The organism is Plebeiibacterium marinum (assembly GCF_026013615.1).
Lineage (GTDB): Bacteria > Bacteroidota > Bacteroidia > Bacteroidales > Marinilabiliaceae > Saccharicrinis > Saccharicrinis marinus_A.
Window position 1 is genome coordinate 1 of record NZ_JAPDPI010000041.1, and the last position, 48,135, is coordinate 48,135.

At 35.2% G+C, this 48,135-nt stretch carries 36 protein-coding genes and 1 riboswitch; of the genes, 23 read left to right on the top strand and 13 right to left on the bottom strand.

From position 1 onward, the window contains the following. Positions 1–368: 368 nt before the first annotated feature. The 3 genes from OM074_RS16450 to OM074_RS16460 all read left to right on the top strand — a co-directional run bounded on the left by OM074_RS16450 (position 369) and on the right by OM074_RS16460 (position 3,357). On the top strand, positions 369–1,022 hold the full coding sequence (locus tag OM074_RS16450) for an Abi family protein (protein ID WP_301201430.1): 654 nt from the start codon (positions 369–371) through the stop codon (positions 1,020–1,022). Positions 1,023–1,282: 260 nt separating this feature from the next. Next, positions 1,283–1,951, top strand: a complete 669-nt coding sequence (locus tag OM074_RS16455) for a TlpA family protein disulfide reductase (protein WP_301201432.1) — start codon at positions 1,283–1,285, stop codon at positions 1,949–1,951. A 266-nt stretch (positions 1,952–2,217) separates the two neighbouring features. Then, a complete protein-coding gene (locus tag OM074_RS16460) occupies positions 2,218–3,357 on the top strand; it encodes an FG-GAP repeat domain-containing protein (protein WP_301201434.1) in 1,140 nt (379 codons plus the stop codon). Between the two features lie 375 nt (positions 3,358–3,732). On the opposite strand, the gene OM074_RS16465 is transcribed toward OM074_RS16460, so the two are convergent. Next, the gene (locus OM074_RS16465) at positions 3,733–5,958 is read right to left on the bottom strand and encodes a RelA/SpoT family protein (RefSeq protein ID WP_301201436.1); all 2,226 of its coding nucleotides are present in this window, start codon (positions 5,956–5,958) and stop codon (positions 3,733–3,735) included. A 197-nt stretch (positions 5,959–6,155) separates the two neighbouring features. Here OM074_RS16465 and OM074_RS16470 point away from each other — a divergent pair, with 197 nt between their 5' ends. The 3 genes from OM074_RS16470 to OM074_RS16480 all read left to right on the top strand — a co-directional run bounded on the left by OM074_RS16470 (position 6,156) and on the right by OM074_RS16480 (position 7,182). Continuing rightward, on the top strand, positions 6,156–6,443 hold the full coding sequence (locus OM074_RS16470; RefSeq protein WP_301201437.1) for a YtxH domain-containing protein: 288 nt from the start codon (positions 6,156–6,158) through the stop codon (positions 6,441–6,443). A gap of 108 nt (positions 6,444–6,551) precedes the next feature. Further along, a complete protein-coding gene (locus OM074_RS16475) occupies positions 6,552–6,926 on the top strand; it encodes a phage holin family protein (RefSeq protein ID WP_301201439.1) in 375 nt (124 codons plus the stop codon). Next, positions 6,913–7,182: a hypothetical protein gene (locus OM074_RS16480; protein ID WP_301201441.1), complete on the top strand. Its 270-nt coding sequence runs from the start codon at positions 6,913–6,915 to the stop codon at positions 7,180–7,182. Before OM074_RS16475 ends, OM074_RS16480 begins: the two co-directional genes overlap by 14 nt. Before the next feature lie 59 nt (positions 7,183–7,241). On the opposite strand, the gene OM074_RS16485 is transcribed toward OM074_RS16480, so the two are convergent. Next, entirely contained in the window at positions 7,242–8,546 is a 1,305-nt protein-coding gene (locus OM074_RS16485; protein ID WP_301201443.1) for a PKD domain-containing protein, read from the bottom strand. 19 nt (positions 8,547–8,565) lie between these two features. After that, positions 8,566–10,503 (bottom strand): TonB-dependent receptor, encoded by a 1,938-nt coding sequence (locus tag OM074_RS16490; protein ID WP_301201445.1) that lies wholly within the window; start codon positions 10,501–10,503, stop codon positions 8,566–8,568. A gap of 96 nt (positions 10,504–10,599) precedes the next feature. Then, positions 10,600–10,826, bottom strand: a riboswitch (cobalamin riboswitch). A gap of 116 nt (positions 10,827–10,942) precedes the next feature. On the opposite strand from OM074_RS16490, the gene ligA reads away from it, so the two are divergent. The 16 genes from ligA to OM074_RS16570 all read left to right on the top strand — a co-directional run bounded on the left by ligA (position 10,943) and on the right by OM074_RS16570 (position 35,290). Next, a complete protein-coding gene (gene ligA, locus OM074_RS16495) occupies positions 10,943–12,979 on the top strand; it encodes an NAD-dependent DNA ligase LigA (protein WP_301201447.1) in 2,037 nt (678 codons plus the stop codon). 22 nt (positions 12,980–13,001) lie between these two features. Next, positions 13,002–13,526 (top strand): DUF6913 domain-containing protein, encoded by a 525-nt coding sequence (locus tag OM074_RS16500; RefSeq protein ID WP_301201449.1) that lies wholly within the window; start codon positions 13,002–13,004, stop codon positions 13,524–13,526. Positions 13,527–13,580: 54 nt separating this feature from the next. After that, positions 13,581–14,168, top strand: coding sequence for a penicillin-binding protein activator LpoB (locus OM074_RS16505; RefSeq protein ID WP_301201451.1), 588 nt, complete (start codon positions 13,581–13,583; stop codon positions 14,166–14,168). A 38-nt stretch (positions 14,169–14,206) separates the two neighbouring features. Beyond that, the gene (locus OM074_RS16510) at positions 14,207–15,622 is read left to right on the top strand and encodes a COG3014 family protein (protein WP_301201453.1); all 1,416 of its coding nucleotides are present in this window, start codon (positions 14,207–14,209) and stop codon (positions 15,620–15,622) included. Positions 15,623–15,750: 128 nt separating this feature from the next. Next, positions 15,751–18,465, top strand: a complete 2,715-nt coding sequence (locus tag OM074_RS16515) for a PAS domain S-box protein (RefSeq protein WP_301201456.1) — start codon at positions 15,751–15,753, stop codon at positions 18,463–18,465. 526 nt (positions 18,466–18,991) lie between these two features. Further along, complete coding sequence (locus OM074_RS16520) at positions 18,992–20,623, top strand: SulP family inorganic anion transporter (protein ID WP_301201458.1); 1,632 nt, start codon at positions 18,992–18,994, stop codon at positions 20,621–20,623. Between the two features lie 153 nt (positions 20,624–20,776). Continuing rightward, positions 20,777–21,331 carry a DUF1599 domain-containing protein gene (locus OM074_RS16525; RefSeq protein ID WP_301201460.1) on the top strand — a complete coding sequence of 185 codons (555 nt, stop codon included), beginning with the start codon at positions 20,777–20,779 and terminating at the stop codon, positions 21,329–21,331. 6 nt (positions 21,332–21,337) lie between these two features. Further along, a complete protein-coding gene (locus tag OM074_RS16530) occupies positions 21,338–22,564 on the top strand; it encodes a BT_3928 family protein (RefSeq protein WP_301201462.1) in 1,227 nt (408 codons plus the stop codon). A 37-nt stretch (positions 22,565–22,601) separates the two neighbouring features. Beyond that, positions 22,602–23,357: a triose-phosphate isomerase gene (gene tpiA / locus OM074_RS16535; protein ID WP_301201464.1), complete on the top strand. Its 756-nt coding sequence runs from the start codon at positions 22,602–22,604 to the stop codon at positions 23,355–23,357. Between the two features lie 150 nt (positions 23,358–23,507). Next, entirely contained in the window at positions 23,508–24,347 is an 840-nt protein-coding gene (gene prmA, locus OM074_RS16540; RefSeq protein ID WP_301201466.1) for a 50S ribosomal protein L11 methyltransferase, read from the top strand. A 13-nt stretch (positions 24,348–24,360) separates the two neighbouring features. Next, positions 24,361–28,866: a hypothetical protein gene (locus tag OM074_RS16545; RefSeq protein WP_301201468.1), complete on the top strand. Its 4,506-nt coding sequence runs from the start codon at positions 24,361–24,363 to the stop codon at positions 28,864–28,866. Between the two features lie 137 nt (positions 28,867–29,003). Beyond that, positions 29,004–30,059, top strand: a complete 1,056-nt coding sequence (locus OM074_RS16550) for a hypothetical protein (protein ID WP_301201470.1) — start codon at positions 29,004–29,006, stop codon at positions 30,057–30,059. An 11-nt stretch (positions 30,060–30,070) separates the two neighbouring features. Next, positions 30,071–31,849: an aminopeptidase P family protein gene (locus OM074_RS16555; RefSeq protein WP_301201472.1), complete on the top strand. Its 1,779-nt coding sequence runs from the start codon at positions 30,071–30,073 to the stop codon at positions 31,847–31,849. A 12-nt stretch (positions 31,850–31,861) separates the two neighbouring features. After that, positions 31,862–32,755 (top strand): glycosyltransferase family 2 protein, encoded by an 894-nt coding sequence (locus OM074_RS16560; RefSeq protein ID WP_301201474.1) that lies wholly within the window; start codon positions 31,862–31,864, stop codon positions 32,753–32,755. A 7-nt stretch (positions 32,756–32,762) separates the two neighbouring features. Continuing rightward, complete coding sequence (locus tag OM074_RS16565; RefSeq protein WP_301201476.1) at positions 32,763–34,184, top strand: TlpA family protein disulfide reductase; 1,422 nt, start codon at positions 32,763–32,765, stop codon at positions 34,182–34,184. A 92-nt stretch (positions 34,185–34,276) separates the two neighbouring features. Next, entirely contained in the window at positions 34,277–35,290 is a 1,014-nt protein-coding gene (locus OM074_RS16570) for a DUF4465 domain-containing protein (protein WP_301201478.1), read from the top strand. On the opposite strand, the gene OM074_RS16575 is transcribed toward OM074_RS16570, so the two are convergent. The 10 genes from OM074_RS16575 to OM074_RS16620 form a co-directional block, all read right to left on the bottom strand. Continuing rightward, the gene (locus tag OM074_RS16575; protein ID WP_301201480.1) at positions 35,280–37,370 is read right to left on the bottom strand and encodes a T9SS type A sorting domain-containing protein; all 2,091 of its coding nucleotides are present in this window, start codon (positions 37,368–37,370) and stop codon (positions 35,280–35,282) included. The genes OM074_RS16570 and OM074_RS16575 overlap by 11 nt on opposite strands. Positions 37,371–37,498: 128 nt before the next feature. Further along, a complete protein-coding gene (locus tag OM074_RS16580) occupies positions 37,499–38,827 on the bottom strand; it encodes a cation:proton antiporter domain-containing protein (RefSeq protein ID WP_301201482.1) in 1,329 nt (442 codons plus the stop codon). An 88-nt stretch (positions 38,828–38,915) separates the two neighbouring features. Beyond that, positions 38,916–39,992, bottom strand: a complete 1,077-nt coding sequence (gene buk / locus OM074_RS16585; protein WP_301201484.1) for a butyrate kinase — start codon at positions 39,990–39,992, stop codon at positions 38,916–38,918. 24 nt (positions 39,993–40,016) lie between these two features. Beyond that, positions 40,017–40,934, bottom strand: a complete 918-nt coding sequence (locus OM074_RS16590; protein WP_301201486.1) for a phosphate acyltransferase — start codon at positions 40,932–40,934, stop codon at positions 40,017–40,019. Positions 40,935–41,008: 74 nt separating this feature from the next. Then, the gene (locus tag OM074_RS16595; protein ID WP_301201489.1) at positions 41,009–41,905 is read right to left on the bottom strand and encodes a bifunctional enoyl-CoA hydratase/phosphate acetyltransferase; all 897 of its coding nucleotides are present in this window, start codon (positions 41,903–41,905) and stop codon (positions 41,009–41,011) included. A gap of 483 nt (positions 41,906–42,388) precedes the next feature. Continuing rightward, positions 42,389–43,606, bottom strand: a complete 1,218-nt coding sequence (locus OM074_RS16600; RefSeq protein WP_301201491.1) for an acetate/propionate family kinase — start codon at positions 43,604–43,606, stop codon at positions 42,389–42,391. Positions 43,607–43,663: 57 nt separating this feature from the next. After that, positions 43,664–44,626 carry a 3-hydroxyacyl-CoA dehydrogenase family protein gene (locus tag OM074_RS16605; protein ID WP_301201492.1) on the bottom strand — a complete coding sequence of 321 codons (963 nt, stop codon included), beginning with the start codon at positions 44,624–44,626 and terminating at the stop codon, positions 43,664–43,666. 106 nt (positions 44,627–44,732) lie between these two features. After that, the gene (gene pta / locus OM074_RS16610; RefSeq protein ID WP_301201494.1) at positions 44,733–45,737 is read right to left on the bottom strand and encodes a phosphate acetyltransferase; all 1,005 of its coding nucleotides are present in this window, start codon (positions 45,735–45,737) and stop codon (positions 44,733–44,735) included. A 468-nt stretch (positions 45,738–46,205) separates the two neighbouring features. Beyond that, the gene (locus OM074_RS16615) at positions 46,206–46,613 is read right to left on the bottom strand and encodes a hypothetical protein (protein ID WP_301201496.1); all 408 of its coding nucleotides are present in this window, start codon (positions 46,611–46,613) and stop codon (positions 46,206–46,208) included. Positions 46,614–46,671: 58 nt separating this feature from the next. Then, a complete protein-coding gene (locus OM074_RS16620; protein ID WP_301201498.1) occupies positions 46,672–47,907 on the bottom strand; it encodes a serpin family protein in 1,236 nt (411 codons plus the stop codon). Positions 47,908–47,994: 87 nt separating this feature from the next. Between OM074_RS16620 and OM074_RS21505 the strand changes: the two genes are divergently transcribed. Next, the coding region (locus OM074_RS21505; protein ID WP_363320285.1) for a transposase zinc-binding domain-containing protein at positions 47,995–48,135 on the top strand (141 nt) is incomplete at its 3' end.

Sequence of the window (48,135 nt, forward strand, 5' to 3'; positions counted from 1 at the left end):
CCCACACCTTATGTTTATTGGAAAAGATTTGTATTTTTAAACTTTTTCAAGAACTTCGGGTGTGGGTGCACTGCTGCTCATGCAGGGCACACACATTTTGTATAATTCATAAGGGTTTCAGTGGTATGCGAAGCTTTGTCTCTCGCTTCAACTTCGGTATCGGTGGATACGAACGCAGTCCGCAATCCCTTACGAAATCATACACTCAACGCCGTTGCCACCAATAGCAGATTTACAGCTTTTGAAATTAAATTACGAATAGAATATTATCTTTGGAGTGTAAAATATAGAAACAAAAAACCCGGCTTCATCACCAGCATAAGGACTGGGAGAGGAATCACCGGGACGACAGTACAAAGATAATACAAATGGATAGAAAAGCAATAGAGAGAATTATTTCGATTGAGCGATTAGAGCCATATTTAAAACATCATTCTAATGATTTTGATAAGGCAGTGGAGCATTATAAAGCTAATATTGAAATATCTGAAGCATTTTATCCATTACTATCAATATTGGAAATAGGATTACGAAATAATTTTGATTACCAGTTGAAAAGACGATTTGATGATGATAACTGGTTTGAAAATCCAGAATTTATAAAAATTGTATCTCGATTTCAGATTGACAGGGTTTCAGAGGCTCGAAACACAATTTTAAGAGAGAAAAAAGAAATTACAACAGGTAAAATAATTTCAGAGTTATCATTTGGATTTTGGACTTCATTACTAGATTCTAAATTTGAAAAGACTTTATGGAAAAACTTGAGATTAGCATTTCCTAATTGTCCAAAAAATATTCGTCAAAGAAAAACAATGAGTTCAAAATTAAATGGTGTGAGAAGATTGCGAAATAGGGTATTTCATCATGAATCAATTACATGGAGTATTTCTGCATTAACAAATTATCAGCAAGAGATAATTGAAGGAATTGATTGGTTAGATAGGGGATTATTAGAATGGAGTAATGAATTGATTCGTTTTGATGAAGTTATTGGAAAGAGAAAAGGATTAATAAAATAAACTACTGGTGGCTAACACTTAGCCTCTAATGTAGGGTTGCTTGCATACCCTACACATTGGAGGGTTTGTTGAACTAAATATTATCCCGGAAACCTTTACGTAAGATATTGTAAGTGTGCGATTTATCCATAGTGGTTTTAATCGCATTTTTTTATTGGTTTAACTTTGTTTCAGCAGAACAAGCCACTCATCATATGCGAGTCCATTGGCTACCATTCCTCGTATAAGTAAAAAAAATGAAAATAATATAAAGTACATTTATGAAAAAAGTAGAATTGAGTATGAAAAATTTAATCTGTTTTTTCTTGACATTTTCAATCACAACAATTTTATTTAGTCAAGAAATGAAGCCTTTAAAGCCAATTAAGAATTTTGAGTTACCCCCCGACTATGTTACATTCAATAAGCTTGGTTTGAACAAGACAATGCCTGATATTAATGCAGTAACATTAAATGAAATCAAAGTTGATAGTATGTTCTTTAAAGATAAAGTGACAGTATTAAATTTCTCATATATAGGATGCCCTCCTTGTATGTTTGAAGTTAATCACTTAAATCAAATATATGAAAAGTATAAAAACCAAGATGTAAATATTATTAGTGTATTTTCTATCAACAGGCAAGGTTTGTTGGACTTTTTAAATGGTAATGATATTTATAAAGGAGTACGCAAAAATGTACCATTTAATAACATTAAGTATACATTAATACCTGAGTGTCTTGGAGAAAAAGAAGACTATAGAAATGGTGCAAAGCCACAATGTAATAACATTTCCAAATATTATGGCGTTAAAGGATATCCAAAAACTGTAATAATTGATAAGGACAGAATTGTAAGACATATATCAAACGGTTTTCCAATGACAGATATCAAAGCTGATTCTATAAAGAATGAATGGGTAAACATTATCGATGGTTTGTTGAAATAATAAATATAGGTAGCCAATCGAGTAGCTCTCCGATAAGCTAAAAGCCTATCGGAGGACTTCTTACACCTCCGTACACACGGGGCTTACCGACAATATCGGGACAGGCAGTATACGGCGGTTCTTTACATCATGGGAAACAACAAATTCGAAATTGAAGCTAAAGAAAAATTCAGATGCTTGTACTTATCAGGCAAGGAACCTTCACTGCTAACTTTGGCGTGCGTTAATACACCTTAACAAAAGAAACGATAACTAAATCAAATAATATGAATAAAATAACCTTGATTTTTTTGATTTTGTCATTAACTAATTCATTACAAGCTCAAGTTTCATTTGTAGAAAATGGACAAAATCTAAAAAGTAATAATAGTTGGTATTTGCTTATGACTGATATGGATAACGATGGTGATATTGATGCCTATTTTGAAAATACCTTATGGCTAAACAATGGAAAGGCCAAATTTGAAAATAGTGGAATCTGTTTAACGAAGACTTATTTTCCAAAATTCGCTGATATAAATAATGATGGATTGGATGATTTAATTGAAAATGATAGCATTTTTTTAAACAATGGTGATTTGAGTTTCAGTTTTTCCAAAACAGTGAATTGCGATATTAAAATGGCTTCAGTCCATATAATGGATATCAATAATGACAATTTAAATGATATGATTTGTTGCTCAAAAAATAACGATAGGATTCTTATTAATAATGGTAATGGAGAATTTATTAATACTGGAGATAGTTTAGGTGGTTGGGGACAATGTTCATATGCATCAGGTGATATAAATAACGATGGATTTATTGACATTTACATGGGAATCCCTCATAATCCCCCACCTGTTTTTGGACCAGGAATTAATAAAATTTGGTTTGGAGATAAGAACGGAAAATTTTGGGCAAGAGAACATAAAATTGATAATGCAGAAACAAGGGAAGTGTTATTAGCTGATATGGATAATGATGCAGATCTTGATTTATACATTTCTGACCGCTCAAAGGGTGGAATGATTTGGTTTAATGATGGAAAGGGAAACTTTAATGATAGCGGACAAAAATTAGGTCAATTTGTTGGTGCAGCTAAAATAGCAGACCTTGATGACGATGGAGATCTTGATTTAGTGATTTGTGAAGATGCAGGAGGGGAAAAAGGTTTGGTATTTAGTAGTGGAGCACCCAATAAAATTTGGTTAAACGATGGCAAAGGTAATTTTACAGATAGTGGACTTCGATTGGGAAATTCCAATACAATTTCACTTTCTATCAACGATTTAAATGGAGATAAAAAGCTTGATATTTTTGCTGTAAATGTTAAACTGATTGCAACATCGGGACCTCCAAAAGCTGACAGTTGTGATGTTGAAATTTGGATTAATAATGCAAAAAAATACAATAATGCAAAATGATACACCGCAAGAACGTTATATGGATTTGTTGAAAAATCATCCAAATATTATACAACGAGTGCCGCAGCATTATATCGCTTCATATTTAGGGATTACGCCAATTTCGCTTAGCAGAATTAGAAACAGGAAGACGAAATAATTAATTAACAATTGTTATCGTTGATCGGTTTACTTTTGAAGAACTTTGCTCAAAAATAAAATATGAAAGAAAGAATCTTCAAATCAGAATCAAAGACTACATCATTTGTAAATCTTGATACTAAAAAATGTAAAGCATGCTGGGAATGTATAAATGCGTGCTCTAAAAATGCGATTGGGCGGATTAATCTGCCATGGCATAAACATGTTAAATTTGCTGATACCCAATCATTATGGTCAGGCAATAGAACCTATCCTGGAAACGGCATATACTCCTTTTACATTTTTAATTTTTTTGATTAACAGATCCAGCACCTGGGTATCATTTACAAACACAGTAACACTACCTTCAAAACTACCTTCCTGCGAATCAATAGAAATAGACCTCATTTTCAGTCGCATGTCTTTAGTAATTACCTGGCTTATATTGCTAACTATGCCAATATCATCTGATCCTGTTACTTTAAGTGTAGCCTGGAAACTTGAACCCGTACCAGTTGTCCATTTGGCATTAACGATCCTGTACCCGAATTTGGAGCGCATTTCGGGTGCATTGGGGCAACTCATCCTATGAATTTTAATACCTCCGGATACAGCTACAAAACCAAATATTTCATCGCCAAAAATGGGGTTACAACATTTTGCCAGTGTATAATCAACGTTTTTCAGGTTTTTATCTATCATCAAAACATCATCCGATGCCGTAATTTCCTCATCTACATTAGCTACAAAGTTTGTGGCACTTTTTAGCTGGGCAACCTCTGCCTGATCCCTTCCTGCTTCTTTTTTCTCCTGTTCCTGGATATACTCCTTTACACTCGAAACATCAATGCTTCCTATACCAATTTCCCTATAGAAATCATTGATGCTTTTCATCTTAAAATGCTTCACCAACTGGTTTACCAGCTGATCATTGATTTCAATTTTCCAGTTTTTCAAACGACGAACAAGTGTTTCCCGTCCAAATTCTGCTTCCTTATAGTCAAGATCTTTTATTGCCTGCTTTAATTTTGATTTTGCCCTGGAGGTAACAACAACCTTTAACCATTCCTTACGGGGCTGCTGCGAGTTGCTGGTTACAATTTCAATATGATCGCCATTTTTTAGTGTTTGCTTTATAGAAGCATGTTTCCCATTGATTTTGGCACCTATACACTTTTTACCAACACCAGAATGGATATCAAAGGCAAAATCAAGTACCGTAGCGCCTTTAGGCAACCTCCGCAGGTCTCCTTTGGGAGTAAAAACAAAAACCTCCTCATCATACAGGTTCAGTTTAAAATCATCAATAAAATCTATGGCATTGAGTTCCGGATTTTCAAGCACTTCACGGATATTGCTCAGCCACTGATCCATCCCCTTCTCCCCTTTTCCGCCTTTGTATTTCCAGTGGGCGGCCAAACCTTTTTCAGCCACCTCATTCATCCTCTCAGTCCTGATCTGCACCTCTACCCATTTCTTCTCTGGTCCCAATACTGTAGTATGGAGCGATTCGTAACCGTTTGATTTTGGTATAGAAAGCCAATCGCGCAAACGCGATGGGTTGGGCTGGTATTTATCCGTTACAATAGAATAAACTTTCCAGCAATCAGCCTTTTCGTCCTTTTCTTTACTATCCAAAATAACACGAATAGCAAACAAATCGTATACTTTTTCGAAAGGGGTATTTTGCTTTTTAATCTTGTTATGTATAGAATGAATGGTCTTAGTCCTTCCCTTAATTTCAAATTTTAGTCCGGCCTCTGACAATTCCTTTTTCAGTGGTTCAATAAAGTCTTTTATGTATTTATCCCTGGCCCTTTTTGTTTCATTAAGCTTTTGGGCAATAAAGGTATACGTATCCCTCATGGTGTATTTCATCACCATATCCTCCATCTCCGACTTGATGGAATACAGACCTAGCCTGTGGGCCATGGGAGCATACAAATACCCTACTTCGGCAGCAATTTTCTGCTGGTTTGACTGACTATACAAGCCCAGGCTCCTCATGGTTTCCAACCTATCGGCCAGTATAATCAGAATAACCCTGACATCCTTAGCAAACGAAAGCAGCAATTTCCTGAAATTCTCTGTTTCAATAGAGGTATCTTTTGTATATAGTTCCTTAACTTTTATCAAACCTGTAACAATGGCCTCTACACTCTCACCAAATACCTCTTTAATTTCATGCTTTTGCACATCCTCATGCTGTACCACATCGTACAAAAGGGCACAGATAATGGATGTTCTTCCCAGCCCTATTTCTGAGGCTACAATATTAGCTACCTCAAGCGAGTGGATTGCTGAAAGTTTCCCTGAAGGCCTGCGGTGTTCCTTTTTGCGCTCCAAAGACATTTCAATGGCTTTCCTTACTTCGGTAACATCCTCATTACTCAGAATATTTTTACATGCCCTTAACAAGGTCCTGTAATTCTTCCTTATCTGTACTTTCTCTTCTTCGCTAACGATCACTTGGTTTTCCATGAAAGATTTGTTTGATTTTTATAAAACAACCTTTTAATTATTGTGCTTCTGCTTTTGTTAATCCTCAAAAATATATCACAAATACTTTTAAACAAAACAATCTGTCAAATCCTTTGTATAAAAGTTGACTTTTCTATTCTTTTATGGTATATTAAAACTACATATTACATTGTTTAACAACTTAAAAAATAGGAGTTATGAGAAATAGTGGTTTATTTTTTGGAGGAATGATTGCTGGTGCTATTTTAGGTGCAGGTACCGCTTTATTATTTGCTCCTCAAAAGGGTTCTGAAACCCGCGATCAGCTTAAGCAAAAACTTAATGATCTTGAAAAAGAAATGGTTAACACCAAAGAAAAACTAAAAGTTAAAGGTGGTGAACTTAAGGAAGAACTAAAAACTAAAATTCACAACATCGAAGAAAAAATTGAAAAGCTTTTAGATGAATACAAAAAAACTTTGGAACCAACCAGTAGTGCTAATTAACAGAATTTTGATTTATTTATTTGATGCCTGAAACTATTTTCTTACATTAATAGAGAATTAGTTTCAGGCAATTTTTATTTGCACTCATAATACCTTAATGTTTTAACTATGGACAAGAGAGAGACAATATCCGAGGAAATTTCGGATATTAAAAAAGAGATAAACACCTATATCAATAGCAAAATTGATTTAACAAAACTTCAGGCTGCCGAAGATTTAAGCAGGTTTGTATCCGGCATTGCTGTAAAACTGGTTTTGTTTTATATCGGTTTATTTGTACTGTTGTTTGTATCAATGGCCGGGGCTTTCGCTATAGGTTCGTACACCCAAAGCAATGAAATTGGTTTTATTGCTGTAGCAGGCATCTATTTTTTAATTGCCATCATCTTTTATCTCCTTAAAGGCAAATTAATACAAACCCCTGTAATCAAATCATTTATCCAATTGTTTTTTCCTAATTTCAGCAAGTATGACAAAGAATAACAAATACGGCCACATACGTTCTTTTAAAGATTTTGAGAACGAAAAGATACTGCTCCACTACCAGATTAAACTGGCTGAAAAAAAGCTGGAGATAAAACAACTGGAGCTAAAGGAATATATAAACCCCATCAGGTTTTTTACATCCATGTTTAATGAGATTTACCGTCCGGCATTTGATTTATTACGATCAGTAATTATGCATTTTGTTGAAAAGCATAAAGAAAAAATAAACGAAGAAGAGAATAAAGGGAAATAGATATTACAAAAAAAGAGACCCTTGAAGGTCTCTTTTTTTTGCAATATTTTATAAAATAATTATTCAATATCCATCATCATCATTGGAGCAATACCAGCATTAACTTCTTTCACTTTTACACCTTCGGAATCATAAACAACAACTTTTCCAGCTTGGGTTGTACTTGGAGAAACAAAACAATATACATTATCAGTTAAAGAATTAACACCAAGGCCATTCAACCCAGAAACACCCTCAACAAAATTTGCATTCTCAAATGTTTTTGACGCAATATCAAAAACTGCCACAGCACCGGATAAGTTCCAATTAACATCATATGCTGAAGTCATTACATACAACTTTGAAAAATCTTTATTTGGCTGTAAAATATTCACATATGAATTACTAACTCCCGTTAAACCGTAAGTAACCATTTCATCTGTAGTTGTATTGATATATCCAATTCCATCCTGATCTGAATAATCACTATACGTGCTTACTAAAGAAACATATAAGTTATTTTCCGCATCTTTCACAAAATATGAAGAAACAGCAGGAGCTTCAATATACGATATTGCTTCTGTAGCCAAATCTATAACTGCAATTTTTGCTTCGTAATTTAGTGCTGCATATAATTTACCATTTGCAATGGCCAAACCTTCAGGTCCACCTGCAAGGTCAATTTTCTCAACAGCTTTTGTATTCAGATCAATTTTTGCAATATATGATAGTGATTCATCAGTCCAAATATCGCCCCCCCAACACGATACATACAGCACATCTTCATTTCCAACACAATAACGTGGCTTGATAATACCATCAGTAATTCCATTAGAAGTTTGTTTAAAACTATTGGCATCAACAGAGTATATCTGATCTACATTATTACCCATAAAATAAACACTTCCCTTATAGTTGTATGCATATTGAGCATTTGAAACCATATGAGCTCCATTCACCATTGTATAATACCCATTTACAATCTCATCTGTAATTTTATCATACAATGAAATTGTTGTTTTTTCTCCGGAATACCCACCATAATTAATAACGTAGCCAAACTCACTAACTGTAATTTCCTTTTGCACTGAATCTACTACATTTTTAGTCTCCACAACTAATTTTACGGTATATTTCCCTCCTTCTGTGAATGTATGTACCGGATTCTCATCCATAGAGGTTGTTCCATCACCAAAGTTCCATTCCTGAGCAGTTGCTCCAACCGAGTAATTTGTAAACTGGATTTCTTCATCAACGGAAACGGCGAATGAAGAGGCCTCAAACTGAGCTTTTACAACAGGTTTCTCTTCATCGTCTTCACATGAAGTAAAAACTAACATTAAAGCCAATGAGGCCCATAACATCCGATAAAAATAATTTTTCATATCTATTATTGTTAAAATATTATTTGAAATTATATGATACACTTAATCTCCAATTTAAACGTGGCATGGGATACCCCTGTGTGGATTGGTAATCCTTATTAAAAATGTTATTTAAAGAGCCAGATAGGGTAAATGAATTCTTGCTGTTTAACATATAACAATAGTTCACATAGGCGTTAAACAGAAAGAGCTCCGGAATGGTTTTATCAAGCTGGGAAACATATTGCTCAAAAGTATATGAGGCATCAAGTCCACACTTATACGACTTATAGGTTCCGTTTATGTAGACTACCCCCCTGTGCAGGGGAACGTATTCCAACTGCCTCCCTATAGCTTCATTTTCTGTATTTTCGCTATTCACTTCTGCTCTAACTACTGGATTATAGCTATAATTAACTCCTGGATTAATGATATAATCACCTTGGTTTATCTTCCAATCAGAACTTACTTCAACACCCTTACTTTTTACCCTTTGCACATTCTGTGCTTCCCAATAACTTCCTCCATTTCGCCACAACAGCCAGTTATCAACATCTAAGTAAAAAGCATTAACCTTTACTACACCAGATAATCCATCTCTAAAAAAAGTAAACTTCGACCCAACTTCATAGTTCATGCCTTCCTCCGGGGCAAGATCAGGATTGCCTCCCGGTATCCAGTACCGGTCATTGAAAGTAGGTACACGATAGCTCTTTGAAACATTACCATTAAAGTTTAAAACAAAGGAGCTCCCCGAAAAAGCATTGTAAGATAATCCCAAAGCAGGGGTAACAGGCACATCAAAATTGGTAACATAAGCCTGTCGTATATTTAATGTTGCTATTAATTTATTACCAAAGCTATGATAATAAGAAAAATAATAATCGGCCCACTCCTCTTTGTCAAGCCCATCACCATAAGCATAAACTTCCGGGAAAATTGATTTAACATTCACTCCCAATTTAAAACTACTCCTCTGCGAAAAGGAGTAATTACCTTCAGCTTTAGCTACAATTCTTTGTGTCGATATTTTATCAGTTGAGTGATTATGAATTGAGTTATCGTATACATAACCACCACCTAATGAATAATTGAACCCATGTTTTTTATTGAAATAGTCTGCCCAAACCCTTACATGTGCATCCTCCAATGTCTCTCTAAAATCAGGCTGAAACACATTGGTTTGCATATTTTGCTGTATTTCATGCCAATCTTGTTCCACCCATGCCTTTAAGGATACTATTTCTTCATTACTAAAACGATAATTATATTCCTGAATTACTCCTTTGTTTTCAATCCTTGCGTTACGCTGCCTATCTTCACCATACTCTTTTGCTTTATCAAAATCATAAGTTGGATTAAAAAAGGAAAAGTCATTTTTTTTATTATAATAATAGGCTCGGGTAATTCCTTCCCATTTGCCATTTCCATAAAACAATTTGGTTCCATATAATTGTTCACCAAATGATCCTGATGCAACCCGCAATTCTCCCTTCATGCCATCATGCCAGGCATGGTTCATTCCTAAATATATAGCCCCCCCTATACTTCCTGATCCATTTACTACTGATGAGCTGCCATATTGCAATCCTATTTCATCAAACAAATACATAGGAACATTGCTGGCATTGGAGTGACCCAATGTCATTGAGTTAATATTAATCCCACCAAAATTAATGCTTGTGTGATCAGGTGATGTACCCCTAAGCCGAATTGTTGACAATGAGCCCGCCATTCCTTTTACGGCAATTGGAGTAAACCTCAGTAACAATTGTTCAAGGTTTCCATCTTGCACGACTTCAAGGTGTTGTTCTGAAATTTTTTCCACTTTTGCCCCAACCTGAAACCGATTGATGCTGTTCCCCGTCACCACAACCTCTTCAACTCTCATAGTATCTTTAAGCATATTTTGCCCTCTAACACTAAATATAGGAAGTGTAACAGTTACCAATAAAAAACGCAATACTATTTTTTTCATTCTTCACTAATCTCATTAAAATTAGTATTGCTCCTGAAAACGGAATTTACAATGGAAATCAAATCCTTTGCCATGTATTTAGTCCGAATACCATGAACAATATACTTTCAATTGGCAGGTCTTCTGACTTATTCCGATTTTTTATCGCCTTCCCAACAAATAATATTTCGTCAGTGGCTGTAGTGATAAAAAACATACTATCCTTTACTTAAAAGGATCGGAAATTACAGCAGCGGATACTGTTGTCGAATTTCACGACATTCCCATTTTAACTAGTTGCTAAATTGAACGATTAGCATTGAACCAATTGCGGCGCAAAAGTACAAAATATATTATTTTAAAAAAACTATTTTTTCTGATAGTGTGACGCTTCATTACATTAATATAATGTATTATTGTATTTTTACACTCCAATAGGCAATTTTGATTTTTATAGAAAATGATGAATCAGAACATAAAAAATAGAATAGATTCCTTACGTGAAAGCTTAAATAAACTCAACCATTACTATTACGTTCTTAATCAGCCTCAAATTTCAGATTTTGAGTACGACCATATGATGAAGGAACTGGTTGATCTGGAAAAAGCCAACCCTGAATTTGCAGATCCCAACAGTCCTACTCAAAGAGTGGGAAGCGATATTTCTAATGATTTTGTTCAGGTTGCACATAAATACCCTATGCTTTCATTAGGCAACACCTATAACGAAGCCGAAATAGCTGATTTTCATAACAGGGTTACTAAAGCCATTGGACATGATGTTGAATATGTATGCGAGTTAAAATATGATGGCACCTCCATAAGCCTCACTTACGAAAACGGAACCTTTGTTCGTGCCGTAACACGTGGTGATGGAGAAAAGGGCGATGATGTTACTGCCAATGTAAAAACCATTAAGAGCATCCCTTTAAAACTCCAGGGAGATTTCCCTGATTCTTTTGAAATAAGAGGCGAAATTTTACTTCCCAATGCTGAGTTCGTTAAGATTAACGAAAAAAGAGAAGCAGACGGCGATTCTCCGTTTGCCAACCCAAGGAATGCTGCTGCCGGTTCACTAAAAATGAAAAAAAGTGCAGAAGTAGCCCAACGGGGATTGGATTGTTTTTTGTATTATTTGCTAGGAGAAAATTTACCCTCAGATATTCATTCGGAAAATCTGGAGAAATCAAGAAGCTGGGGCTTTAAGATTCCAACCTTATATAAGGTTTGCAAATCGCTAGATGAGATTAATGATTTCATCAGTTATTGGGACAAAGAACGCCATAACCTACCCTTTGAAATTGATGGCATCGTAATTAAAGTAAACAATATCAACCTTCAAAACGAACTTGGTTATACGGCCAAGTCGCCACGATGGGCCATATCATATAAATTTCAGGCAGAGGAAGCTTATACAAAGCTGTTATCTGTAAGTTATCAGGTTGGGCGAACGGGAAAGATAACACCTGTAGCCAACCTTGAACCGGTTCAGCTGGCAGGCACTACAGTAAAAAGGGCTTCATTGCACAATGCAGATATTATAGAACAGCTCAATCTGCACGAAAATGATATGGTATATGTTGAAAAAGGTGGTGAGATCATTCCTAAAATCACAAAAGCCGATGAATCTGCCAGACATCCCATGGCAAATAAAATTGAATTTATCTCTATATGCCCTGAATGCGGTACAGAACTGGTACGTCCAGAGGGTGAAGCGGCACATTTTTGTCCCAACGACAAAGCGTGTCCCCCTCAACTAAAAGGGAAAGTAGAACATTTTGTTAGCCGAAAAGCCGTTAATATTGATTCTTTTGGAGAACAGGTAGTTGATTTGCTTTTTGAAAAAGGTTTGATCAAGGATGTAAGCGGAATATATGACCTAACCTACGATAAGCTAAACGGACTTACCCGTGTTAACCCGGATGATAAAAACAAGGTTATATACAGTTTTCAGGAAAAATCAACTCAAAACTTACTATCAGGGATTGAAGCATCAAAAAACATCCCTTTCCCTAATGTTTTGTTCGGACTGGGAATAAAACATGTTGGAGCCACTGTTGCCAAAGTTTTATGCAAAAATTTTAATAACATTGATAAACTATCCTCAGCGTCTATGGAGGAATTAATTGCTATAGATGATATTGGTCCTAAAGTAGCCGAAAGTGTAATTAATTATTTTAGCGACGAGGATAATAAAAATCTTATTGAAAGACTGAAAGGCACAGGACTTCAATTGGAAACAGAAGAAAAGACAACCGATAGTGATAAATTCAAAGACCTGTCTTTTGTTGTTAGCGGAACATTCACAAACTTTTCGAGAGATGAACTAAAAAACCTCATTGAATCGCACGGAGGGAAAAACCTGAGTGGAGTTTCTAAAAAAACATCGTATCTTGTGGCTGGAGAAAAAACAGGCCCAAGCAAACTTGAAAAGGCTGAAAAGCTCAACGTTACCATAATTAACGAGTCTGATTTTATTGAATTATTAGAAAAATAAGTCTGTGAACTACTTTAAAAAATTGAGAATTAGGATTGGAAGATATTTGCTGAACAGGAAATTAAAAAAGAAGAATCACACACCTGTAATCTGCAATCTTGAAAATGCAAAGCACATTGGAATCATATACAATGCTATGTCGGCAAAAGACATGGAGGCTGCAAAAAAGATTGAGAAGTTTTATTTAAGCAAAAACATTAATGTTGAAACACTTGGATTTTCAAATAGCAAAGTACTTAACGAAACTCTAATCAGTGATCAGCGCCATTATTACATTGGCTTAAAAGATTACAACTGGGTATTCCAGCCCAAAAGTGACATGCTTAAAGATTTCATTTCCAAAAAATTTGACATTCTTGTTGATCTATATACCCTTGATGATTTTTGTATTGAGTACATTGTTAAAACTTCAGAATCAAAATTTCTTGTTGGCGCTGCACACATAAACCCCCAAATGCATGATTTTATGATAGACTGTGGCAACAGAAAAGATGACGTGACCTATTTAGGCGAACAGATAAACCACTACCTTAGTGTTTTTAAGTAAGAAGTGGCATAAAACTTGATACTTTTCAGAAGTATTGTTTAAAAAATAATCACTATGAAAGTAAAAACTCTTTTCCCCTTATTTGCATTGATCCTGTTATTGGCATCATGCATGACCCATAAAGTTGAACGCGTTTCGGTTGATGAAACTATTGATTTAAGTGGCCGATGGAATGACACAGACTCTAAAATGGTTGCCGAAGCCATGGTGTCACAAATATTATCCGGAGCCTGGATTGACAACCATCTAAAAACTTCGAACGGAACAAAACCTGTTGTTGTTGTAGGATTAATTTATAACAAATCACACGAACACATCAGCTCCGATACCTTTATTAAAGATATAGAAAAAGCGTTTATAAATAGCGGCAGGGTAAGGTTAGTACAAGCAGGCGACAAAAGAGAAGAATTAAGAAAAGAAAGAGCTGCCCAACTAGAATTTGCATCGATGGAAACCGCAAAAAAATGGGGTAAGGAACTAGGGGCTGACTTTATGCTAAACGGAGATTTGAATTCAATAGTTGATACCTACAAAAAAGAAAGAGTAAACTTTTATCAGGCAAACCTCGAGTTATCGAACCTGGAAACCAATGAAATAATCTGGATTGGCGACAAAAAAATCAAGAAATACATTACTAAATAATCTTACCGGACAAGTCTCTTTTTTCCTTTTTAACATGAATGGCTTGTCCTGTTCATTTTCTGATGTTTGATATGAATCATCCCTTTAAAAACATTGCAATAGTTACTTTTTCACTATTCCTTACTTTTCTATTGGGATGTGCCACCTACTACCAAAAAAACTATCAGCTACAGGATTATATAGTTAGTGGAGAATTTTCATCTGCAGAAAAACTTCTGAATAAGGATTCCAAATCAGACAAAGGGATAAACAGAGTTTTATATTACATGAATCAGGGCATGGTAAATTTCATGCTTGGTAATTACCAAAAAAGCAATTTCTTTTTGAACAAAGCAGATCTTTACAATGAAGATTACAGGTCGGGATATGGGAACGAAGCCCTGGCCCTGATTTCAAACCCAATGATAAAACCCTATAAGGCCGAAGATTTTGAGGCAGTAATGGTTCACTATTACAAATCGCTAAACTACCTGATGCTTAACAACTATGAAGATGCCCTTGTGGAATGCCGCAGGGTAAATATTGTACTACAAAAGCTCAACGACAAATACAAAAAGACAAAAAACAAATACTCCAACGATGCATTTGCCCATAACTTAATGGGAATGATATATGATGCTTCCGGAGACAAGAACAATGCATTTATTGCATACAGGAATGCACTGGAGGGATACGAACAAGATTATTCAACCCTTTTTAACCTGCCCCCACCTGAACAACTAAAAAAAGACATCGTAAGAACCGCCTACCAAGCAGGGCTTCAACAAGAATATCAAAAATATAGTGAGAAATTACAGCTTACTTTTAATACAGACTCCGTTTCGGATGGTTCTTTAATATTTTTGTGGATGAATGGTTTTGGGCCAATAAAATCAGAATGGAGCATCAACTTTACAAACGCTGGCTATAATAACGGATGGGTTACTTTTGTAAACGAGGAATATGGTTTTGATTTTCCCATTTACATTGGAAACAGAAAGAAAACAGAGCAAAACGCCTTTAAAAACCTTTCATTTCTTAGGATTGCTTTCCCAAAATATGTTGAGCGAAAACCAAGCTATCAGGAAGCTTCCATATTAATGAGCGGCAACGACTATCCCCTTGAACTATCGCAAAACATTAATGCCATCGCCTTCCAATCCTTAAAAGACAGAATGGCTCGTGAACTTGCCAATGGAATTGCTCGCCTGGTTACAAAAAAAGCCATAGAAAGCATTGCCAATAGCGAAGACAAAAACCTTGGAAGCGTAATAAGCATTATAAATGCCATCAGCGAAAAAGCGGATACAAGAAACTGGCAATCAATTCCCTATGCCATCCATTATTCCAGAATTCCATTGAAGGCAGGAGAAAATGAAGTACAACTAAAAGTTAAGGGCAAAAAACAACCCGAACAATTTCGATTTACTATTTCTAAAGGTGAAACAAAATTCTTCACCTTCCACCAATTATAAAGTTACAGCCAAAACTTACCTGTTTAACAGCAAATACTGGCATTTCATCAATTTGATGCAACAATATTGGTTAGATAACACTAATTGTGTTAATTTCAAAAATTATAGAAATTTATCAAAGGCAGAAGGTGGATATTAAAATACAAAACTATAACCTATACTTAAAACGCTGGAAGAATCAATTCAGCTTAATCTCTGAGTTAATGCAGGGATGTATTGTTTTAGCTACAGAAGTAGATAAAGACAACCTGGTAGCCATTGCCTACAACCATCCAAATGAGAATACGATATTTGAGAAAACTGCAAACAAAAAATCGATAACCAGAGATACAATCCGCAACTGCAAGGAGGTTTCTATTTCACAATTACAATCAGACACATCATATTCAGAAACAATAGAATACAGATCAGGAATGAAGTGTTATTATGGATTTCCAGTTATCAATAGCGATGGCTCTACATTTGGTGCCATCTGTCTATATTCAAAAGAATTCAATTTATTTTCTGATGAGCGAATTAACCAAATCAGAAGACTAAAGTTAATAATTGAAGACGACCTTAAAGCTCATTCCAGATCAAATAAGGCGTCAAATACAGATATGGATACCCTGCTTGATGATTCGGAAATGTTTAAGCATTTTTTTCATTTCTCACCTGTTGGGATTTTCTATTGGGATTTAAACATGATCATTACGGATTGCAACGAAAAATTCTGTGAAATCCTGAACACAAACCGGGCCACATTAATGGGCATGAATTTAAACCAACTTATTGACAAAAGGCCCATACCATGCATAGCCAGTGCCTTACTAGGAGAAGAAAGTGAATATGAAGGAGATTATATTACCACAACCAGTGGTCAATCAACCTATGTGTTACTAAAAACCGCACCTGTATATAATTCTTCAAAAAAGATATGTGGGGCCATCGGCACTCTGGAAGACCTGTCGGAAAAGCGGCATATGGAAAATGCACTAAAAGCCAGCGAATTGAAATACAAAGATCTGGTGGAAAAGATCAATGATGTAATTTTTTCTATAGATAAGGAAGGCATATGCACCTACATATCCCCAGTAATATCCTTTATCATAGGATACTTACCTGAAGAAATCATCGGGCATCATATGCTAAATTTCATTCAGGAAGATTATAAGATTGAGTTTTATGATGCCCTGAATCGGGTAAAATCAGGCTCAACAGTTGTTGCAGAATTAAAACTACGCGACAAATCACAAAAAGACCAATGGGTTAGGATTTCTCTTCGTCCTGTATATGATAACAAAAACAATTTTACAGGCATACATGGAATTGCACAGGATATAGGCGAAAAAAGAAGCATTGAACTATCTTTAAAAGAAAGTGAGGAACAGTTTAAACTTGTAGCAACTCATATATCTGATATTATTTACGAGTGGGATCCTATTACAAAAGGCCTCCTTTGGCATAGCAACCCCAATATCATTTCACCCATACTAAACTCAATCCATTCTATTACTGATTTAAATAAGCTCATTGCAGACGAAGACAGGCCAACCATAGAAACCAAATGGGAAAAGGCCATAAATAATGAAGGAGCCTGGAAACAGGAGTTTAAAATTTCAATTTCCAATAAGGAGTCGAAACATCTACTTGGCAACGGGCTGATCCTTTTCAAAGGAAACACTCCTGTTAAAGGAATTGGAACATTAACTGATATATCAAACGAGAAAGTTCTTGTTGAAAACCTAAAGCTTAGCAACGAAAAACTTGAGCATAACATTTCTAAAGTTAACGGATTACTTTCTGCTATCCCTGACATGATGTTTGTTTTTAACAAGGATAGCATCATAACCGATTACCATTATAATACACCAACGGACCTATACAAACCAGTTGAACAATTCATTAATAAAAAAGCAGAAGATGTTTTACCCCATGACATAGATCTTCTAACAAAAGAAAAAATAGCTAAGGTTCTTGATTCAAAAGTGGCAGAAACCTATAATTATAAACTTAGCATCAATGGTGAGCCTAAAATATTTGAATCAAGGATGGTATATCTTAACAGTAACCATGTTCTTTCAATTATTAGAGACGTTACGTTAAGAGAACTACAAAAAAACGAGCTAATTACAGCTAAGGAAAAAGCAGAAGAAAGTGACAGGTTAAAATCTTCGTTCCTGGCAAATATGAGCCATGAAATCAGGACACCTATGAATGGAATAATAGGTTTTTCTGAACTTCTAAACTCCAAAACCCTAAACCCTGAAGAAAGAGAGTATTACACATCTGTTATTGTAAAAAGCGGAAGGCAACTTCTTGATATAATAAACGATGTTTTAGAAATATCAAAAATTGAAACCGGGCAAATTAAAGTTAACCTTGCCCCTACCAATATTAATGAACTGATCAGAACCGTATTTGAGTCCTTTACCCAAAGAGCTAATGATAACAGAAATATACTAATCACCACAACTCCACTAAGCGATGCATCAGCATATATCAATTCTGATGAAAATAAAATTCGTCAGGTATTAAACAACTTAATAAGTAATGCCATTAAGTTTACTCAAAACGGACAAATAAAGATTGGTTATTCTGTAATTGAAGGTCGTTACCTGGAATTTTACATCCAGGATTCCGGGATTGGAATTGCTAAAGAGGAGCAGAAAATGATTTTTGAACGGTTTGCTCAGGCCAACTCTCAAATTACAAGAACCCATGGAGGAACGGGTCTTGGCCTGGCCATATCCCAAAGTCTCGTTGAACTATTAGGCGGGAAAATATGGGTTGATTCAACCGTTAACAAAGGATCCACTTTTTATTTTTCTTTACCATACTCAAAAATTCCTCAGCTAAACTAAAGAAACAATATACATTTTTTAACAAAAAACAATACAATTCCCCACTTAGCACCTCCCTTTGTGTTAATTTCTCTTAAATCGAAATATCAAATAGTGCATTTCAATACATTTGTGGCAAAATTCAACGATTCAATGGTTGTTATCCCTCATATCTATACCGGATGAAAAGATCCGGAGGCTGTTTGCTTAATAACAAGAACATCCTTTCATTGCAATATATTATTAGTAAATAATCGATAAATTCAAATTGGTTATCTACCAATGAAATATATCCACAAAGCACAACAGCCTTTTCGGCTAAACAACTGTATTACAGCATTTTTTTCGTAAAGAATACTACACACATTGACTATGGCATATTTCCATCCATAATGATGAAATAAATAGTTGTAGTCTGTTGTCTTATTACACAACAAGACAAAAAATAAACTCTTTAACTGAGTATTTGCAATACCAACCTGCTCTACACATTACTAAAAAGAACAATAATATTTTATAACACAAAACATAGTTTAATCTAAATAAAATGAATACTATATTTAAGCCAAAGTTTTTTAGTCTTTTAAAAGCTGGTTTTGACAAAAAACAAATTACCTCTGATATTTTAGCTGGAATCATAGTGGGGATAGTTGCCCTGCCGCTTGCCATTGCATTTGCCGTTGCTTCCGGGGTATCACCTGAAAAAGGATTGATCACCGCTGTTGTTGCTGGTTTTATCATATCGTTACTAGGGGGAAGCCGCGTGCAAATTGGGGGTCCAACAGGTGCCTTTATTATTATTGTTTTTGGGATTATTGAACAATATGGCATCAATGGACTTCTAATTTCCACTATCCTTGCCGGATTTATCCTGATTATTTTTGGAGTGCTCAAACTGGGCAATGTACTTAAATTTTTTCCACACCCGCTTATTGTTGGATTTACAAGCGGTATTGCCTTAATCATTTTTTCTACCCAAATAAAAGACGCCTTTGGTCTGGAGCTAACCAACATACCTTCTGATTTTATTAAAAAATGGGCCTTTTACATATCAAACCTTGACCATATTAACTACAAAGCACTATTAATCAGCGTAATTACTATTATCATAAGTCTATATTCAGGAAAATTTATTAAAAAGATACCCGGGTCATTTATTGCCATAATTATAATCACCCCAACTGTGTACTTCCTTGATATCCCGGTAAGCACTATAGAAACATTTTTCGGCGATATTCCCAGAGACATATCATTTTCAATTCCTGATTTCTCTTTAGCTGATATTCCAACCTATTTTGCCCCCGCCTTAACTATTGCTTTATTAGGTGGAATTGAATCATTACTATCGGCAGTTGTTGCTGATGGGATGATTAGTGGAAACCACAGATCAAACACAGAACTTATTGCTCAGGGGATAGCCAATATTTTCACTCCCTTCTTCGGGGGTATTCCAGCCACAGGAGCCATTGCAAGAACGGCAACTAACATTAAAAACGGAGGTCGCACTCCAATAGCAGGAATGGTACATGCTGTAACCCTACTTATAATTATGTTATTCGTAGGCCCGTATGCAAAACTAATCCCTATGTCGTGCCTGGCGGGTATATTAATTGTAGTTTCATACAACATGAGCGAATGGAAATCTTTCTTATCCATCCTCAAAGGGTCATTTTTTGACATCATTATCCTGCTATCTACTTTTATATTAACAGTTGTGGTTGACCTTACTGTAGCTATTGAGGTTGGTGTTGTTTTATCAGCTCTATTATTTATGAAAAGGATGTCGGACATTGCAGAAAAAAGAATAGATTATATCATTGATACAGACCTGCTGGAGGACTACTCTCAATTACCTGAACATGTTAGCATATACGAAATAAGCGGTCCTTTATTTTTTGCCTCGTCAAAAACATACGCCCAGGTAATTGAAAATATCGGAAACGATTATAGCACGATAATAATAAGGATGCGCCATGTATCCTTTGCCGACCAAACAGGAATTCACAATTTTAAGGGAGCCATTAAAACGCTTCGTAATGCCAATGTTAAGATTATCCTGTCGGGCATTAACAATGAGGTTTTAAAAGATTTTGAAAAATATGGCATACCTGATATGATAGGAAAGGAGAATATTTTTGAATCTTTTGACAAGGCAGTTTCCTACGTAAGACAAGAATAATTTAATATTTCATAAAAAAGCAAAAGACACCTTTATATGTTATCTTTTGCTTTTTTTTAATGCTTTACAACAATTTAATGCAATCATCTTTCATTATGTTACCGTAATATGTGATTTTTTGATACTTTTACGCCTAAATTTTTTAAAAACACCATGTCGCAAAAAACAGATCAACAATTTGAGCATGTAATTGCTGTTTGTAAAGATATTTTTGAAAAGAAAATGAAGGATTATGGCACTGCCTGGCGCATATTAAGACCTTCATCCATGACTGACCAGATATTTATAAAAGCCCAGCGTATTAGGAGTATAGAAACTAAAGGCGTTTCAAAAATAGACGAAGGTATCCGATCTGAATTCATTGGCATCATCAATTATGCTTCTATGGCCATTATCCAGCTGGAATTAGGAACTTCTGATCAACCAGAAATGGATCAGGAAGAAGCTTTAAAACTATATCTGGAGAACATTTACAAGGCAAAAAACCTGATGCTCAACAAGAACCACGATTACGATGAAGCATGGAGAAGCATGAGGACAAGTTCTTTTACTGATCTGATTTTAATGAAATTGCACAGAACAAAACAAATTGAGGACAATCAGGGCGAAACTATTATTTCTGAAGGTATCGATGCCAATTATCTTGACATGATCAATTATGCTATTTTTGCCATGATTCAACTTGACTTTGGAGTAGAAAATAATTAAAAATAAATGAGCAAACTATTCTTTTACTTAAGCAGGATACTTGTAGGAACTCTCTTTATTTTTTCAGGCTTTGTAAAAGCTGTAGATCCAATAGGAAGTGCCATAAAATTTGGAGATTATTTAACGGCATTTAATATGGATATGCTAAGCTTTTCTGTCGTGCCTTTAGCATTTGCTGTTTCTGCTCTTGAATTTTTAACAGGTATACATTTACTTTTAGGTATCAGAATTAAAACATTTTCATTTGTTGCTCTGGCTTTTATGTGCGTTTTTACGCCATTAACCCTGGGCATTGCCATTTCCAACCCGGTAAGCGATTGTGGCTGTTTTGGAGACGCCTTAAAACTAACAAACTGGGAAACATTTTTTAAAAATGTGGTTCTATTTATCCCAACAATATATATTTTCTTAAAACGAAAAAACACAAATACAGAACCCTCCGGCCTTGTTAAGTTCGTCTTCACCTTTGGTTTTACGTTTGCCATCCTGGGGGTTACAAAGTATTCTTATGATCATTTACCTTTGATGGATTTCAGACCATATAAAGTGGGAAATAACATAAATCAGGGAATGGTAATTCCTGAAGATGCAGAGCAACCTGAATATGAAACTGCGTTTATACTGGAAAAGGATGGAGAACAAAAATCTTTTAGTGCCACGGATTATCCATATGATGATTCCACATGGGTATTTGTACGAAATGAAACTAAAGTAATCAAAACCGGCTACGAACCTCCAATCCATGATTTTGTTCTTATTGATGAAAACAACGAAGATATTACCCAGGATATTTTATCACAGAAGTCCCCTACCCTATTAATTATTTCACCACAAATTAATAAAGGAACATGGGGAGCCAACATCGACAAGCTGTCCGATCTGCAAAAATCAGTAATTAACAAGGGTATCAAAACATATTTTTTAACCGCTTCGCCAACGGATGACATTACTAATTTTGAATTTAGTTCTGAAGCAGGCTTTAATTACCTAACAGCTGACGAAACCATGTTGAAGACGGTAATCAGATCCAATCCGGGGGTAGTGCTGCTACAAGATGGTAATATAATCGGGAAATGGCATCACAATGACATCCCGGAAATAAAAGATTTTAGCAACCCAACATCCTTTGCTGTAAGTGAATTGATAAATAAAAAAGAGAACATCACCATTACTATGCTTATATTAATGGCTGTTGCATTTTCAACACTCACTGTTTATAAACGAAATATATAAATAATCAATATAGTTTTAATTACAAACATTTTTTAAGATGAGACAAAACATTGTTGCCGGAAACTGGAAAATGAACAAAACCCTACAAGAAGGGGTTGAATTAGCTTCTGAGTTAAAAAGCATTTTAGCTTCTAAAACTCCTAACTGCAAGGTTATTGTTGGTGTACCTGCAACCCACATTACTGAAGTTGTAAAAACAGTTGATGCCGATAAAGTTGCTGTTGCTGCACAAAACTGTGCCGACAAAGAATCTGGTGCTTACACAGGTGAAATTTCAGCATCTATGGTAAAATCAACTGGTGCTGAATACATCATCCTGGGTCACTCTGAAAGAAGAGAATACTATGGAGAAACAAACGAAATTTTAAAAGAAAAAACTGACCTTACACTTGCCAACGGATTAACTCCAATTTTTTGTATTGGTGAAGTGTTAGAGGAAAGAGAAGCAAACAAGCAAAACGAGGTAGTAAAAACTCAAATTGAAGAAGCTTTATTCCACCTTTCTGCTGAAGAGTTTGGTAAAATTGTAATTGCTTACGAACCTGTTTGGGCTATTGGTACAGGAAAAGTTGCTACACCAGAGCAAGCTCAGGAAATCCACGCTTACATCCGTTCTGTAATTGCTGACAAATATGGTGCTGAAGTTGCTGACAACTGTTCTATCCTTTACGGTGGTAGCTGTAAACCAGGAAACGCAAAAGAATTATTTGCTAACCCTGATGTTGACGGTGGTTTAATTGGAGGTGCTTCATTAAATGCTGAAGATTTTGTTGGTATTATCGATGCATTTTAATTGAAAAACATTATACTGTATTAAAGGCCGTCGCCAACGACGGTCTTTTTTTATGCAGACCCAATTCCAACATCCATTGTTTTATTTTTACAATTTTGTTGTGATATGGGTATAATTATTATTTTTAACTTCATTTAAATTACACCTCCAATGCAATACACAAAAGTTTCATTTCAGATTACTCCTATAAATGATTTTATCAGGGATGTTTTAATTGCAGAATTGTCACAGTTTGATTATGACAGTTTTGAAGAAACTGAAAACGGAATCAATGCATATATCCCCACTTCAAGTTTTTCTACCCATGATATAGAAGAACTTCAAATTGTAAACAACAGCGATTATTCAATTTCTTTTGATTTTGAGGAAATGCCAGATCAAAACTGGAATGAAACCTGGGAAAAGTACTTCTTTAACCCAATACTTATTGAAGACAAATGCGTTGTGTGCAGCCCCTTCCATACTGATATTCCTCAAACTGAGTATAGTATATTAATTGAGCCTAAAATGGCATTTGGCACCGGCCACCATGAAACTACCGGTTTAATGATAAAACACATCCTGGAAAATGATTTCACTGGCAAAAAAGTTCTTGATATGGGATGTGGAACCGGAATATTAGGAATATTATGTGCAATGAAGAATGCTGAAAACGTTGTAGGTATAGACATTGAAGAGTGGGCCTTTAATAATGCCAACGATAATATTCAGCTCAACAATATTGAACAGATGCAAGTTTATTGTGGAGATGCATCTCTTTTAGGCAAAGATAAATATGACACAATCCTGGCCAATATCAACAGGAACATATTACTTGAAGACATCAGTAAATACACACAGGTTCTCCAAAAAGGGGGTACATTGTTTTTAAGTGGTTTTTACAATTTCGACATTGAAGCTATTGATGCTGAGTGTGTCAAAAACGGCTTATCCAAAATATCTATGAAGGAAGACAACAAATGGGTAGCAATTGCGTATACGCTGTCGTAATAAAAAAAATCCTATGAGAATAATTATACTTTCAGTTCTAACATTATTTTTTTCTTTAACCACCTTTTCCCAATCATCGCAACCCTTATTCAGTGATAATCCTGAAGAGTTTATTCCAACCATTGAAAATATATTCAAATCCATTGCAGATAAAAAGTTTGCGAAAGAATACACACAGGAATTGTCTGAATTTTGGTATAATCCGGAACTCGAAGGAGAATTAAAGTTGAATATTATTGACAACTGTAACCAAATGGCAATAAAAAGGGCACGACCTGTCCCTGATTACGTAACCTATTTATCTATTGTCAGAGAATTTATAAATTCAGAAATATCAGAAAGTAATTTTAATGCATGGAATTCTGCCATAACCGACCTTATAAAGAAAAAAAGATACCCCCTACGAAAAGTAAACCAACTCCTGGAAATTACGAGCGACCTGTTAAAAAATAATGTTGTATACTCTACTCCATCTACCAAATGGGCTTCAAATAACAACCACTGGCAACTGAGATACGATAAAGACTTAATCGGGGTATTTCCGGCATTAGACTTAACCTGTTTTTCAAAAAATGACAGTATTAAAATTTTTGAAACCTCGGGATCTTTTAATTATACAACAAATATATGGAAAGGAGACAAAGGAAAAGTTACCTGGGAACGCTCCGGTTATTCAGCAGACTCACTATATGCCACTTTTAACCAATACACATTCCCCTTTAAGGATGCAGGTTTCGAAATTGACACAGTAAAGTTTTACAACTATATATATTTTGATAAGCCCCTGAACGGTAGACTAAAGCATAAGGTAATGAATATCAACACACCTGAAGCTTCCACATACCCCCAGTTTTTATCCAGAGAAGAAAGGTTCGATTTAACCAATATTCACCCCAACATTAACTACGAAGGAGGCTTTGCTCAAAATGGGGCCAAGTTTTTAGGTGCAGGTACATATGAAGATCCTGCCACAATAACCATTTTCAGAAATGATACTTTATTTATTACAGCCAAATCCCTCTATTTTGCCCTACGAAAAGATCAGATTCTAAGTACTGACACAGAAGTTAAAATTCAATTAGATACAGGTTTTATATATCATCCCGGACTAACCTTTAAACTGATGGCAGACCTTAATGAGCTGCATCTGATCAGAGATGGAGAAGGATTAGCTATCAGTCCCTATTTTAATACTTTTCACAATGTAAGTATGGATATTGAGCTGCTTAGCTGGAATCTGGATAAAAATATTATCGATTTAAAGATGGTTTCCGGAGCTGCTGAAAACCATGGAGCTTTTGAATCGCTAAGTTACTTCCGCGAAAACTTTTACAACCAGCTTCAAGGCATGGATGCCATACACCCTTTACAAGGACTCAAAAACTGTTCAAGAATGCACAAAGGCAAACCTTTTACGGCATACGATTATGCACAGATGATTGGTTTACCAGAAGCTCAGGTAAGACAACAAGTTATCCAGTTATCTTTTTTTGGGTTTATCGGATATAACGTAAATACAGATGAAATTCAAATCCGTCAGCGCTTAAAAGATTACCTTGATTTCAGGCTAGGCAAAAAAGATTTTGACGTGATACGCTTTGCCTCAAATACACCAGGAAGAGTAAACAATGCCCATATCGACCTGTTAAACTTCGATCTTAACATCAACGGTGTTAAATCAATATCCATATCTGACAACCAAAATGTTGTATTTTTCCCCCGCGACGAAAAAATACTGCTTAAACGGAACAGAAACTTCATTTTTGATGGTGTTATCAACGCCGGGATGCTCAACCTATACGGAGAAGGTTTCAAGTTTAATTACGATAATTTCTTAATTGACATGAGAAACATTGACTCGTTAAGAATGCAAGTACAAACAGGTGAACTGGATTATTTTGGACATGCCAAACTAACTTATGTACAAAATGCCATAGAAAAACTTTCAGGGACACTGGAGATAGACAAACCAGACAACAAATCAGGCAGAAACTATTACAGTCAGTATCCCATCCTTCATAGTTCATCCGAATCCTATGTTTATTACGATAAGCCAGAAATACAAAACGGACTATACGACAGGGAGAAATTTTATTTCAGATTGGATACTTTTAGTATGGACAGTATAAGTAAGCTATCTCGTAAGAATTTTGACTTTGAAGGAACTTTTGTTTCAAATATTTTCCCAACATTTAAAGAAAACCTTACTGTACAAACCGACTACTCCTTAGGGTTTAACAGGGCAACTCCAGAACAAGGCTATGATATTTATGACCACAGGGCAACCTACATAGCCGATATTGATTTAAGTAATAAGGGACTAAGAGGCAACGGGACTTTAAAATATATTACATCTACTTCCAAATCTGAAAACTTTTTGTTTTTGCCTGAAGAAACAAACGGGCAGGCATATGATTTTATAGTGGACAAGCAGGAAGAAGGTGTTGAATATCCGGATGTAACCGGTAAATTCAATCATATTGCATATTATCCTTACCAAGACAAATTAGAATCAACCAGTCAGGAACAAAGTTTTACCATGTTTAATGATGAAGCCCAGCTTGAGGGCAAGATCGTTATTGGGAAAGGTGGTGCTACCGGGAAAGGAACTTTTTATATGGACAAAGCCAATATTGTTTCCCCGGACATGACCTTTGGCGGACACACTTTACTTGCCGATTCGTCTGATTTTAATTTAGTAAGCGGAGATATGGGAGATGTTTCATTTAATACTACCAACCTTATTTCCAACATTGATTTTGAAACGCGAAAAGGTAAGTTTATCTCAAAAAGCGGTGGTAGTTTAGTAAACTTTACAGATAACAGATATATATCCTATATCAGTGAATTTTCATGGGATATGGACTTAAACAACATCTATATGGGAGCCTCCGGATCTGAAGGTAACAGATTTGTTTCCACTCACAGAAAGCAGGATTCACTTGATTTTAAAGCCCCACTAGCCAGATATGATGTAGAAAAGAAAATTATTTTTGCTGAGGAAGTAAAAAACATCAATGTTGCAGATGCAGACATACAGCTCAATGATGGGTTTATTACAATTTATGAAAATGCAGAAATGGCTCCAATTGACAGTGCTACTATCCTTTTGGAAGATTCAACCTTTGCACATACAATCTATAATTCTCATCTAAACATTGATGGGAAATATGATTATTCGGGATATGGAGAATATGATTACATAAATGGGAACGGTAAAAAGTTCACTATTCAGATGAATGATATTAAACTCACTGAAGAAAAACGCACGACTGCAACCGGTACTATTGTTGAAACAGATTTATTTACTTTTGATAAAAACTTCACATTCAAAGGAAAGTCTACATTAAATGCCAATCAGCAAAACCTGTATTTTGACGGGGGCGTGCAGATGTTGCATCATTGTAATGGAGGCCCGCAAACTTTTATGTATTTCAATTCAGTAATCGATCCTTCAAACATCATGTTTCCTATAGGAGATGAACCTAAAAATTATGAAAGAGACAATATCTATCGCGACTTTTTCATAACAAAAGATTCGGCCCATATATACTCTTCTTTCCTGCAATCACGGAAAGATTACAGTGATATTCCTGTAATTTCGGCATCAGGTTACCTGCATTTTAACGATAAAGAAAATGCCTTTGAAATTGCCCCTCTTCATAAAATTAACAACCCTGATAGTACAGGTGTTGTATTCAAGTATTCAAACTCAAGATGTGATGTTTTGGCTGAAGGACCATTGGAATATGGAATTGACCTGGGACAATTTAAATACAAAAATGTAGGTACAATCATAGATAATCCTAAGAAAGATAGAATTACCATTACCAATGCCATGGGTATAGACTTCTTTTTTGATGAAGCCATTACCAATATGATGGTTACTGCTATTTTAGCTTCCGGAGCTACTGAAAGCAAAATAAGCGATGAAACACTTCAAAAAAGATTTGCAGAATGGATTGGACCTTCAGAAGCAAAAAAACTTCTTGCTAAAAAGAACACAGTAAAACAAATTGAAAATTTAACTCCGGAAATAAACAATATGTTCACTTTCGGAAATATAGATTTATCATTTGATGGTGCTGCCCATGCTTATGTTTCGGATGGCAAGGCCGACCTAACCTTTGTGAAAAATTATGTGATCAATAAAAAGGTGCATGTTACTGCCGAAATTGTAAAAAAACGAAGCGGAAACTATATTGACATGATTATTTTATTTGATAAAGGAACCTGGTTCTACTTCTCGCATAGGGGAGAAATGATGCAAACCCTTTCTTCTGATCCAACATACAACGAAGCCGTTAAAACATTGGATGAAGACAAACGGAAACTGAAAGGAGGAATTGGTGAAAAATCCTTTACATACATTCTGGCACCAGCCAGTAAATTAAACCGCTTTTCTAAAAACTATGGCTATTCTGCCATAAAATCAAGCGTAGGTGCCGGCGGACAAGAGTTAATAAAAAAGGAAAAGGAAGAGGAAAATGATGCAAATGCAGAACACCCACAACAATAGTCAGAAATACTGACCAACAAGAAAATACGATACATTACCAAACAACATGGTGTTAAATGTGATGTTCTAAACATATGAAAATTTTATGAAACAAGTCTTTTTAGCTACTTTTACATGCTCATAAGTTACATTATAAAATGAACAAAAAGATTATTAAAATATTGGTTGGTTTGTTTTTCATTAATATGGTTGTTTTTTCCCAAACAAGGATAACAACTGATTTTAAGGATTACAGACTTGAGATTTTTGAAAGCACTAACATTAACAATCTGGAGATAAAAGGCAATCATGCCAATATAAACCTCCTGAATTGGGATAAAGACTCAATCAGCGTTGAAACAATCCTTGAGATTATTTCAGATAAGCCAAACCTATCCAAAGAGATGTTAGATGAAGTAACCATTAAAATTGTTACTTATGGCAATACACTTCAAGTCAGAACCTCTTTTTCAGAAGATTTTAACCGTACTATTCCTTATAAAATAAATTACAACATTTTCTTTCCTAAAAACCTGTCTGTTAATTTATTTAATTCACATGGTTCTGTTAGTCTGTCAGAATGCATTGGCGGAATTAAGACAAATCTGAATTATTGCGATATTAACATAAACAACATTGCAACAGATAATAACTCATTAGCAAACAGTTGTGAGTTTAATTATTGTAAAGGCCATATCAACCATTTGGGAACTTCACAACTGACTGTAAATAATTCTGAGCTCAATATTATGGAAGTTAATGATATAATGATAAACTCAGAATATTCATTAATTGATATCAAACAAGCAAATTCTATACAGGGAACCTCTAAAATTGACAATCTTTTAATTGGTGATATTTCTGATATTAAACTGAAAGCATCCAACTCCACTGTAAATATTAACAACATTGGCGTCAATGCTTTATTTGAATGTGAATCAGGAACATTAAACATCTCCAATTCTGCAAAAGACCTGAGCCAATTAACTATAAACAATTCAAAAACAGCCACTACAATAAAGTTGCACCCATTGCTTTCTTATTATATTAATGGTGAAATATACAAAGGCAAACTAATCCACCCGCAACAAAATAATATCCAAATAATCAAGGATCTGGAAAAAATTTCTATTAATGGTACTGTAGGGGTTATGGATCAAAGCGAATCGAAAGTCATTATATTTAATAAGAATCAAAACATAGAATTCAAATAAATACCAACGTTATGTCCTCAGCTGAAAAAGTTTTTTTATTACGATCAAAAATGCTTAGTCTTGGCATTGATGCCTACATTATTCCCGGAAGCGATCCACATATGAGTGAATATACAGCTTCACACTGGAAAAAAAGAGAGTTTATTTCAGGATTTACAGGTTCGGCCGGTACGGTAGTAATATTAGCGGAAGAAGCAGGCTTGTGGACTGATAGCAGGTATTTTATTCAGGCGGAAAAAGAACTTGCCGGAAGTGGTATTGATTTGTTTAAAATGGGCGAACCGGATACTCCGGATTATGCTGAATGGATTGCAGAAAGGTTAAATCCAGGTAGTACACTAGCTTTTGAAGGAGAAGTGTTTTCTATTGAGGATGCACGAAAACTTTCAAAAAAATTCAAAGCCTACGGAATATCAATTGATCCCAATCAAACTTTGATGGATGACATCTGGGAAGGTCGCCCCCCTATTCCGGAAAAACCTATTTTCCTGCATGAAACCAAATATGCAGGATTAAGCAGAAATGAGAAGATAGAGTTAATCAGGGAAGAAATGCGAAACCTGGATGCTTCGCATTATATAATAACTTCGCTTGATGAAATTGCCTGGACATTAAACCTGAGAGGCAACGATGTTTCGTACAACCCTGTTTTTCATGCATACCTGATTATTTCTTTGGATGCGGTATATTTATTTATCGACACACATAAGATTACAGCTACTATTGGAAAACAACTTGCTGTTGACGATATTTCAATCCACTTATACTCAGATATTTTTAAATGGATAAAAGATATGCCTGTTGAATCAGGTTTTATGTTTGATCCTATAACGACCAACGCTAAAATATTTTCGTTAATACCCCGCGAAGTAATAAAAATTGAAACGGACAGTGTAGTTAAAAAGCTAAAAGGAATTAAAAACAAAACAGAGCAGGAAGGTTTTAGAATAGCTATGAAGAAAGATGGGGTTGCCATGGCAAAATTTCTTCACTGGATGGAAACAGAAGTTCCCAAAGGGACTGTATCCGAAATTTCTGCTGCAAGAAAACTTAAAAAGTTCAGGGCTGAATCAGATTCATTTGTTGGAGAATCTTTTGGTACCATATCTGCATTTGCTGAAAATGGTGCTATTTGCCATTACACTGTATCAGAAAAAAGTAGTTTAAAAATAGATACCGATAATTTCTATCTGGTAGATTCAGGCGGACAATACTTTGAAGGTACCACTGATATAACAAGAACCATACATCTGGGCACTCCAAGCGAACAACAAAAAAGTGATTTCACCATGGTTCTAAAAGGGAATATTGCCTTAGATTCAACATCCTTTCCTGAAGGTACAAGGGGTGTTCACCTGGATATACTTGCCCGGAAACCCCTATGGTCGCAAGGATTAAATTACGGACATGGAACCGGGCATGGAGTTGGCTGCTTTCTAAATGTACATGAAGGTCCTCAGGCAATAAGACCTAATGATAATGGTATTACACTTAAAGAAGGTATGATCACCTCTAACGAACCCGGTTTATACAGAGAAGGACAGTACGGCATCAGAATTGAAAACCTTATATTAGCCAAGAGTGCAGGCTCTACTGAATTTGGTAAATTCCTGAATTTTGAAACCCTGACACTTTGTCCTATAGATCAGAATTCTATAAACAAAAAACTTTTGACACATGAGGAAATTGAATGGTTAAACTCATATCACAAAAAAGTTTATGATGAGATTTCTCCTGAATTGGATGAAGAACTAAGACTGTGGTTAAAAGATAAAACAAAAGCCATTTAATAATTAATTTTTATGTTATCAGTTTGTATCCCTGTTTATAATGTAGATGTTTCCAGCCTGGTTAAAGATCTTATAGGCCAGGCACATGAGCTTTCTATTAATATACAGGTTCTCATTTATGACGATGGTTCATCTGAAACATTTAAATTAATAAACAGAAGTATCAGCAATTTAAAAGAAGTAGATTACAAAGAATTAAAAGTAAACCATGGCAGTGCAGCTATTCGAAATAAAATGGCTGCTGACGCCTTACACAACAACCTTCTTTTTATTGACAGTGATTCGGACATTCAAAAAGACTATTTACAGAAGTACCTTCCTTTTCTATCCAAGAACAAAATGATAGTATATGGAGGAAGGATCCACCCGTCCAAACTCCCATCAAAAGACAAAAGCTTAAGATGGAAGGTTGGCAAATGCAAAGAAGACTTTTCCGTATCAATACGCAGAAAAGTACCCAACAAAAGCTTTATGTCAAATAATTTTCTTGCCAAAAAACAACTATTTGACCGCATAAAATTTGATGACACTATAGAACGTTCAGGACATGAAGACACTATATTTGGTATAGAACTTGAAAAACAAGGCATTACAATAATTCATATAGATAACCCCGTAACCCATATCGGATTAGAAAGCAATCAAGAATTTATCCAAAAAACGGAGCAAAGACTTGAAACACTAAAGCTAATTGAGCAAAAATATGGAGATAACAAGTTATTGTATGAAAGAATAACTATTCTGAAATATTATAAAAAAATAGAACAATTAAAACTACACTTCATAATAAGTAGGCTTTTCGTAAAGTTCAAAAAACATATGGCATTGAGTTTGCTTAAACAGAATCCCAGTATGTTCATTTACGATATGTATAAGCTAGGTTATTATTCACTTTTATCAAAATAACGGATCAATGCGCACTAAACTGATACTTTTTTTAACAATACTATTCTGCAATACTGCTCTCAGCCTTAAAGGCCAAGGCTATAATATTGATGTAACTATAAATGGCTGGAGCGATACCACCCTGATTTTAGGTCATTACTTCAACAAAAAAATGTTGGTGAATGATACGATCATTATAGACAGCGCCGGTAAAGGTACTTTTAAAGGCAATGAACCTTTGCCCGGAGGTATATATTTGATGTATATGCCGGATCAAAAATATTTTGATGTTTTAATTGATGACGAACAACATTTTAGCATAGAAGTAGAAAAAAGTAATCCAGTAGAAACCCTTGAGGTAAAAGGAAACAAACAGGAGAAAGCCTTTAACGAGTATCAGAAATATTTAGCAAAGCAACAAAAAAAGGCACAATCTCTACAGTCAAATATTAAAGATAAAGCCGAAACTCACAAAGACTCGGTTGAAATATGGAAAAATCAACTTTCCGGACTATCTTCTGAAATGAAATCATATTGGGACAACATACTAAAAGAATACAACGGTAAGTTTCTGGCTTCTTTTATAAAGGGAATTAAAGAAGTGGAAGTACCTGATTTTAAAGAGACTCCTGCCCTACCCGACTCAGTAGTCCGCTGGAAAAGATATGAATTCTACAAAGAACATTATTTCGATAATATTGACCTTACTGACGACAGAATGTTAAGAACGCCGTATTTTAGTAATAAACTTGAAACATTTCTCACCAAAACAATATTTCAAATACCCGACAGCATTGTAAAAGAATCTGAAAAACTCATTGAAAAAGCCCGTGAAAACAAAGACATGGAAAAATACCTGATTCAATTTGCTTTTAATACAGTTAATGAAAGCAAGGTTATGGGTATGGATGCCGCCATGGTTTCATTAGCCGAAAAGTATTATTTATCGGGATATGCGGATTGGGTAGATGAAGAGTTTTTAACTAAGTTGGAAGAACGTGTGACAAAATTAAAACCCAATTTAATCGGAAACAAAGCTCCTGATTTGAAATTGATATCTCCAAACAACGAACATTACAGATTAAATGAGGTATATGGTAAACTCACAATCCTTGTTTTTTGGGAACCCGATTGCGGACACTGTAAAAAGGAAATTCCCAAGTTAAAGGAAGAAATCTGGGATAAATACTCCGACCAGGGAGTTAAGATATTTGCAGTTTATACCCAACATGAAAAAGAAAAATGGACTGATTTTATTGAAGAACACCAACTGGAAGAGTGGATAAACGTTTGGGATCCGTACAACCAGTCAAACTTTAGAAATTTATATGATATTTACAGCACTCCAGCCATTTTTGTTATTAATGAAGAAAAAAACATTATTGCCAAAAGAATTGGTGCAGAACAACTTCCAGGCTTTATAGATTATTATTTGAAGAAAAACAATTAATTCCTATTATTATTCAGAATGAGCCATAATATTTAAAATTTACACACAACGAACACTTAAGTAACGCTCATTACAAATCAAAATAGTGCAACATGATATCAAATAAAATTACAGCATATACTTTTCCCATTTTGATGGCTTTATTATTTTTTTCCTGTGCAAATGAAGAAAAGGACTTGCCTATATCCGAAATTTACCTGGATATACCAGAGGATGATTACGAAGTAAATATTTATGACTCCATCACCATATCACCTAAAATCACATATGACTATGGTTCTTCCTATACCTGGTTACTTGACGACGAAGTTATTTCGACAGAAAAAAACTATATATTAAATCCCCAAGAACTTAGAACCTTTAACTATACCTTTACTGTAGAAAATTCACGGGGATCAGTATCAAGAAAAATTACTGCCCAATCGATGTATACTATCGACTTTGAAGAACTGGAATTAGATGAAGATACATTTTCTGTAGGAAACATTGGTTCAAATGCTATAGCTTCATCGTTATTGACTTTTCCTGTTGATGGTGATCCCAGATCGTATTCCTCATTTGATGGCTTTGTTTTTTCAAACATACAATCAACACCTGATGAACTTTTATACCAACTATATAAGTCGTACAGATCGCCCGACTCATACAAATCTACCATCTATGGTATCCTAAAACAAAAAGATTCCAATGTGCCAGTTACAGTGTTAACCTCTGATGGAGAAGATCATTTATTCAAAAGTATACATATTAACAATACCTATTTCAATTATTTTGCTATTGAGCAAGGTGCATATACCGAGGATGGCACTGAGGTATCAAAACCTTTTGGTGGTGATGATGGTACTGATCCTGATTTTTTCATGCTTTCAATAAAGGGGTTCAACAAAAACGGTACCCAAAGAGGAACTGTTAACTTTTATCTTGCCGATCATAGAGCTGAAAGCAATAAAGATGACTATACCATTTCTGAGTGGACAAAAGTTGACCTGACAGAACTTGGTATGGTATCCCGTATTGAATTTAGCCTGTCATCAAGTGATATGGCAAATGACCAGATGCGTACCCCTGCATTTTTTTGTATTGATAACATCAAGATTATTGAGTAGCCACTTTGATAAATTTCTTGCATATATGGGTGTTTTCCAGTGAAACATCCAATATGTATAAACCATTTGCCAATCCTGAAATATCAATTGGTAAATCCGCAAACAACCGTCTTTTTACAACTTCATTAATCAAGGTTTTACCATTTGTATCAACTACTGAATAATGATCGATATATAAATTATTAATATCGATATTGATATATTTAGAATCAGCAACAGGGTTTGGATATAAACTTATTTCAATATCCGTCTCCGGAACAATCTGCGTATCTCCCCAAACTACCATATCGGCTAATACATCAAGCCACAATGTTTCTTCTCCAACATCAAAAACTTGCGAAGCATATTTCCACAAATCGTTCTCCTTTACCAACATGGTATTATTATTTTTTACTGTTCCCGCCTGGGTATGGTAAACTGCAAAACTATCTATGGGGGCCCCTGAATAGTCAATTTCATAGCCCACAAAGAAACTCCCTTCCACATTTACAAGAGAATCAAATTCCAGATATATCTCACGATTCTCCCTCAAAGTATCTAATTTGATACCTTCTTTACGATAAATCAATTTTTCGGGATAATAATTCCCTTCCCAAACAACAATGTTAATTGTTTGCTCCGATTTCCATTTGCTTTCAGCAGGTAATAAATATGCCCCGTGCAACCTGGCAGATTCCAGATAGGTAAAAGACTCAGCAAAGCTCTCTATTTTATACGAATTATGTCCACTAACATACCCATTACCTGAACTATTATCCTTAGCCGGCTTTTCCCCTGATTCAACATTTGACAGGCGGTAAAAACGCTCGTTTTCATATGGATCATATCCATCAAGACTCTGCGCTCCGGTATTATTGGCATCCAACCACTCCTTAAATCTTTTAGAGGATTCGCTCCGTAAATCCCATGCTTTATAGAATTTTGTATAATAATCATTATAAGTCCACTCACATCCGGCTTCGCCTCCCGAAAGCGTTCCTATCAGTCTGTTATTCACATCAAAAAGTCCGGATCCGGAAGATCCTCCCTCTGTAGTCCCTATATTCCACTCCGAAACTTTCCAGTGAAAATCAGGTTCCTGAGCATATGGGCTGTTCCATGATTCGACATAGGAGACTGATTTTACAGCACTGGTACTTCTGGATATTTTCTTCACATCACCTTCTGGATGGTGAATGCAAAGATAAGGTTCATTAGGTAAGGATTCCAGGGTCCATCCTGCATAGTAAGCCCGATACTCCGCAGGTGGGGCATCAATAAAATCAATAAGGGCAATATCCTCAGCCTCATCATACACCTTAGTCTCGGCATATGACAAAGATTGGGATTTAGAGCCTTCGATAACATCTCCGCAATGAGGGGTTTCATAATTAAAAAACACAACCGCTGAGTTTGCTGATTGATCCAACTGCAAACAATGCGCAGCAGTTATAACGTATGGAGTCCCATCCTCTTTGGTATTATTGATTAAAGTACCTGAACATAAATAACTCCCATCTATAATTAGCTTCACAACTGCTCTTCTGATATCCAATGAATTATCAGCATCGTAACACGAAGCATCAACTTCTATATCACAAGCATCACCAAAAAGTCCTGATTTTAAACTTGAGTAGCGATGAACACCCAGAAAATCATGGTTTACAGCACCAATCAATAGTTCCCCTTTAAAATCCACATATTCTGGCTCCCTATACTCTACTGTAATTTCATCTCCAAACACAGGAGCTGTTGCCAAAATTCCTGAAGGCTTATTGTTCTTACTTGTGAAAGCGCCTATCATATCAGATTGATCTGCATTATAAATAACTAAGCTGGCACCATCAGGAAGTACATACCTGTCAAAAATAAGATTGATTGAATAAGCTCCGGGCGAACTGATGCGCAATTTCCAAACCCGGCTACCATCTTCAAGCACAAACCATTTTCCGCTATTATCGGGAGAATAACTTACGGTAAACTGATGAGCAAACTGTAATGCACGTCCCTTTTTATATTCATCACAACTTTTTAAATTTTGACCAGTATAATGATGACTTTTCACCTCAACTTCAGCATCATTTAATTGACCAGAAGACATTATAACTGCCCTTTGGCTAATCTGGGCATTAATGTTTAAACAAACTAAAAATGTGCAAACAAATATACACCTCGCACCAAAAGCACTTATTTTATTTAAAAACATATATCCATATCTATAATAAACACTTAGACGATATTTTTCTTAAAAGGTTTAGAATTTTCATCTTCTTCTGAAGATTTTCTGGTTTGAATTCTATATACTTTATTTTTTACTCCGGCAATTTTTCTTAGCCTACCTGTTTTACCCAGTTTGTAATGAACCAGGGCCCACGCCATCATTATACTTGTTCCTAAAATAATAATTAACAGGATTCCCGATTCAAAATCGTTGATTAAAAACTCACTTGGTATAGCAAAATATAACAGCACGGAAATCAATCCTCTGGGAGCAATAAAAACCTGGGGCGTAAAATCCCTTTTTAAAATAAACTTAAATAACAGCCATCTTACCACAAACATAATGGCCATAAATATAAATGCACCTACAACCACCTTGGTTTTAAATATTCCGGCAATAGTAATACTTAATCCAAATACAAAAAAGAAAAATGTTCTTACAATAAAAGCGCTTTCCCTGGTTAATAACTTAAAATCCGACAGGACCCTACGTATATCGCTTTCTTTAAGAAAACGATTCATAAAACCAGAAAAGAATATCTGTCGGTTTTCCAGTATCAAACCAAAAACCAGTATAATTAACAAAGATGATAAATGGAATACTTTACCTATTGAATACAGCAACAACAAAACAGATATAAAAAGAAACAGTTTTATTTGCGTTCTTACTTTTTGAAAAAACACAATCAATAAGTACGAAACAATTACTGATAAAATTAAAGTCCCTCCTATGTTAGAAATTACATTAAAACCAATTTTGGCAGCTTCATTTGTATTAACATTATTAATTACAGCATAAAATAAGATTAGTCCGAAAATATCAGATAAAGTACTCTCATATATTAAAAACTCTTTCTTTTCCTCTTCAATATCCTCTACACTTGGTATTACTATGGCACTACTAATTATCGATAAGGGAATAGCATAAATAAATGCGGTAAGAAAATCCAGGTTCCCAATAATATATTGAATTCCAAAAGCAAACACAAAAACATTAATACCTAAAGAAAGGATAGCTATTAACCCGGATTTCCAAATCATTGGCCATCTTTCTCTTGACAATTTCAAATCCAACGCCCCCTCTAATACTATTAGCATCAAACCAATAATACCTAAAATTTCTAATGGAAAGAGCAGGTCAACATCAGTTACACCAATACTAAACAGCTTTTTGCTGGAAAACCCCAAAATTATTAACAAAATTACACTTGGAACCGCTGTTTTTTTTGCAAAAAGTGAAAACAGATATGATAAAATAACAATTAATGATGCCCCTATAATGAGCATATAAGCAATATTGCCGTCTGTAATTATATTATGGATTACACCTGGAAACATAAAGGAATTCTCTTAATTCTTACAAAAAAGGTTGTCAATTCTACACTGACAACCCTATTTACAACGCTAAATATAATAATAATGTTTTCTATTCGTATATTTTACAGGTGACTTGTTTTCGCAAAGCCATTAATCCATTCTGCATCAAAGCATTCATTTCATCTTCTCCTGGGTATACTGCAACCGGAGCAATCCAATCCACCATTTCTTTAATATAATTCACCACAAATTTGTCGTGAGCAATACCTCCTGTTAAAATAATACCATTTACTTTCCCCTTTAAAACAGTGGCACAACCACCAATTGCTTTACCTATCTGATAACACATGGCACTTAAAACAAGCTCAGCCTGTTTATCTCCAGCTTTAACTCTCTTTTCCACTTCATATGCCTGATTAGTTCCAAGGTGTGCCACCAATCCTCCCTTTCCATTTACAATCTTTTTCATTTCTTCAAATGTAAATTTGCCGCTGAAACAAGCTCTTATTAAAGCACCTGTTGGGAGAGTTCCTGCCCGCTCAGGTGAGAAAGGTCCATAACCATCTATTGCATTGTTCACATCAACAACCCGCCCTTTTTTATGCGCTCCAATAGAGATCCCCCCTCCCATATGAGCAACAATAAGATTGAGGTCTTCATAAATAAAACCTCTGGTATGTGCAAACAACCGTCCTACAGCTTTTTGGTTTAGGGCATGAAAAATAGACTGTCGGGGCATACTGGGACACCCTGTAATCCTGGCCACATCTTCTAACTCGTCGACTACAACCGGATCAGCAATAAAGGCCTTTGCATGAGGAAGCGACTTTGCTATGTCATCAGCAATTAATCCTCCCAGGTTACTAGCATGTTCACCCAGCACACCTTTCCGCAAATCTCTTTTCAATGCCTCATTTACCTCATAAACACCAGATTCAATTGGCTTTACTAAACCACCTCTCCCCACAACACCATCAATGCGCTCAATGTTTATATCGGCCCGAATCAACTCATTCAGAATAACTTCCTTTCTAAACTCATATTGATCAGCAATGGTTTTAAACGGAGCCAATTCTTCATTGGAATGTTTAATGTTTTTTAGAAAGATAGATTTTTCATTGTCGAAAACTGCAATTTTTGTAGATGTAGATCCTGGATTTAAAACTAAGATTCTAAAGATTTCCATATTAATTATTTTCAAATGAATAAATTACGACTCTGCCATTAAACAGGCTAAAGCCAAACAATAATATTTCGATTTAAGACTTTCACTTCGAGACATAACGATTACCGGATGCGTGGTCCCTTGAATTAATCCGGCTAATTCACCCCCTCCAAACAACATTAACCCTTTATAAAACGGGTTACAAGACTCCAAGGTTGGAAACAATAAAATATCAGCATCCCCCTTTATAGAAGTATTTACACCCTTAATTTTTACGCTCTCAGGATCACATGCAAGAAAGACATCGAGCGGGCCATCCATAACACATTTATCAAAACCACCACTTTGAGCTAAAGCACACATTTTTTCATAGTCATGAGTATTTGGGAAATGAGCAGAAACTTTTTCCGAAGTACCGATTAATGCAATTTTAGGTTCCTTATTCCCTAATTTATGTGCCATCTCAATGGCATAATTGGCCATTGAAATTTTTTGATCCAGATTAGGGAAAGGTATGACTGCCGGATCTGTTAAAAATAAAAGCTTATGATAAGATGGCAATTCTAGTGCACAAACATAACTTAATACTCCATTTGGCTTCAATATCCCTTTTTCCTTGTTTAAGATGGCTTTTAAAAACAAATCTGTATTTATCAACCCTTTCATAATCATGTCTGCCTGACCTGTTTTAATAAGGTTAAGACCTATCTCTGCCGTATCAAAAGCATCATCACATTGAATAATTTCATAATTTATGGAATCCTTAACATCAAAATCCTGCAGCAATTGAGTGATTGCATCTAAGTTACCAATGAAGACAGGATAAACAAAACCATTGTCCATTGCTTTAACAACTGCCTGGATAGTATTTTTATCTTCACCTTTAATTATAGCCACCCTCCATTTCTTCCCCCTGCGCTTAGCTTCATCCACGAGATGTTCTAATTTTCTTATTTTCATCATAACATGCCAATTTCAGTCAGACTGCCATACAAGATAACATATGTTTCCATAAATTCTGATACTAATATCATAAATCAGCCCAAAACAGCCAATAAAATACTATTATACTTCGACTCTTCCGAATCACTTCTAGAAGTTAACACGATAGGTGATTTTGCCCCCAAAATAACCGATGCCACTTTTGCTTTTGCAAAAAACACCAATGATTTATATAAAACATTTCCCACTTCAATATCCGGCATCAAAAGCAAATCGGTATCGCCTGCAACAGCACTTTTAATATTTTTATGACGGGCACTCTCAAAGCTTACAGCATTATCAAATGCGAGCGGACCATCGATAATACAATTCTTAATCTGATCTCGCTGGTTCATTTTTGAAAGCAATGCAGCATCCAATGTGGCCTGCATGTTTTCATTAACCATTTCTATTGCCCCTAAAACAGCTACTTTGGGTTTTGCGATCCCCAATTTGTTTAAATAGCCAACAGAATTATTAACAATAGCTATCTTATCTTTCAGATCAGGAGCAATGTTCATTGCTACATCTGTAACCGCAATAAGTTTATGATAAGTTTCTACTTCGAAAAGGGCAAAGTGAGAAAGCAAAGTACCTGTACGAAGCCCCCATTCTTTGTTCAAAACACCTTTTAACAGAGTTGGAGTGGCAACTTTCCCTTTCATTAAAACATCTGCCTTTCCTTCATTAACCAGTTTAACAGCAATTGAAACACACTCTTCCGGGTCTGTTTCATTTACAAACACAGCTCCGCTCAAATCATATCCATTTTGCTTAATAATACTTTCTGTTTGTTCTCTATCCCCGATTAAAACAGGTTTTATTATTCCTGATTGATATGCTTTTGCTACTGCATCCAACGAATGTGGATCCTGTGAAACTGCCAACGCTAATGTTTTTACAACCTTCTTTTTTTTAATTAAAAGCTCTAAATCTGATAGTTTTTTAAACATACAAAATGATTTTAAAGTGCCGGATAAGAACAGACCTAATAAATCAACATTGCATGTTGCCTTGCAAAAAGACCAATTTACCGGACAAAATTATGCTTGTAACACAAGTAAACCGACATACTGATCACTTACAACAAACCAGGTTCTATAATTCAACAGAACTCTGCTTCCTACTTTTCTCCCTTATCGAAACACTAGTTTCTTTTTTGTAAAATTATCAATGCAATAAACTTCAAACAAGAACTTTAGTCATAAAAAAACCGCAACAGCATTAGAAATTCTAAGCATATTGCGGTTATTTTATAAAACTCAGCTATTATTAAATACTCTCTGCCATAAAACTCCTGTTTTATAGTGCCCCCTCCGCTCACCCCTCGTCCCCTAAAGGGGAAATATCTCACACTGTGCGGGTTGAGACAAATTCAAGTTTTCTAGCAAACATTTAATACAATAGCCAATTAACTTTAAATCATATATCAGGAATTATCTATTTGCCAATTCCTCAACAATTTGTTTTGTATCACGAGCAATAACCAGTTCTTCATCAGTAGGAACCACTACTACTTTCACTTTACTGCTTTCTTTACTTATCAACTCTTCTTTTGAATATATAGTTTCATTCTTGGCACAATCCAATTCTACTCCCATGTACTCAAGTCCCTCACAAACATCCTCACGAACATACACAGCATTTTCGCCAATACCACCAGTAAAAATAATTGCGTCTACACCACCCATGGCGGCAGCGTAGGCCCCAACATATTTTTTAATTTTATACGAATACATATCAAGTGCCAACTTGGCCATTTTATCATCTTTGGCAGCAGCTTCTCTGATTTCACGCATATCAGAAGAAATACCGGTAATCCCCAGCAAACCACTTTGTTTGTTAAACAGGTTGCTTGCTGATTTTGTACCAATCATTTCCTTATCCATGATAAATGTTGCTGCACCAATATCCAAATCACCAGCCCTGGTACCCATCATTAATCCTTCAACCGGTGTAAAACCCATTGAAGTATCAACAGATTCACCATTCTTTACCGCCGAAATAGAAGCTCCATTTCCTAAGTGACAAGAAATGACTTTACTATTCTTAATATCTAAACCTAAAATTTCGCAAGCTCTTTTTGAAACATACTTATGGCTTGTTCCATGAAATCCATAACGCCTGATACCATATTTTTCATACAATGAATAAGGGATCGCATACATATAAGAATACTTAGGCATAGTTTGATGAAATGCTGTATCAAATACACCAACCTGAGGAACATTAGGCAAAAGCTGCTCAATAGCCGAAATACCACTTAAGTTTGGAGGATTATGCAAGGGAGCCAATTCAATACATTCATTCATTTTTTCCACAACCTCGTTTGTGATAAACACACTCGAGTTAAAAGTCTCACCCCCATGCACAACACGGTGTCCAACGGCATCAATCTCTTCAAGATTCTTGATACACCCATGTTTATCGCTTGATAAAACACCTAAAATATAATCAATACCTGTTTGGTGATCTAAAATCTCACCTTCAAGCAATACTTTTTCTCCATTTTCCTTTTCATGCTTTAAAAAGGAACCTTTTAAAGCAATTTTTTCTACAGCGCCTTTGCCCAATACATGATGATTTTCATCATCCATATTAAACAACTGATATTTAATTGAGGAACTACCACAATTTAAAACTAATATCTTCATTATTATTGATTTTTTCTATTACTAATTGATAGTTAATGGCATTCGGAATATTTGTAACTATTCTGAAATTACTTTACCATTTTCATCATACTTGTAAAAACCTTCTCCGGTTCTTACTCCCAGATGCTTTGCTCTCACCAATCGTTTAATTAGCGGAGAGGGTTTATATTTAGAGTTACCAAACTCTTCATATAGATTATCCATCCACTTCATAATCTTACTTAAACCAATAATATCTGCAGTCCTAAAAGGTCCAAAACGCATTCCTAACCCAACATTCATGGTCTTATCAATATCATTTAAGCTCGCAATACCTTCCATCAATACCTGGCAAGCTTCATTTAGTAGCGTTACAAACAAACGAACACTTATTAAACCTGCCGACTCTTCAACTGGAATTACATCCCTGTTAATTAATTTAACAAATGTACAAACCTTGCTATATGCCTCTTCCGAAGTATACAATCCTTTAACTACCTCTATAATTCTGGCTTCAGGCGATGTAACAAAAAAATGAAGGCTTATGCACCTTTCCGGCTTTTTCATTTCCGATGCCAGCTCTGTAATAATGATAGTAGTAGAGTTGGTTGCGATTATAGTATCTTCTCTTACTATACTTTCTATTTTACGGAAAACCTCTTTACGGGCATCAATACTTCTCGCCCCAGTCATATCGTCAGAGCGTATCGCTTCAATCACAAAATCACAATCGGCAAGGTCTTTATAATCAACAGTACCTTTAATGCGACTCATGATCGCCTTCTTTTCAGCCGGTGTCAATCCCCAGTTTTCAATCCTGTTATCCAGCTCTTTCCCAATATTGGCAAGTGCCATTTCGATCTTACTATCCGAGAGCTCAAGAAAGACAACTTCCAAACCATGCCAACTGGCTATTCGGGCAATGCTTTGTCCTTCTTTACCACAGCCTACTACCCCTATTTTTGAGAATAAGGTAGTACCCTTTTTTTTGTTCTTACTAAGTGCATAACCTTCTATAGGTTCTACTAAAATTTCAGCCATTTATATTGATATTTATGTTATTTCCTTAAAACAGATATCTTTATATGAATCCTAATTCATTAAAAAAAGAATAAAAAAATCCTTTCTAAAAAGAAAGGACAATTTTTTAAACATTTCCTGCTGCCTGGTTTGCTGTTATGGCTACAAGATTAACAATATCGCTTACCGAACATCCCCTTGACAAGTCATTGATAGGAGCTGCCATACCTTGTAAAACTGGTCCAATAGCTTCTGCATGAGCCATTCGTTGAACTAATTTATAAGCTATATTTCCTACCTCCAGAGTTGGGAATACCAAAACGTTAGCCTTTCCTGCGATTTCACTTCCTGGAGCTTTTTTTGAACCTATAGCTTCAACTATTGCTGCATCTGCCTGCAGTTCTCCATCAATTTTTAATTCTGGATCCATTTCTTTAGCCAAACGTGTGGCCTCTACAACCTTATCCACCATTTCATGTTTGGCACTACCTTTTGTAGAGAAACTTAGCATGGCAACCCTTGGCTCAATTCCTGCTATCGACTTGGTTGTTTTACCGGTAGTAACAGCAATTTCTGCCAACTCGCTTGCTGTAGGATTTGGATGAACTGCACAATCTGCAAATACCAACATTCCTTCTTCACCGTACTCATCATTTGGCAGAATCATGATAAACGCTCCAGAAACAACACTAATACCTGGCAAGGTTTTCACAACCTGGAAAGCTGGACGAAGCACATCGCCTGTAGCATTTTCAGCACCGGCAACTTCACCATCAGCATCTCCACTTTTTATCATTAACGTAGCTAAATACAATGGGTTTACAACAAACTTTTCTGCTTGTTCACGAGTCAGTCCTTTACTTTTTCTCAGCTCTACTAACAAATCAGTATACGCCTCTTTTTTCTCATGATTTTCAGGATCTACAACTGTAGCCTTGTTCAGGTTTGTTAATCCCAAACGTTTTGCTTCCTCTTCTATCTTTCCCGGGTTTCCTATTAAAATAACATCAGCAAAATCTTCTGATAAAATCACATCCGCTGCCTGTAATGTTCTTTCTTCTAGTCCTTCTGGCAAAACAATTCTTTTCTTATTTTCTTTTGCTTTAGCCTTAAGTTTGTTTATAAACTCCATATCTGGTATCTTATATTATTAATATTAAAAACAAAATTATTTTATAATCAGTTTTATTAAAATGCGATTCATCACATTTCAATATAATTGTTCAAAAGATTATTTATATAAAAAATAACCTTCACTATAAACAACAATAAAAAATGTCTGAAATTGTAGAAATCAAAGAAAATTTCTGCAAGCACACACATAAAGTTCTAACTACTATTATATAAAAAAGAATCTACCAACCCCATCGAAACGGATGTTTCATAGATTTCTTTATTATAAAATAACAATGTGCCTACCAAAGTTTTGAAGTTTGAGCTTACAAAGTAAATGCAAATATTCGATTTAAAGAAACAATTGCACGTTAAAACGTACTAAAATTTAAGAAAAGGGGGTTTAGTAATATGGATGGTAATGTTTAATTATTCTGATTTTTTGGGGCAACACTGGGTCAAACCCGAGAATGCCCCACGAATCAGACTACTTATTTTGAGTAATATCTACGTAATCAAAATAATTTCCGCTTTGCAATGTAATTGAAATACCTCTTTGATACCCTGAATTATTTTGGTCAAATTTTACAAATAACGATTTAGAAGTTCTTCTTTCAATTGTAAAAAAATCTTTTGTAATTGTATATGTACCATCTATTAAATGCTGGTCTATAGCACCCATATAACAACTATCTCCTTCATTTACCGAGTTTATCCACCACCCTTCTCCTTTTGTAGTAATGACAACAGAATCCTTGCCAGCATCAAAACCCACTGCTTTTGTTGATAGTTTAATGTTGTCATCCCATTTACCTATTAACTCTTCTTTATCCGAACACGAAAACATAATTACCATGAACAGGATGATGATACCTAATTGACTTAACTTACTCATATTTATTAGTTTTAGAATTAAAATCAGCTTTCATTTTTTAAAGATACAATTTCCATTATTAAGGATTCATTAATTTTCCAAGAAACAGTATTGTATTTGTATCCTTTTCAAAAATTGCAAAAACAAATGGCTTATTGGCATTAAAAACATATTCATTAGGCATACTGGTCAGTTCCATTTCTACGCTTGTTACAGCAGCAGCTTCCGTCCCTTTTTCATCAACTTCTATAAATGTTTTGTGTTTTACCTTTGATATGGTAATAGAAGCATCCTGAGTAATACCGGAAAAATCGGCTGCCCCGGAAAAAGCAGATGGCATACCCATCTCTTTTAAATAATCCTTAAGTTCATATTCACACTCAAACTTAAATTTAGGCAAAAATAAACTCACCTCTCTGGATACTAACTTATTGATCCATTCGCTCCATAAATCCTCATCTAATGAACTGATTATATTTTCAACATTATTTCCTTCAGCAGGCAACAAAACCACCATGTTAAAATGTCCATTGCCATATGGAAGTTCAATCATTTGAAGATTTTCATCTTGATAGACACTAAAGGTAGCGGTTTGATGCATCATATCACATTTTACATCAGTCCCATTTTCTTTATTAAATAAAAGTTGCTGTGTATCTCCTTTGTCAAACCTATTTTTCCATTCTCCATAAAAATATATGGCATTTATTAAAAACATTACGTGGTCTGGCGTCACTTCATCTACAATTTCCTGTATTTTCCCCTCTGTTTTATTATCTACCCAATTATTGATAATCCTTTTTGCCTCTTCACTCAATGAAAAATCCAATGCACTAACTTCTGCATTATAATATTCAACGTTGTTTTGAATAAACTCTGGTATTATTGAAAAATCATTTCTATACCATATCGAATTGGCAACATTTATATCAACCTGATTGTCGGCTCTTCCTAACGCCTCTGTTATTTTTTTCTGCGATATATTTATATCACCCTCCAATGTCTCGTCAAATGCAAGCACCTCTGTTATTTCATTTTTTGTTTGCCCATTAGCCCCATTTCGTGCCATACAAAGAGCTTGAGAAACACTCATCGCAGAAATCAAGACATTCTCATTACTTTCAACTCCTTGTAACAACAGTTTACAAAGCTCAAAGCCAAAATTGTTTGATGATTCTATAACAGATGCCGTTTTCAGATCAAAATTAATAGGCTCATATGGAGTATTTTCGGGACTTTCCCCTGTGTTTGCACATGACATTAAGATAAGTAACAGACAGAACACTTTTAATAAACTTCTCATTGTTTGTTTCATGTTTATAAATTTTAATACGAAGAGTATGATGCATAAAACAAAAAAAGGTTGCTTCTCCTTAAACATGTAATGGTTCTATTATAGAAAATAACAGGGCTTACTAAACATCAACTCAAAGTATTGAGGGCTTTGGCTTCGTGCAGAACGCCTCAACTGGGTGGCTCGGTATTGGCTTGTTCTTCTTGTGGTTCGGTCCATTATGTAATGCACAGCTGTCGTAACAGGCAT

Bases quoted from the DNA above. Each gene is read 5' to 3' on its own strand.
- OM074_RS16460 (WP_301201434.1), top strand. From the start codon at position 2,218: ATGAATAAAATAACCTTGATTTTTTTGATTTTGTCATTAACTAATTCA.
- OM074_RS16595 (WP_301201489.1), bottom strand. From the start codon at position 41,905: ATGTTTAAAAAACTATCAGATTTAGAGCTTTTAATTAAAAAAAAGAAG.
- OM074_RS16575 (WP_301201480.1), bottom strand. From the start codon at position 37,370: ATGTCTTCTGGTCAATTAAATGATGCTGAAGTTGAGGTGAAAAGTCAT.
- OM074_RS16580 (WP_301201482.1), bottom strand. From the start codon at position 38,827: ATGTTTCCAGGTGTAATCCATAATATAATTACAGACGGCAATATTGCT.
- ligA (WP_301201447.1), top strand. From the start codon at position 10,943: ATGATGAATCAGAACATAAAAAATAGAATAGATTCCTTACGTGAAAGC.
- prmA (WP_301201466.1), top strand. From the start codon at position 23,508: ATGCAATACACAAAAGTTTCATTTCAGATTACTCCTATAAATGATTTT.
- OM074_RS16490 (WP_301201445.1), bottom strand. From the start codon at position 10,503: ATGAAAAAAATAGTATTGCGTTTTTTATTGGTAACTGTTACACTTCCT.
- OM074_RS16600 (WP_301201491.1), bottom strand. From the start codon at position 43,606: ATGAAGATATTAGTTTTAAATTGTGGTAGTTCCTCAATTAAATATCAG.
- OM074_RS16545 (WP_301201468.1), top strand. From the start codon at position 24,361: ATGAGAATAATTATACTTTCAGTTCTAACATTATTTTTTTCTTTAACC.
- OM074_RS16570 (WP_301201478.1), top strand. From the start codon at position 34,277: ATGATATCAAATAAAATTACAGCATATACTTTTCCCATTTTGATGGCT.
- OM074_RS16510 (WP_301201453.1), top strand. From the start codon at position 14,207: ATGGCTTGTCCTGTTCATTTTCTGATGTTTGATATGAATCATCCCTTT.
- OM074_RS16525 (WP_301201460.1), top strand. From the start codon at position 20,777: ATGTCGCAAAAAACAGATCAACAATTTGAGCATGTAATTGCTGTTTGT.
- OM074_RS16480 (WP_301201441.1), top strand. From the start codon at position 6,913: ATGACAAAGAATAACAAATACGGCCACATACGTTCTTTTAAAGATTTT.
- buk (WP_301201484.1), bottom strand. From the start codon at position 39,992: ATGGAAATCTTTAGAATCTTAGTTTTAAATCCAGGATCTACATCTACA.
- OM074_RS16485 (WP_301201443.1), bottom strand. From the start codon at position 8,546: ATGAAAAATTATTTTTATCGGATGTTATGGGCCTCATTGGCTTTAATG.
- OM074_RS16605 (WP_301201492.1), bottom strand. From the start codon at position 44,626: ATGGCTGAAATTTTAGTAGAACCTATAGAAGGTTATGCACTTAGTAAG.
- OM074_RS16465 (WP_301201436.1), bottom strand. From the start codon at position 5,958: ATGGAAAACCAAGTGATCGTTAGCGAAGAAGAGAAAGTACAGATAAGG.
- OM074_RS16505 (WP_301201451.1), top strand. From the start codon at position 13,581: ATGAAAGTAAAAACTCTTTTCCCCTTATTTGCATTGATCCTGTTATTG.
- OM074_RS16620 (WP_301201498.1), bottom strand. From the start codon at position 47,907: ATGAAACAAACAATGAGAAGTTTATTAAAAGTGTTCTGTCTGTTACTT.
- OM074_RS16475 (WP_301201439.1), top strand. From the start codon at position 6,552: ATGGACAAGAGAGAGACAATATCCGAGGAAATTTCGGATATTAAAAAA.
- OM074_RS16565 (WP_301201476.1), top strand. From the start codon at position 32,763: ATGCGCACTAAACTGATACTTTTTTTAACAATACTATTCTGCAATACT.
- OM074_RS16590 (WP_301201486.1), bottom strand. From the start codon at position 40,934: ATGATGAAAATAAGAAAATTAGAACATCTCGTGGATGAAGCTAAGCGC.
- OM074_RS16530 (WP_301201462.1), top strand. From the start codon at position 21,338: ATGAGCAAACTATTCTTTTACTTAAGCAGGATACTTGTAGGAACTCTC.
- OM074_RS16550 (WP_301201470.1), top strand. From the start codon at position 29,004: ATGAACAAAAAGATTATTAAAATATTGGTTGGTTTGTTTTTCATTAAT.
- OM074_RS16520 (WP_301201458.1), top strand. From the start codon at position 18,992: ATGAATACTATATTTAAGCCAAAGTTTTTTAGTCTTTTAAAAGCTGGT.
- tpiA (WP_301201464.1), top strand. From the start codon at position 22,602: ATGAGACAAAACATTGTTGCCGGAAACTGGAAAATGAACAAAACCCTA.
- OM074_RS16455 (WP_301201432.1), top strand. From the start codon at position 1,283: ATGAAAAAAGTAGAATTGAGTATGAAAAATTTAATCTGTTTTTTCTTG.
- OM074_RS16615 (WP_301201496.1), bottom strand. From the start codon at position 46,613: ATGAGTAAGTTAAGTCAATTAGGTATCATCATCCTGTTCATGGTAATT.
- OM074_RS16450 (WP_301201430.1), top strand. From the start codon at position 369: ATGGATAGAAAAGCAATAGAGAGAATTATTTCGATTGAGCGATTAGAG.
- pta (WP_301201494.1), bottom strand. From the start codon at position 45,737: ATGGAGTTTATAAACAAACTTAAGGCTAAAGCAAAAGAAAATAAGAAA.
- OM074_RS16555 (WP_301201472.1), top strand. From the start codon at position 30,071: ATGTCCTCAGCTGAAAAAGTTTTTTTATTACGATCAAAAATGCTTAGT.
- OM074_RS16560 (WP_301201474.1), top strand. From the start codon at position 31,862: ATGTTATCAGTTTGTATCCCTGTTTATAATGTAGATGTTTCCAGCCTG.
- OM074_RS16470 (WP_301201437.1), top strand. From the start codon at position 6,156: ATGAGAAATAGTGGTTTATTTTTTGGAGGAATGATTGCTGGTGCTATT.